At 65.6% G+C, this 57,671-nt stretch carries 51 protein-coding genes (1 of these 51 running past the window's edge); 19 read left to right on the forward strand and 32 right to left on the reverse strand.

Going from position 1 to position 57,671, the window contains the following annotated elements:
- Together WG208_RS00005 and WG208_RS00010 are read left to right on the forward strand one after the other, a co-directional pair.
- Window positions 1–613 (forward strand): UDP binding domain-containing protein (locus WG208_RS00005; protein ID WP_337169256.1); only part of this gene is annotated, 613 nt, incomplete at its 5' end.
- Between the two features lie 263 nt (window positions 614–876).
- On the forward strand, window positions 877–1,659 hold the full coding sequence (locus tag WG208_RS00010) for a sugar transferase (RefSeq protein WP_337169257.1): 783 nt from the start codon (window positions 877–879) through the stop codon (window positions 1,657–1,659).
- A gap of 49 nt (window positions 1,660–1,708) precedes the next feature.
- Here the strand turns inward: WG208_RS00010 and WG208_RS00015 are convergent, their stop codons facing one another.
- Complete coding sequence (locus WG208_RS00015) at window positions 1,709–2,983, reverse strand: VWA domain-containing protein (RefSeq protein WP_337169258.1); 1,275 nt, start codon at window positions 2,981–2,983, stop codon at window positions 1,709–1,711.
- Window positions 2,984–3,243: 260 nt separating this feature from the next.
- Between WG208_RS00015 and WG208_RS00020 the strand changes: the two genes are divergently transcribed.
- From WG208_RS00020 to WG208_RS00040, 5 genes are all read left to right on the forward strand, one after another.
- Entirely contained in the window at window positions 3,244–4,038 is a 795-nt protein-coding gene (locus WG208_RS00020; protein ID WP_337169259.1) for a PEP-CTERM sorting domain-containing protein, read from the forward strand.
- A gap of 111 nt (window positions 4,039–4,149) precedes the next feature.
- Window positions 4,150–5,436 carry an MFS transporter gene (locus WG208_RS00025; protein ID WP_337169260.1) on the forward strand — a complete coding sequence of 429 codons (1,287 nt, stop codon included), beginning with the start codon at window positions 4,150–4,152 and terminating at the stop codon, window positions 5,434–5,436.
- 87 nt (window positions 5,437–5,523) lie between these two features.
- Entirely contained in the window at window positions 5,524–6,567 is a 1,044-nt protein-coding gene (rfbB, locus tag WG208_RS00030; RefSeq protein WP_337169261.1) for a dTDP-glucose 4,6-dehydratase, read from the forward strand.
- A 204-nt stretch (window positions 6,568–6,771) separates the two neighbouring features.
- Window positions 6,772–7,491 (forward strand): PEP-CTERM sorting domain-containing protein, encoded by a 720-nt coding sequence (locus tag WG208_RS00035; RefSeq protein ID WP_337169262.1) that lies wholly within the window; start codon window positions 6,772–6,774, stop codon window positions 7,489–7,491.
- A 207-nt stretch (window positions 7,492–7,698) separates the two neighbouring features.
- Complete coding sequence (locus WG208_RS00040) at window positions 7,699–8,460, forward strand: PEP-CTERM sorting domain-containing protein (protein ID WP_337169263.1); 762 nt, start codon at window positions 7,699–7,701, stop codon at window positions 8,458–8,460.
- A gap of 156 nt (window positions 8,461–8,616) precedes the next feature.
- Here the strand turns inward: WG208_RS00040 and WG208_RS00045 are convergent, their stop codons facing one another.
- Together WG208_RS00045 and WG208_RS00050 are read right to left on the reverse strand one after the other, a co-directional pair.
- On the reverse strand, window positions 8,617–10,074 hold the full coding sequence (locus WG208_RS00045; protein WP_337169264.1) for a magnesium chelatase: 1,458 nt from the start codon (window positions 10,072–10,074) through the stop codon (window positions 8,617–8,619).
- A gap of 59 nt (window positions 10,075–10,133) precedes the next feature.
- The gene (locus WG208_RS00050) at window positions 10,134–11,273 is read right to left on the reverse strand and encodes a glycosyltransferase (protein WP_337169265.1); all 1,140 of its coding nucleotides are present in this window, start codon (window positions 11,271–11,273) and stop codon (window positions 10,134–10,136) included.
- A 628-nt stretch (window positions 11,274–11,901) separates the two neighbouring features.
- Here WG208_RS00050 and WG208_RS00055 point away from each other — a divergent pair.
- On the forward strand, window positions 11,902–12,093 hold the full coding sequence (locus WG208_RS00055) for a hypothetical protein (protein ID WP_337169266.1): 192 nt from the start codon (window positions 11,902–11,904) through the stop codon (window positions 12,091–12,093).
- An 83-nt stretch (window positions 12,094–12,176) separates the two neighbouring features.
- On the opposite strand, the gene WG208_RS00060 is transcribed toward WG208_RS00055, so the two are convergent.
- From WG208_RS00060 to WG208_RS00095, 8 genes are all read right to left on the reverse strand, one after another.
- Window positions 12,177–14,051 carry a glycine cleavage T C-terminal barrel domain-containing protein gene (locus WG208_RS00060; protein ID WP_337169267.1) on the reverse strand — a complete coding sequence of 625 codons (1,875 nt, stop codon included), beginning with the start codon at window positions 14,049–14,051 and terminating at the stop codon, window positions 12,177–12,179.
- Between the two features lie 7 nt (window positions 14,052–14,058).
- Window positions 14,059–15,444, reverse strand: a complete 1,386-nt coding sequence (locus WG208_RS00065; RefSeq protein ID WP_337169268.1) for a heterodisulfide reductase-related iron-sulfur binding cluster — start codon at window positions 15,442–15,444, stop codon at window positions 14,059–14,061.
- Window positions 15,445–15,473: 29 nt separating this feature from the next.
- Entirely contained in the window at window positions 15,474–16,673 is a 1,200-nt protein-coding gene (locus WG208_RS00070; protein ID WP_337169269.1) for an FAD-binding protein, read from the reverse strand.
- Window positions 16,670–18,151: an FAD-linked oxidase C-terminal domain-containing protein gene (locus tag WG208_RS00075; RefSeq protein ID WP_337169270.1), complete on the reverse strand. Its 1,482-nt coding sequence runs from the start codon at window positions 18,149–18,151 to the stop codon at window positions 16,670–16,672. The genes WG208_RS00070 and WG208_RS00075 overlap by 4 nt, the downstream gene beginning before the upstream one ends.
- A 112-nt stretch (window positions 18,152–18,263) precedes the next feature.
- Window positions 18,264–18,716: a response regulator gene (locus WG208_RS00080; RefSeq protein ID WP_337169271.1), complete on the reverse strand. Its 453-nt coding sequence runs from the start codon at window positions 18,714–18,716 to the stop codon at window positions 18,264–18,266.
- A 140-nt stretch (window positions 18,717–18,856) separates the two neighbouring features.
- Entirely contained in the window at window positions 18,857–19,765 is a 909-nt protein-coding gene (locus WG208_RS00085; RefSeq protein ID WP_337169272.1) for an RNA polymerase sigma factor RpoD/SigA, read from the reverse strand.
- A 224-nt stretch (window positions 19,766–19,989) separates the two neighbouring features.
- A complete protein-coding gene (gene aroB / locus WG208_RS00090) occupies window positions 19,990–21,156 on the reverse strand; it encodes a 3-dehydroquinate synthase (protein WP_337169273.1) in 1,167 nt (388 codons plus the stop codon).
- Between the two features lie 2 nt (window positions 21,157–21,158).
- Entirely contained in the window at window positions 21,159–21,704 is a 546-nt protein-coding gene (locus WG208_RS00095) for a cob(I)yrinic acid a,c-diamide adenosyltransferase (RefSeq protein ID WP_337169274.1), read from the reverse strand.
- Window positions 21,705–21,778: 74 nt separating this feature from the next.
- Between WG208_RS00095 and WG208_RS00100 the strand changes: the two genes are divergently transcribed.
- Window positions 21,779–22,813 carry an NAD(P)/FAD-dependent oxidoreductase gene (locus WG208_RS00100; protein ID WP_337169275.1) on the forward strand — a complete coding sequence of 345 codons (1,035 nt, stop codon included), beginning with the start codon at window positions 21,779–21,781 and terminating at the stop codon, window positions 22,811–22,813.
- Window positions 22,814–23,078: 265 nt separating this feature from the next.
- On the opposite strand, the gene WG208_RS00105 is transcribed toward WG208_RS00100, so the two are convergent.
- Window positions 23,079–23,999, reverse strand: coding sequence for an ABC transporter permease (locus tag WG208_RS00105; RefSeq protein WP_337169276.1), 921 nt, complete (start codon window positions 23,997–23,999; stop codon window positions 23,079–23,081).
- A 5-nt stretch (window positions 24,000–24,004) separates the two neighbouring features.
- Entirely contained in the window at window positions 24,005–25,603 is a 1,599-nt protein-coding gene (locus tag WG208_RS00110) for an ABC transporter substrate-binding protein (protein ID WP_337169277.1), read from the reverse strand.
- A 116-nt stretch (window positions 25,604–25,719) separates the two neighbouring features.
- Between WG208_RS00110 and WG208_RS00115 the strand changes: the two genes are divergently transcribed.
- The 4 genes from WG208_RS00115 (at window position 25,720) to WG208_RS00130 (ending at window position 37,572) form a co-directional block, all read left to right on the forward strand.
- On the forward strand, window positions 25,720–27,984 hold the full coding sequence (locus tag WG208_RS00115) for a BamA/TamA family outer membrane protein (RefSeq protein ID WP_337169278.1): 2,265 nt from the start codon (window positions 25,720–25,722) through the stop codon (window positions 27,982–27,984).
- Window positions 27,984–32,549, forward strand: coding sequence for a translocation/assembly module TamB domain-containing protein (locus WG208_RS00120; RefSeq protein WP_337169279.1), 4,566 nt, complete (start codon window positions 27,984–27,986; stop codon window positions 32,547–32,549). Before WG208_RS00115 ends, WG208_RS00120 begins: the two co-directional genes overlap by 1 nt.
- A gap of 333 nt (window positions 32,550–32,882) precedes the next feature.
- The gene (locus WG208_RS00125) at window positions 32,883–36,779 is read left to right on the forward strand and encodes a PAS domain S-box protein (protein ID WP_337169280.1); all 3,897 of its coding nucleotides are present in this window, start codon (window positions 32,883–32,885) and stop codon (window positions 36,777–36,779) included.
- 4 nt (window positions 36,780–36,783) lie between these two features.
- Window positions 36,784–37,572, forward strand: coding sequence for an SH3 domain-containing C40 family peptidase (locus tag WG208_RS00130; RefSeq protein ID WP_337169281.1), 789 nt, complete (start codon window positions 36,784–36,786; stop codon window positions 37,570–37,572).
- 68 nt (window positions 37,573–37,640) lie between these two features.
- Here the strand turns inward: WG208_RS00130 and WG208_RS00135 are convergent, their stop codons facing one another.
- On the reverse strand, window positions 37,641–38,069 hold the full coding sequence (locus WG208_RS00135) for a hypothetical protein (protein WP_337169282.1): 429 nt from the start codon (window positions 38,067–38,069) through the stop codon (window positions 37,641–37,643).
- A 53-nt stretch (window positions 38,070–38,122) separates the two neighbouring features.
- Here WG208_RS00135 and WG208_RS00140 point away from each other — a divergent pair, with 53 nt between their 5' ends.
- The 3 genes from WG208_RS00140 to WG208_RS00150 are packed head-to-tail and all read left to right on the forward strand — an operon-like array spanning window position 38,123 to window position 40,533.
- On the forward strand, window positions 38,123–39,088 hold the full coding sequence (locus WG208_RS00140; RefSeq protein ID WP_337169283.1) for a DMT family transporter: 966 nt from the start codon (window positions 38,123–38,125) through the stop codon (window positions 39,086–39,088).
- Window positions 39,089–39,094: 6 nt separating this feature from the next.
- Window positions 39,095–39,793, forward strand: a complete 699-nt coding sequence (locus tag WG208_RS00145; protein WP_337169284.1) for a haloacid dehalogenase-like hydrolase — start codon at window positions 39,095–39,097, stop codon at window positions 39,791–39,793.
- Window positions 39,790–40,533: a hypothetical protein gene (locus tag WG208_RS00150; protein ID WP_337169285.1), complete on the forward strand. Its 744-nt coding sequence runs from the start codon at window positions 39,790–39,792 to the stop codon at window positions 40,531–40,533. Before WG208_RS00145 ends, WG208_RS00150 begins: the two co-directional genes overlap by 4 nt.
- 16 nt (window positions 40,534–40,549) lie before the next feature.
- Here WG208_RS00150 and WG208_RS00155 read toward each other — a convergent pair whose 3' ends face one another.
- The 3 genes from WG208_RS00155 to WG208_RS00165 form a co-directional block, all read right to left on the reverse strand.
- Window positions 40,550–41,005 (reverse strand): cytochrome b562, encoded by a 456-nt coding sequence (locus WG208_RS00155; RefSeq protein WP_337169286.1) that lies wholly within the window; start codon window positions 41,003–41,005, stop codon window positions 40,550–40,552.
- A gap of 94 nt (window positions 41,006–41,099) precedes the next feature.
- Complete coding sequence (locus WG208_RS00160) at window positions 41,100–41,471, reverse strand: heavy metal-binding domain-containing protein (protein WP_337169287.1); 372 nt, start codon at window positions 41,469–41,471, stop codon at window positions 41,100–41,102.
- A gap of 137 nt (window positions 41,472–41,608) precedes the next feature.
- On the reverse strand, window positions 41,609–42,400 hold the full coding sequence (locus WG208_RS00165; protein ID WP_337169288.1) for a haloacid dehalogenase type II: 792 nt from the start codon (window positions 42,398–42,400) through the stop codon (window positions 41,609–41,611).
- A gap of 110 nt (window positions 42,401–42,510) precedes the next feature.
- Between WG208_RS00165 and WG208_RS00170 the strand changes: the two genes are divergently transcribed.
- Entirely contained in the window at window positions 42,511–43,032 is a 522-nt protein-coding gene (locus WG208_RS00170) for a hypothetical protein (RefSeq protein ID WP_337169289.1), read from the forward strand.
- Between the two features lie 57 nt (window positions 43,033–43,089).
- Here WG208_RS00170 and WG208_RS00175 read toward each other — a convergent pair whose 3' ends face one another.
- From WG208_RS00175 to ruvB, 15 genes are all read right to left on the reverse strand, one after another.
- Window positions 43,090–43,221, reverse strand: coding sequence for a FeoB-associated Cys-rich membrane protein (locus WG208_RS00175; RefSeq protein WP_337169290.1), 132 nt, complete (start codon window positions 43,219–43,221; stop codon window positions 43,090–43,092).
- A gap of 9 nt (window positions 43,222–43,230) precedes the next feature.
- Entirely contained in the window at window positions 43,231–45,345 is a 2,115-nt protein-coding gene (gene feoB / locus WG208_RS00180) for a ferrous iron transport protein B (protein ID WP_337169291.1), read from the reverse strand.
- Window positions 45,329–45,616, reverse strand: coding sequence for a FeoA family protein (locus tag WG208_RS00185; RefSeq protein WP_337169292.1), 288 nt, complete (start codon window positions 45,614–45,616; stop codon window positions 45,329–45,331). The genes feoB and WG208_RS00185 overlap by 17 nt, the downstream gene beginning before the upstream one ends.
- A 133-nt stretch (window positions 45,617–45,749) precedes the next feature.
- The gene (locus tag WG208_RS00190; RefSeq protein ID WP_337169293.1) at window positions 45,750–46,556 is read right to left on the reverse strand and encodes a prolipoprotein diacylglyceryl transferase family protein; all 807 of its coding nucleotides are present in this window, start codon (window positions 46,554–46,556) and stop codon (window positions 45,750–45,752) included.
- Window positions 46,557–46,634: 78 nt separating this feature from the next.
- Complete coding sequence (tsaD, locus tag WG208_RS00195; protein WP_337169294.1) at window positions 46,635–47,726, reverse strand: tRNA (adenosine(37)-N6)-threonylcarbamoyltransferase complex transferase subunit TsaD; 1,092 nt, start codon at window positions 47,724–47,726, stop codon at window positions 46,635–46,637.
- A 112-nt stretch (window positions 47,727–47,838) separates the two neighbouring features.
- The gene (locus WG208_RS00200) at window positions 47,839–48,390 is read right to left on the reverse strand and encodes a TlpA disulfide reductase family protein (protein ID WP_337169295.1); all 552 of its coding nucleotides are present in this window, start codon (window positions 48,388–48,390) and stop codon (window positions 47,839–47,841) included.
- Window positions 48,387–49,052 (reverse strand): ribulose-phosphate 3-epimerase, encoded by a 666-nt coding sequence (gene rpe / locus WG208_RS00205; RefSeq protein WP_337169296.1) that lies wholly within the window; start codon window positions 49,050–49,052, stop codon window positions 48,387–48,389. Before rpe ends, WG208_RS00200 begins: the two co-directional genes overlap by 4 nt.
- A 62-nt stretch (window positions 49,053–49,114) precedes the next feature.
- Complete coding sequence (locus WG208_RS00210; RefSeq protein WP_337169297.1) at window positions 49,115–49,636, reverse strand: PASTA domain-containing protein; 522 nt, start codon at window positions 49,634–49,636, stop codon at window positions 49,115–49,117.
- A gap of 1 nt (window position 49,637) precedes the next feature.
- Entirely contained in the window at window positions 49,638–51,005 is a 1,368-nt protein-coding gene (locus WG208_RS00215) for a transcription antitermination factor NusB (protein ID WP_337169298.1), read from the reverse strand.
- Window positions 51,002–52,018 (reverse strand): methionyl-tRNA formyltransferase, encoded by a 1,017-nt coding sequence (fmt, locus tag WG208_RS00220; RefSeq protein WP_337169299.1) that lies wholly within the window; start codon window positions 52,016–52,018, stop codon window positions 51,002–51,004. The genes WG208_RS00215 and fmt overlap by 4 nt, the downstream gene beginning before the upstream one ends.
- Window positions 52,019–52,032: 14 nt before the next feature.
- Window positions 52,033–52,572 carry a peptide deformylase gene (def, locus tag WG208_RS00225; protein ID WP_337169300.1) on the reverse strand — a complete coding sequence of 180 codons (540 nt, stop codon included), beginning with the start codon at window positions 52,570–52,572 and terminating at the stop codon, window positions 52,033–52,035.
- A 20-nt stretch (window positions 52,573–52,592) separates the two neighbouring features.
- A complete protein-coding gene (gene yajC / locus WG208_RS00230) occupies window positions 52,593–52,943 on the reverse strand; it encodes a preprotein translocase subunit YajC (protein ID WP_337169301.1) in 351 nt (116 codons plus the stop codon).
- Window positions 52,940–54,094, reverse strand: coding sequence for a tRNA guanosine(34) transglycosylase Tgt (gene tgt / locus WG208_RS00235; protein WP_337169302.1), 1,155 nt, complete (start codon window positions 54,092–54,094; stop codon window positions 52,940–52,942). Before tgt ends, yajC begins: the two co-directional genes overlap by 4 nt.
- A gap of 58 nt (window positions 54,095–54,152) precedes the next feature.
- Window positions 54,153–55,265 carry a tRNA preQ1(34) S-adenosylmethionine ribosyltransferase-isomerase QueA gene (gene queA / locus WG208_RS00240; protein WP_337169303.1) on the reverse strand — a complete coding sequence of 371 codons (1,113 nt, stop codon included), beginning with the start codon at window positions 55,263–55,265 and terminating at the stop codon, window positions 54,153–54,155.
- A gap of 126 nt (window positions 55,266–55,391) precedes the next feature.
- Window positions 55,392–56,426: a Holliday junction branch migration DNA helicase RuvB gene (gene ruvB / locus WG208_RS00245; RefSeq protein ID WP_345786949.1), complete on the reverse strand. Its 1,035-nt coding sequence runs from the start codon at window positions 56,424–56,426 to the stop codon at window positions 55,392–55,394.
- A gap of 78 nt (window positions 56,427–56,504) precedes the next feature.
- Here ruvB and WG208_RS00250 point away from each other — a divergent pair, with 78 nt between their 5' ends.
- On the forward strand, window positions 56,505–57,047 hold the full coding sequence (locus tag WG208_RS00250; protein ID WP_337169305.1) for a DUF3299 domain-containing protein: 543 nt from the start codon (window positions 56,505–56,507) through the stop codon (window positions 57,045–57,047).
- A protein-coding gene (locus tag WG208_RS00255) for an ABC transporter ATP-binding protein (RefSeq protein ID WP_337169306.1) crosses the window boundary here: on the forward strand, window positions 57,044–57,671 show its 5' portion. It continues 119 nt past the right edge of the window; only the first 628 of its 747 coding nucleotides appear in the window; its start codon is at window positions 57,044–57,046; its stop codon lies beyond the right edge, outside the window. The genes WG208_RS00250 and WG208_RS00255 overlap by 4 nt, the downstream gene beginning before the upstream one ends.

Here is a 57,671-nt window from a genome sequence, read left to right on the forward strand (position 1 = left end):
GATCGACGCGGCGGCGACGAAGCCGTTCGGGTTCATGAAGTTCACGCCGGGGCCGGGGATCGGGGGGCACTGCATCCCGCTGGACCCGCACTACCTGGCGTGGAAGATGCGGACGTTGAACTACAAGACGCGGTTCATCGATCTGGCGAGCGAGATCAACTCCCACATGCCCGAGTGGGTGGTGGCGCGTACGGCTTCTTCACTCAATGACATGAGCAAAGCCGTACGTGGCAGCCGGGTGCTGGTGCTGGGGGTGGCGTACAAGCGGGACATCGACGATGTGCGGGAGAGTCCGGCGCTCGACGTGATCCGTCTGCTGGAGGAGCGCGGCGCCGAAGTGATGTACCACGATCCCTTCGTGCAGCAGTTTCGTGAAGACGGCCATATCCGCGAGTCGGTGCCGCTCACATCGGATATGTTGAGTGCGACAGACGCGGTCGTGATCGTGACCGACCACCGGGCCGTCGACTATCAACTGGTCGTGGACCATGCCCATTTGGTGCTCGACACGCGCAATATCACGGCCGGACTGAAGCCGGCACGTGCGCGTATCCGTTCGTTGGCCGATATGCCGGATGGTCGGTACGAGCGCCGACGTAAACCGCGTGACTGAGCAGCAAAGGAGCATGTTTGTGACCGTCGCCACATAGTGATACCGCGTGTGGAACGACTCCTACAAGCATGTTGGACCAAAGCCGCATCCGGGGGTGCCTAAAAGGCCCGTTGGGACGAACACCAGGGACCATCCGTTGTGCCGTAGAGGGAAACTGATGCGTCCTGCTTTGTGGCCGGCTTCTTGCTAAACTCCATGTTGACTCGAACGGCCTCCGACTCCACTTGAGGCCCGCGACACTGCGATCGACCGGTTCCCCGTTCATGTCAACTTCCACTGTCTACAACGACATTGTCACCGATATTCGCTCCGTGAGGCGCGCCGTGGCGCCTCTCGGCCGGAGCGGTGAACAGGCGTCCGTAGCCGCCACCAGCGGTCCGGACGACGATTTTGAACCACGTTCGCGCAGCGAGCTGGCGTCCCGGGTGTTCAACGTGACGCTGGCTCTGCTGATGATCGTGATCGCCACGCCCATCATGCTCCTGGCGGCGCTGCTCGTGCGGCTGACGTCGCGTGGGCCGGTGTTCTACACGCAGGTGCGGGTGGGGATCGACCGCCGCTGGACGCGCAGCCGGGCGCTCAACGAACGCCGGCGCGAAGATCTGGGCGGGACTCCGTTCACCATCTACAAGTTCCGCTCCATGCGGGTGGACGCCGAGGTGAACGGGCAGGCCGTGTGGGCCCGCAAGGACGACGACCGGGTGACGCCCATCGGGAAGTTCATGCGCAAGACGCGCATCGATGAACTGCCGCAGCTGTTCAACGTGCTGCTGGGTGACATGAACATCGTGGGGCCGCGCCCGGAGCGCCCGAGCATCTTCGTGCGTCTGCGCGAGCAGATCGAGGAGTACCCGGTGCGTCAGCGCGTGAAGCCCGGCATCACCGGTCTCGCGCAGATCTCGAATCCCTACGATCAGTGTCTGGACGATGTGCGCCGCAAGGTGGCTTTCGACGTGGAGTACATGCGCCGGCAGTCGCTGAGCGAAGATCTGCGCATCATGCTCAAGACCTTCCCCGTCATGGTGATGCGCATCGGCGGGTGGTGAGCCGATCGGTGTGACGGTGCAAGGCAACCAGGGGTGAGCGACCGTCGGGTCAGCTCACCCTTCGTGTTTTTTTCCTGAGAAAGTCCATCAGCACGAACTGCCCCAGGCTCATGGTGTTCGTGAAGTACGCCTTGCCGCGGCTGATCTCGCTCACCCGTTTCACGAATTCCACGAGCGCGCGGTCGCGGGCCAGCATGAAGGTGTTGATCATGATGCCGCTCTTCCGGCAGGCCGCCACTTCGTGCAGCGTTTCGCCGATCACGTAGCCGTCGAGTCCCATCGAGTTCTTGTAGATCTGCCCGTCGGGCATGGTCAGCGCCGAGGGTTTGCCGTCGGTGATCATGATGATCTGCCGCATGTCCTTCTTCTGCGCCAACAGCAGTCGCCGCGCCAGCTTCAGTCCTTCGGCCGTGTTCGTGTGATACGGTCCCACCTGCGCCATGGCCAGCGTTTCGATGGGAATCTCCTCGGCGCTGTCGTGAAACAGCACCACGCGGATGGTGTCACCCGGGAACTGCGTGCGGATGAGATGCGTGAGCGCGAGCGCCACCTTCTTCGCGGGCGTGAAGCGATCCTCGCCGTAGAGGATCATCGAATGCGACGTGTCGAGCATGAGCACCGTGGCGCAGCTCGAACGGTACTCGCTCTGTCGCACCATCAGATCGCGATAGTCGAGATCGATGGGTACACCCAGCGACCCGGTGCGCCCGAGTGCGTTGGCGAGGGTGGCGGGGACATCGAGATTGAGCGTGTCGCCAAATTCGTACGGCTTGCTCCAGGCATCGCTTTCCACGCCGGTGGCCAGTTGCGGTGTGTCATGGCTGCCCACGCTGGACTTGCCGAGTGAACCGAGCAGATGCCGGAGCGTCTTGAAGCCAAGGAAGTCGATGCCTTTCCCCGTGAGATTGAACTGCACGTCCCGTGCGGCGGCCTGCGAGAGCGAGCCTTTGCCGGTGACGGGCTGATGGCCCGCGGGCACCTGACCGGCGCTGTCGAGTGAGAGGAATCCGTCCTGCATGAGCCGCTGGACCAGACCGTCCAGGAGCTGTGCCAGCTTCTCTTCCGACACCTCGTCGCCCTCACCGCGCAGCGCCTGCAGCATTTCCGGCGTGATCTGACCGCTTTCGATGAGGGCCCGCAGGATGGCCTCTTTCAGCGCGTCGACCGAACGATCGGGGTCTTCGCCGGGATCACCCCAGTAACCATCGCCTCCGCCGGCAAAGCCGGATTGCAGGAGAAAATCGGCGAGCTGGTCGAGCAGCGCCTGGAGATCCACCGCGTCGGCGAGCTGGGGATTGAACTTGGTGTAGGTGTGGAAGCGCATGGCGGCCGATCCGGGTGGTGGATCTTTGAAGAATGGGGGTGATGGTATCAGATCACAAATGAGCGGGTACTGTCGTGTCCTCTACGCTACGGGTCTGTGTGGCAGTCGTGCAACGGTTGGGCGAAGTGTCGGTCGATCCGTGGTAAGTGAAAATTTCTAACTCATTGTGGGGAAGCATTTTGTATCGTCGTGGCTGCCTGAAACTTCCGTGGTATGGCGTTTGCTGATAATAGGGGCCAGAAGATGTACACATACACGAAATGACCTTCCACCAGATACCCTCCATGCGGAACCTTCGTTCGAAAGCCCTGATCGCGCTGGGCATGCTGGCCATCGGAGCGACCCAGGCGCAGGCGCAGTTTCATCGGACCGGCGAGAGCGAGCTCTCTTGTGGTTTTGGCCCCTGTGATGCGAACTGGTCGGTGACTTGGTTCGGTCTTTCATCGGGCTATGGTAGTGGGTATCTGGCCAACGCGGCCATTATCACCAATCCGCCTTCCGCCCCTTGGGCGCCCAATATCACGGGTGTTCAGCAGTGGATCGGCGCGGCCAATTCCGCCACGCTGAGTCCGGCCACGAACGACAACGCGTCGAACTACATCTACTACTTCCAGACCGTCATCGGCGATGACACCTTCGCTGGCGACGTGAAATTTGGTGTGGGCTGGGACAACCGTCTGGTCGGCGCTTGGCTGGGTGGAAGCATCAATGGTGGTGATGGTTCGTTCGACGCCACTGGTGCCGAGGAACTCCTCGGCCCCATCAATCAGGCGAATCCGTATGCCGGTGGTAAGAGCGGATTCTGTCGCGATTCCGACGGCGTGTTCCCTGCATCGTATTTCCCTGATTGCGTGGTCAACATCTCGCTCGCTTTCGGAGCGGGTGACCAGAAGAGCCGGGTACTGACGTTTGCCGTTGTCGGCGATGGTACGACGGACGGTTTCCTCGCAGGCACAGTGAATCGTGTTGTTCCGGAGCCCAGCACCTACGCGCTGATGGCCGCTGGCCTCGCCGCGATGGGTATGGTGGCCCGCCGTCGTCGCCGCGCCGCCTGATCGCGACGCCGCATCACGATCCTGCAGTTCACGAAGGGCCCGCATCGCGCGGGCCCTTCGTCGTTGCAGCATGTGGTATCATGTGAATGACATGACTTTCGCGATTCCCGTGTGACATCCCCAGCTCGCGCGCTCGACCCCACCGCTGCGCCAGTCGCCGGCACCGGTTCGATCAATCCGTTCCGCGTGTTGCGGCGTCACCGGAACTTCCGGCTGTTCTGGACCGGTCAGACGCTTTCACTGATCGGCACGTGGATGCAGACGATGGCCACGGGATGGCTCGCGCTGCAGCTCTCCAACAGCGCCTTTGTCGTGGGACTCGTCGCTTCCGTGGCGGCGCTTCCGGTGGTCTTCCTGAGCATGCACGGCGGCGCGCTGGTGGATCATGGCAACCGGCTGCGTATCGTGCGGGTGGCCCAGGCCGTCTTTCTGGCGCAGGCCACCACACTCTGGCTCATCACCATCACCGGCCATGTCTCGGTGCCATGGCTGCTGGTGCTCTCGTTCGTGCAGGGATGCTGCAGCGCCATCGAGATCCCCGCGCGTCAGAGTCTTTTCATTCAACTCGTGGGCCGCGAGGACCTGCAGCCGGCCATTGCCCTCAATTCGAGCGGTTTCAATCTCGCCAAGATCATCGGACCGTCCATCGGTGGACTGGTCATCACGAAGCTCGGTATCGCATGGTGTTTCGGGCTCAACGCGATGAGTTACGGCGCGGTGTTGTGGGGACTGGCGCGCATCCGTCTCCCCGACGAAGACGCGCGCGTGACCATTCCGCTGCGACAGGCGCTCGCGCAGAGCACCGGCAGCGCGGTCGATGGCATTCGGTATCTGATGCAACCGGGAGCCGTACGGGAACTGCTCATCCTGGTCACGGCCAGCGCCATTCTCGGTGGACCGTTCCTCACGCTGGTGCCTGTCGTCGCACGTGATGGACTGCATCTGGGGCCCGGTGGTTACGGGTCGCTGCTCACGGCCGTGGGTGTGGGTGGATTGACCGGTGCACTGCTCATTGCCGGACCGTTCTCTCAATGGCGCCGCAAGAGTCGTGTCATGCGCGTGGCGGCGTTCACATTTCCCGGCGCACTGATCGGTTTTGCCTTTGCCGGTTCGCTCCATCTGGCGTGGTTCTGGTTGTTCATCACCGGGCTCTCGGCCATTCTCTTCGCCGCACTCTCCAACGGCGCGTTGCAACTGCTCGTGGACGAACAATATCGCGGTCGGGTCATGGCGTTTTATGGCCTGGTGTTCATCGGATTGTCGCAGGCCGTGGGTTCGTTCTCGCTGGGCGCGATGGCGCGCGTCATGACCGCCGCGCATGCCATCGGAATCGCGGCATTCGTGCTGCTTGGTGTGACGGTGGGAATGCGGCGCGCGGGGTTCTGGGAGCGGGTATGAACAGGGGGTCTGGGTGGTGGGTTCCGGGTTTGGGGGTGAACTGCCGGGTTGTGGGTCGTGGGTCGTGAGCTGCCCGATGGTGGTGACATGAGACGTCTGCTCGTGACGGGTGGAGCGGGGTTCCTGGGTGCGAATTTCGTGCGGTACTGGGGTGCGCGGTATCGCGACGATGTAGTGGTCGTGCTCGACGCGCTCACGTACGCGGGAGATCGTTCGCGACTGTCCGATCTCGAAGCCGAGGGACGTGTGGTGTTCGTAGTGGGCGACGTGTGCGATGGAGAGCTCGTGTCGTCATTGCTGACGCAGTACGACATCGACACCATCGTGCACTTTGCCGCCGAGAGTCATGTGGACCGCAGCATCGTGGATGGGGTGTCGTTCGTGCGCACCAATGTGCTGGGTACGCAGACGATGGTCGACGCGGCGCGTGCGGCGTGGTGCACGAACGGGGCATGGCGGCCCGGTGTGAGATTCCATCATGTGTCCACCGACGAGGTGTATGGGCCACTGGCGCACGATGCAGCGCCATTCACCGAGACATCGCCGTATCGTCCGAGTTCACCTTACTCGGCGAGCAAGGCGGCGTCGGACCATCTGGTGCGCGCCGGGGGCATCACGCACGGGTTGCCGTACACCATCTCGCATTGCGCGAACAACTTCGGACCGTTTCAGCATCCGGAGAAGCTCATCCCGTTGATGATCACACGGGCGCTGCGCGGAGAGCCGCTCACCATTTACGGGGATGGACAGCAGCGACGCGAATGGTTGTCGGTGCACGAGCACTGCGTGGCGCTGGATGCGATTCTGGGGACCGATGTGGCGGGTGAGACATTCTGCATCGGCAGTGGCGTGGAATTCGTCAATCTTGAGCTGGTGCAGCATCTGTGCGACATGCTGGATGCGCGATTCACCGCCGATGTCTCGCTCCGGGATCGGTTCCCCCGATGCCCGGCGGCGCTGGGAGCCTCCTGCCGCACACTGATCACGCATGTGGCTGATCGCCCGGGACACGATCGCCGGTATGCGCTGGATTCGACGAAGCTCGCGCGGATCACCGGCGTAACGTTACGACGGGATGTTTCCGCCGAACTGGAAGGACTGTTGGATTGGATGATGACCGGCGGTGCATGACACGCCGTGAATGGCTGAGCTTATTTCATCTCCCGAAATGAAGATGTGATTTTTATCACGATAATGCTGCGCTTCGAATGTGTAGCAAGGTGATCGTGCCCGCTGTGTAACATGGCGCACATCTTTTGTGATGCTTAGGTTGACACATCGCTCGCTGCTGCGCTCCGCGCGGCTTGCTGTGTCACTAGGAGTGGGGAAAGAATCATGATGCGCAAGATGTTCGCGGTGGCTCTCGCGTCGGCGGCGCTGGCAATGCCGGCGCTGGGACAGACTCAGACGTTGATCAACGAAGATTTCAGCGGCTGGCCCGTGGCACTCAATGTCACGTCCGCTCCGTCCGGATCGCCGTGGACCGTGTACGGCAATGTGGATGTCATAGCCAACGGGACCCACAGTATCACCTGTGCTTCGAACAACTGCCTCGACCTCGACGGCAGCGCCCAGACCGCCGGCAGTCTCGAGAGCCAGCTCTTCCAGTTCTACGCCGGTGATGTGCTGCGCTTCCAGTTCGACGTCAGCGGCAGCCAGCGCACAGCCAGTGGTCTGGATACGTTCTTCGCCTATCTGTACTCCACCGGATCGCTTTCCATTTCGTCGCTGGAGTCGCAGTCCGATGGGGCGGTGGACTACTCCCCCAGTGAGACCTTCGGCGGGGGATTTGCCCTGGCGCCCGAACTGAATGGTGGGCTCCTGGCGTCGACGTATCCGTGGACGACCTGGTATGTGCAGTTCACGCTCGAACACGACGCCGAGATCGGCGTGGGCTTCCTCACGACGAGTGCGGACAATGTCGGTCCGATGATCGACAACGTGCTGCTCACGCGCACGGCGGCGACGACAGTGCCCGAGCCGAGCACTTATATGCTCATGGCAGCCGGCCTCGCGGCGATGGCAGCGGTGGCACGGCGTCGTCGAAACGCCTGAGTTTACATTAGTCGACATTCCGGCATCCGCGCTCACGCGAATATCGAAGGGCCCGCCATTTTCTGGCGGGCCCTTTGCATTTTTGTGTCGAATATGTCTCGCTGTGACTGTGCGCACATTGTCGTGCGGTGACATGTGTTAGGGTGGGCAGACCTTTCTGCTCCCTCTCAGCGGGGCACGATGTCTCTTCAGCGCGGAGTTGGAACCATGAGTGGAACCATGGTGCGTCGCACGTGTGCAGCTCTACTGAGCTCGGTCCTGTTCGCCGTGCCCGCGGCAGCTCAGACCGTCCTGTTGCAGGACGATTTTGATGGTCTGGTGGAGGGCGTTCCCTACACGACGGAATTCGTCAACTGGAATGTGGTGGGCCGAGGCGTGGATGTCGTGGCGACGGGTTATGCCGGTCTGATCAGTTGCTACGGTGGCACGGGTCTCTGTGTCGATCTCGATGGCAATGCGGGAAGCGGTCCGGAGACCGGTCCCCGTGGTCTCGAGAGCAAGCTGATGTACTCGTTCGCCGCCGGCGATATCGCGCGCTTTGAATTCGCGGTCAGTGGCAATCAGCGTGGTACCGCATTTCCCAACTCCCTGCTCGACGATCTGATCGTGGGATTCCGGTTCTCCAATGCCGTGACGCTCGCCGATGTCGCGTTGGAGCTGGTCGATTTCGGCATTTCGGATCCACAGCCGGGCGGTAGTTACGACTCGTCCAATCCGTTCGCACTGACGCTGGAGGATATTCCGTATATCGCTCCCTGGAGCACTCTGGCGCTCCGTTTCCGGGTCCTCGGTGCGACCGATATCGGCGTGTTTCTCACGACGCCGAGTGCCGATGATATCGGACCGCTCATCGACAACGTGTCATTCACGCGTACGTCCACCACGGTGCCGGAGCCCGGAACCTATGTGCTGATGGCCGCGGGGCTGGTCGCGTTGGCCGTGGTGGGACGCAGGGGCAGGAAGGCCTGAGCAGCGGTTCCGGGGTTGTGGGTTCGGGTTTGGGGATGAACCGCCGGGTCGTGGGTACCGGGTTTCGTGAAACGAGTGGTCTCTCGACGCGTGACCCGCAACGCGTAACCCGGTTGTTCACCCCCCAACCGTAAATTCAGAACTCGAAACCGCCGGTCAGCCGAAATAATCCTGCTGCCCCGGCTTGCGCCGGCTCTCCCGTTCGGCGCGCTTGTAGGAGCCGGTGTCGGTGCGTGAGATCTTCCGCCGTGCGACCAGCGCCTCGAGCACCAACTCGCAGGCGACCACGATCAGCGCATCGTCGTGCCGGGGCGCCATGCCGAGCGCGGTGACCGTGTCGACCAGTCCCGGGACGAGCGCAAATCCCTGGCGCACGAGATCGAGCGCGATGTCGTCGGACACCTGCAGCGCGCTGCCCTGATCGAACCACATCACGATCTCGTCGGTATCGAGATCCCCCGCGCGTGCCTGCAGGGTGGCATCGCACGCGCGTCGGATGAGATCGCGGGCAATGGTGGCACCGCCCACGAGTTCGCCTTCGTATTCGAGCTCGATCTTGCCGGTGATGGCGGGAAGCGCGGCGTACACATCGGCAATGCGCGGCACGGCTTCGCCGTCGCCATTGCGTAACGCGCGCTGCTCGGCGTTCGACACCACGTTCTCCATGGTGGTGATTGGCATGCGCTGCGACACGCCCGAACGTTTGTCGATGCGCTTGTCGTCACGCGCCTCGAACGCCACGCGTTCCACCACTTCCTCGATGAGATCGGGGACGCGGATCGTCACGCCATGATCGCGCCGGGTCCAGGCTTCCTGCTTCGTGATGGCGATGCCGAGATCCACCGATTCGGGATAATGCGTGATGATCTCGCTGCCGATGCGGTCCTTGAGCGGCGTGATGATCTTGCCGCGGGCCGTGTAGTCTTCGGGATTGGCGGTGAAGCAGAGCAGCACATCGAGCGGCAGGCGTACCGGATACCCTTTGATCTGGACATCGCCTTCCTGCATGATGTTGAACAGTCCCACCTGTACCTTGCCGGCGAGATCGGGCAGTTCATTGAGCGCGAAGATGCCCCGGTTGGCGCGTGGCAGCATGCCGTAGTGAATGGTGAGCTCGTCGCTCAGCAGATGGCCACCGCGCGCGGCCTTGATGGGATCCACATCGCCGATGATGTCGGCCACCGTCACGTCGGGTGTGGCGAGTTTCTCCACGTACCGCTGATCGCGCGTCACCCAGGCGATCGGTGTATCGTCTCCCGCCGTATCGACGAGCTGACGCGCGTACTTGCTGATGGGATGGAACGGATCATCGTTGACCTCGCTGCCCGCCACCACCGGCATCGCTTCATCCAGCAGAGTCGTGAGCGCGCGCAGAATGCGTGACTTGGCCTGCCCGCGAAGTCCCAGCAGAATGAAGTTGTGACGTGCCAGCAGCGCATTGACGATCTGCGGCATGACGGTGTCTTCGTAGCCGAGCACTCCGCGAAAGAGCGGTCCGCCATCCTGGAGACGGGCCACGAGATTGCGGCGGATTTCGTCCTTGACGCTGACCGGTCGATTGGACGCGTAACTGGAGCGGCGGAGTGCGCCGAGTGTTTCAGGGAGTCGGGACACGGAACCTCGCATGAGCGACTTGGGAGTGACTCGAGAGTTACTCGCGACTTACTCGTAGCTTACTTGTGTGGGCGCCAGATATCCCAATCCGAGCGCATGGCCCGGCCGATGGCATCAAAAGGCATCAGCATGAGGCGTTCTGCGAAAAGAATGTTGGCGGCAGGACGTGCAATGGCAGGCGGTCCCATTTTCACGAGCAGCCATGGGAGCGCCAACGCCAGCGCACCCAGCACCAGGAGTACGAATGCCAGTGTGGGGCTCCACAGGAAAATCGCCGCCAGGGTGCAGACGGCCGCGATCGCCAGGAGTATCGGTGTGGCCGGGCGCACCAGTTTATGCAGAAGAAAATGCCGGAACATGGGATTCTTCGCCGGATGCAAGACGACAGGAAACCAGCGAACGAATTGCAGCATGCCAGTCATGGTGCGAAGACGTCGCGAAAACTCCTGCTCGCGACTGAAGCGCCGGGGATCGATCACCAGCGCGTCGCGCACCAGCGCCACGCGCGCGCCGTTCGTCACTACGGAGTAGGTGCTCCACAGATCGTCACAGATGAGCCCCGTCGGCATCGGTGACCAGTACACCCGACGCATGATATAGGCGCATCCGGTCACACAGATCACGCTGTGGTGCATCATCTGACCGACGCGAATGTCCAGTTCACGCTGCCAGTAGCGATCCATAAGGGCATCACCGCTGGTTGGTGCAAGCATGGCCGTCGCGGCTCCCCATTTCCGGTCTTGCAATTTCGACACCAGGCGATCGACAACATCTTCAGAGAAGGTCTGTGCCGTGTCGATGAACAGCAACAAGTCATGCTGCGCTGCGGCGACACCAGCACTCAACGCAGCGGCCTTCCCCGGTGTATCGGGCACAACCACTCGGGCCGACGTTCCGAGCGCGTTCTGCAATTCGTCGCGTCGATCGGCGTGAGCCCCATCAAGAGCCACCAGAATCTCGAGGAGTTCGGTGGGATACGATCCATTCCGAAGATCCGCGAGCCGGGCCACAATGGCCGCCGTGCTCTCGCGCGTGGCAAGGACCACGCTGATCGGGAGACGTGAGGTGCTGGAAGCCAGGCCCTTTTCCGATGAAAGGGAAAGCCTTCCCAGCGATGCCATACGCGCGGGATACCAGACCCATCCGGCCACAAGGATGCCAAGGGAGATCAGCGCGATCGAGAGCAGGATGAGACTCACGGCCGAAGGGTACCAACGCGCGTGAATTTCAGCCAGCAGGAAGGGGCAGAGGTCAGATTTTCAGACGGGGTCAGAGGTCCGAAATCAGTCGGTCAGAACTGAGACGGATATAGAGAAATGAGAAATCAGATGACCTGCGAAATGAGAGGTCAGAGCACTTCGTCCGCGGGTGGGGTACTGACGCGAGAGTTCGGCGTTCTGCGGGGCGCTCCGCGCCCCCCCCGCGGGCGCCCGGCCCGCAGCCGGTGGCGCGCACGAGCGGTCGTCGCCGCCAGCGTTCAGATCTCTGATCTCGTGGTTGTCTGATCTCTCAATTCGATCGCCGTCTCAGTTCTGACCGGCTGATCTCGGACCTCTGACCCCGTCTGAAGATCTGTGAAGTGGGAAACCATACCCAGAGATCAGAGTCCGCAAATCCCTCCACAACTCGTTGTCTCCCAATTGCTTCCCTATTCAGGAAGCGTGACAGTCACCAGTTGACGCTCTTGACAGTGCCGGCCGGAACCGTACATTCCCTTCGCTCGACAACCCGTCGTTGGTCATCGAGTCCCCGTCGGTAACCTACCGAGGGGGCCGTGCGCTTTTCTGGACGCACGGCGCACACACCGCACCGTCTGGAGTCCTCCACATGAAGCGCATCGCCCTCGTCGCCGCTGCAATCGTGCTCGCCGCCTGCTCCGCCAAGGAAGAGGTCCCCGCTGCTGACTCGGCCGCCGCTGCGCCGGCCGCTGCCGCTCCGGCCGCTGCTGCCACGGATTCGGTGACGCCGGATTCGGCTGCCGCCGCCGCTGCTCCGGCTGCCGACTCGGTCAAGCACTAAGCCGACCGGCCGCTCCGCGGCTCTGAACAGGGGCGCTCCTCACGGGGCGCCCCTGTTCTGTTTCATCGCCTTGCCGATCCGATCTACTTCGGCGCCGGAAGAGTGGGCAGCACGTTCACCTGGACCGGCGCGCCGACCTGGCCCATGCCGGCTTGCGACGCGTCACCAGCCGTTTCCGCGTTTTCTTCTCCAGCGACGCGGAGAAATACCGTGTCCCCCGACTGGATCTCCCGCCGCACCATGCCGATGGCGATGGGGCCGAGTCGCGGTGAGATCGCCGAGCTGCGCACGTCACCCACCACCTTGCCGGTGGTGTCCACCAACTGCGCGCCGGCGGGCATGACGTCGGTGCTGCGCAGTGCACGCAGATGCCGATTGACGTGTCCGCGGAAATGGATGCGGGCCACGGTCTCCTGCCCCGTGTAGCAGCCCTTGGTGAAGGAGATGGCATCGAGCGCGTCGAGATTCGCTTCCTGCGGAATCGTATTCCCGTCCATGTCGACGCCGATGAGTGGGCGACCGCCTTCGATGCGCAGCACCTCGGCTACCGCGGTACTCGCCGGTGCTCCCAGCACTGCTTCGAGACGGGCATATGCACCCGACGCGTGTTCGGCAGGTACGGACAGCAGGAGACCGGACAGTTCGCCCAATGCGGGGGCCCGCACGATACGGACAGGGGCTTCTCCGAGCCGGCCCGTGGCCAATGACCAGACATGCTGCAGCGAACCGTGACGTTCCGTCACGCCGAGCGCGTCGATGCTGTGGAGTACATGCCGTCCGTACAGGGCCCAGGTACACCACAGCGTACTCTCGTCGATCGTGCGCGCGAGACGCGGATTGATGTACTTGCGCATCATGCCAAGCAATTCGGAAAGCGCCCGTTCCTCCACGAACATGTGAAGGGTGCGATCGTCCTCGCGCAGAATGGCGAGGTCGCTCACCATCTTGCCCTTGGGGGTGAGGGCCGCCGCATAGAGACCGGCGCCAGGCGCGAGCAGGCTGACGTCGTTCGTGACGAGACCGTTCAGGGCGTCGGTGGCTTTCTCTCCCTGAATGCGACTCCAGCGTCCACCGGATGCAAACCAGATGACGCCACGCGAGGACGTATCATGCCCCGCCTTGGACGCGACATCGGAGATGACGTCGTGCGCGGTTTCGTAGGCGCGCAGGTCATCCGGAGAGAGCGGCTGCAGCATCGTGGTGGAATGTGCCGGGGGCGACGAGGCTGGTCCGGCGGCGGGTTCGTTGGATGTGGACATGTTCACGAATGCGGCGGCAATGACGGCGGTGGGTGTGCTGCTTTCGAGACTCGTGCGCTGTGCACGGGGAACGTGCATTGCCCGGAGTCGAAGATCGATGGCGCGCCAGCTCCGCACGAGAGTGGGGTACGCCGTGGTCGCGGGAATACCGTCGACGGAAACGTCGTCGAGGGAAGTGTCGTCGGAGCTGCCGCTGGAACTCCCGCTGGAGCTGCCATTGGAAATGCCGCCGGAGGCGCCGTTCACGTCGCGGTCATCGAGCGGCCATCGGGACGGCCGGTCGTCGGCGCAACGCAACAGTGTGATGTGGTGTTCGATACCGGCGAGCGTCAACTGGGGTTCCACTTCCCGGCGCGTGGAGTCGGCGCGCACGACGATACGATCGCCGGCACCGGCCCGTGTCATCAATGTTCGCAGGACAGTGGCATCGAACGGCACACCCTGGGCAAGACGCGTGGTGTAGTGGCGTTGCGCCCGCAATGACACCAGTTCGCTGCGTGTGGGATCGCCGTCGGCTTCGAGCAGCAATTCCACGGCTTCGGCAATCGTACGACCGGGTAGTGTCGCGCGCAGTCGCGAGCGCAGCCGTTCAGCGGAGAGTGACACACTCTCTTCGCTGCACACCGTGAGAATGGCTTCCGCACGTGCACCCAGCGTGTCGGCCAGTACGCCGTCGAACGCGACGATCAGTGCCGGCACGGCGCGACTACGAGGCTGCTGCCGCAGACGAATTCGTGTACGCCGCCGCGAGCAGTTCGACGGGATGCACGACGGTGGTTTCGCTGCCGCTCAGCAGCAGTCCGGCACCGATCTGCATCATGCAACCCGGATTGCCGGTGGCCAGCACGGAGGCATGTGTTTCGGCAATGCGCTGCAGCTTGGGGTGCAGCACGGCATCGGAGGTGCCGGGTTCGACGAGATTGTAGATGCCGGCCGATCCGCAGCACTGATCGGCATCCTCGAGCGGCACGAGATCCAGTCCTTCGATGGCGCCGAGGACCTGCAGCGGCTGCGCGACGATACGCTGCGCGTGCATCTGGTGGCAGGGGGGATCGTGCGTGACGCGGAGGGCGCCGGAACCCGTGCCGGAAAGTGTGCCGCGTACAGGTCCTGTGGCAGCCAGGGCTTCGCTCACGTCGCGGGTGCGCTCACTGATGCGGCGCGCGCGATCGGCCCATTCGGGGTCATCGTGCAGCAGATGCGCGTACTGCTTGAGCATCGCCCCGCAGCCGGCGGCGTTCACCACGATGGTGTCGACATTCGCGTGTTCGAATGCGGCGATGTTCTCCTTGGCGAGTGCCCGTGCGGCGCCCATGTCACCGGCGTGCGCGTGCAGTGCGCCGCAGCATCGCTGGCCGGGTGCCTCACAGAGTGCATGTCCGTTGTGTGTCAGGGCTTCCGCGGTGGCCGCGTTCACATGCGTGAACAACCCCGACATCACACAACCTTCCAGCATCGCGGTGCGGCCCGTGGCGGCGTCATGTTCCGTGCGACTGCGCGTAGCGGTCGGGCGAGGATCGGCATCCACTCGATTGCCCCGTGCGTTCCGTATAACCCGCGACGGCGCCGTGGATGCGAGCATGGCCATCGGAAATGCCAGGCGCGATGGCAACAGGCGGGCGAGCAGCCGCGGCAGTCCCGTACTGCGAAACACCTTCGCGCCGAACAGGGCCGTGCGCAGCAACAGGTGATGACGGAAGACAAAAAGAATGGGCCGCGCGATGAACGGGATGCCGCGCCGCGGCACCATGGTGGCCCGCGTGGCTTCGAGCAGTTCTCCGTACGGGACGCCCGACGGACAGGCGGTCTCGCAGGCGCGGCAGCCGAGGCACCGATCGATGTGGAGGGCGGCCGGATCGTCGAGCGCGATATCGCCTTCGAGCATGCGTCGCATCAGCACGATGCGTCCACGAGGCGAATCGTTCTCGTCCTCGAGGTTCACATAGGTCGGACACGCCTGGAGACAGAAGCCGCAGTGCACACAGGCATCGAGACCCGCGGACGCGTGCGCGAGCGGCGTTCCGGGCAATGCGCAGGACGCTCCCGCGGCATGTGCGAGATCACGGGAGCTGGTGGCGGTGGGAGCACTCATCGACGAATCGGGCAGGCCTCGGGGGTATCTCAGACGGGCAGTGGCGCCGGCGCGGGCGCCATGGTCGCCACACGATTGCAGAGATCGTCGGGATCGAGCGCGGCTTTGATGCCCGCTTCGAGCGGGGTGCGCGCCGGATACTGCATCCGCCCCTGATCGATGGCGATGGCAATGCGATGTGATGCGCCGAACGATGTGGCCAGGCGCGAAAGGGCGCTCAACGCATCTGATAGCGCATCGGATGGAGCATCGGCGGAGGCCTCGCCGGGCATCACGACCCGCAGTGTTCCGCGCTGCGGGGCATACGACAACGTGGCTTCGGGAAATGCCTGACGCGCGGCGCGCACGAACGGCACCGCGTCGGACAGTGCGGTGCGAAGGCGCAGCACCACGGCATCGACCGGTGTTTCGCGCAGCGTCGACAGGGTGTCGTGCGGTGCGTCGGTGATATCGCGCATGCCGAGTTGCCCGAGTTGCGCGCGCAGTCCCTGCACCCGGGCGGCATTGCCCGTCACGCGGGCGACGAGTCGTGGTGCCGCGCCGGGCGTGAGCAGAACCTGCATGGGAACGGGCGCACGGTTGGCGACCAGCGGCGGCAGTGCATCGCCGAGTTCCGGTGTCACCGAGCCTTCCAGCAGAATGTCGTGCGCCGGAATCGCATGCAGTCGCAGACTCACTTCGGCGATGGCGCCGAGTGTGCCCCAGGCGCCGGTGTGCAACCGCACGAGATCGAAACCGGCGACGTTCTTCACCACACGGCCGCCAGCGTGTGTGATTGCTCCCGTGCCCGTCACCACGGTCAGACCGAGCACGAGATCGCGTACGGCAAGATCGTCGAGCGGGAGCGGCGCGGAAGCCGATGTGGCGATGATCGCCCCGATGGTGGAGTCGGGCGAACCCTGCGGGCCCCCATATGGCGCGGTCGCGAACATCTGTCCGTGTTCCGCCGTGATGGCCGACAGTTCGCGCAGCGTCATGCCGGCGCGCACGGTGATGACGAGATCGCCGGGGGTGTAGTCCACCACACCGGCCAGCGCACGCAGTGATATCGGTGCGGCATCGACAAACGGACCACCGCCCTGCAACCACGCCCCGCTGCCCACGAACCGCATGGGCTGTACGGCGTCGCGCAGTTCACGCACCGTGGCTGCCAGGGCATCGACGGTGGACGGCGCACGGGTTGGCACGTCAGGAGGCATATCGCGGAACGCCGACGGCATGGATGTCATGCGCGTTGTGAGTCACGATCGGAGTCACGATGGGAGTCACGAGCCGTATCACGAGCCGTATCACGCTGTGTGGTGCGATGCGCTGCCGGCGTGGCGTGCCACTCGCGGCAACTGTGCACCGGGACGACTTTGCCGGGATTGGCGCGTCGATCGGGATCGAACACCGAACGGACCCGACACATCGCATCGAGCGACGCCGCGTCGAACAGCGTCTCCATGTACGGCAGCTTGTCGAGGCCCACGCCGTGCTCGCCGGTGATGGTGCCGCCGGCGTCGATGCAGGTCTGCATGATGGCCGACATGGCCGCGTGCACACGCGCACTCTCGTCGGCATCGCCGGCGTTGTATGGAATGTTCGGATGCAGATTGCCGTCGCCGGCGTGGAACACATTGCACACCCGCACGCGGTGCGTGGCGCCGATCTCGTCGATGCGGGCCAGTACGTCCGGCAATCGGGTGCGCGGTACGACGGCGTCCTGCACCACGAGCGCCGGTGCGATGCGGCCCATGGCGCCGAAGGCTTTTTTGCGGCCCTGCCAGAGACGCATGCGATCGGTGGCTTCGGTGGCCACGAGCACGCCGCGTGCGCCGCATTCGTTGCAGGCATCGCGGATGATGGCCACGTCGGCGTCGAGTCCATCGGCGATGCCGTCCACTTCACAGAGCAGGATGGCCGCGGCATCGGTGGGATAGCCGGCGGCGTAGATGCTGGCCTCCACGGCGCGGATGGTGGCATTGTCCATCATCTCGAGCGCGGCGGGCACGATGCCCGTGGCGATGATCTTCGAGACGGCGCGCGCGGCGGCGTCCACCGAGGAAAAATCGGCGAGCAGCGTATGCACCGCGTCGGGCAGCGGCACCAGGCGTACCGTGATTTCCGTGGCCACACCAAAACAGCCTTCACTGCCGATGAACGTGCCGAGCAGGTCGTAGCCGTCGGGTTCTCCGAACGCATCGCCAAGTCGCGTGACGGAGCCGTCGGGGAGCACGACTTCACACTCGACGATGTGATTGAGGGTCACCCCGTACTTGAGACAATGCGGACCACCCGCATTCTCGGCCACGTTGCCGCCGATCGTGCACACCGTCTGACTGGACGGATCGGGGGCGTAATGCAGACCGTAGCGGGCCGTTGCGCGCGACAGCTTGGCGTTGACCACACCGGGTTCGACACGTGCGATCCGGTTGATGGGATCGATCTCGATGATGCGGGTGAGTCGGTTGAGCCCCACGAGCACGACGTCATCGGCGAGGGCGCCGCCCGACAGACCGGTGCCGGCTCCACGCGGCACGAAGGGCACACCGAGACGGGCGAGCGTCCCGATGACGGCAATGAGTTCGTCCCGCGTTCCCGGCAGCACGGCCAGCGAAGGCGTCGCCCGGTAGCCGGGCAGACCGTCGGCATCGAAGACCGCCAGCTCCTGGCGGCGTTCCTTCACCCACTGCGGGCCGACGATGGCGGCGAGTGCATCGCGCATATCCTGCAATCTATCCAGCGCGCGGGGGGAGGCGGATACCTCCGCCCACACCTACGTGGGGGGCTGCCGCGGAGAACCGCCCGGCGATGGAACGCGGGTGATGACGTGCGGCCTAGTTGGCGCGGTGAATGGTGGCGACCGCCGCGCGCAGCGTGCCCAGATCGAAGGGCTTCTGCAGGACATGGGCATGCTCGGCCAACACACTGCCCGGCGCGGCATCGTGCACGGCATCACCGGTGGTGAGGATGATGCGGGAGGCCAGGGCCGGACGTTCGGCGTGGATCTGGCGGACGATCTCCTCGCCGGTGACCAGCGGGAGATGCAGATCGCAGACGATCACATCGAAACGGGAGTCGTCATCGTCGATGCTTGCACGCAGCAGTTCGAGCGCCTGTGCCCCATCGGCGGCTTCCTCGACGGACCACTGTTGACGTTCGAACCATCGCTTCAAGGCGAACCGGATTCCCGGTTCGTCATCAACGATCAACACACGCGGCAATGTGGCCTCCACCAGAAGAGCGAGAAACGGCGGCTGCCCGTCAACGGGTGCCGCCGTTTCCAACATAACCTTCCTCTGTGAATTGCGACAACGTCGATGTATCGCTGATGAGCTCGCTTATCGGGTCGGTGTGCAACCGCGAGGGACTGATCGTGTGTTGTGCGTGTTCAGTCGAAATTGCTTTCGAAACTGTTGGTACGACAACCTCAGGCGGCGCCCCAGAATCCGGCGAGCGCACGTCCGTCGGGCGATTCGCGCAGCTTCTCGAAGGCCCGTTCGCGGATCTGCCGGATGCGTTCACGCGTGACACCCATCAGCGCACCGATGCGTTCGAGCGTCATGGCTTCCGCGCCTTCGTCGAGTCCGTAGTAGAGATAGAGGATCTTGCGTTCGCGCGGCGTGAGGTATTTGCGGAACACCCGGTCGATGAACTCGCGCATGAGCCGGAAGTCGGTACCGTCTTCGATGTCAGCGTGTGTCTCGCCGGCAAACCGTTCGCCGAGTGTGGAGGCTTCACGATCCTGTCGATCGATGGGCGCGTCGAGCGAGACTTCGGTGCTCGTGATCTGCCGGGCATTGCGGACCTGCTCGACGGGCTCTTCGAGCAGCTTGGACAGTTCTTCGTCGGTGGGTTCGCGATTGAGCACTTGCGAGAGGATCATCTCGCCACGCGCCATCCGGATGAGTTGCGAATTCTGATTGAGCGGGATGCGAACGGAGCGGGTCTGTTCGGCGAGGGCTTTGAGGACGGCCTGGCGAACCCACCAGACGGCGTACGAAATGAATTTGACGCCCTGATCGGGATCGAATTTCCGTACGGCCTTGAGGAGTCCTTCATTGCCGATGGCGACGAGCTCGGAGAGATCGAGGCCGTGCCCCTGATACTTCTTCACGTACGAGATGACGAATCGGAGATTGGCCGTCACCAGCCGCTCGGCGGCGGCTTCGTCGCCCTTCTGGGCCAGACGCGCCAGGCGCCGTTCTTCCGCGGCGTCGGTGATGAGGGGCAGCTTCTGGATGTCGTGAAGATATTGGTCGAAGGCTGTGGAAGGAGCGGAACGGAAGAAGCCTTTGGAACGAGCTTCGGAAGTCCTGGTCGCGGCAGCTGCCTGCATACGCCCTCGCCGTACGTGAGCTCGAGATCGGGAGGACAGTGGCCTCCCCCGATCGGGTGGGAGCGCCACGATAATGTTCGGGGATGAGCCGGTCAATGAAAATTTTCAAGCGATGACATTTCTACGCACTTTGGAGACACTTCGCTGACAGTAACGGAGCATTTCCCGTGAAAATATCCGAGTGATGAAGTTTACATTACTGAGGGATCAGTGGAGGAGCGCGGTTACAGCAGCCCGGCCAGCACTTCCATGACGATGGGATCGGCCACGGGGACGGACCAACGGCCGTCGGCGGGGTCCATTTCACCCAGGGCGCGGGGGAGTGCGTAGCGGGCCGCTCCGGCCCGGGCCTTCTTGTCGCCCAGGGTTTCAGCCACCACTGACGCGGCGCTGACGCCGACGGGGAGGCGGGTGGGGAGTCCGGCACGCCGGACGGCGTCCTCGACCGCGGCGGCGAGGCCCGGGCCGGCCATGCCAAGTCTTTCGGCGAGCCGGGCTTCGGCCACCATGCCCATGGCCACGGCGTCCCCGTGCAGCATGTCGTAGTGCAGGAGCTTTTCCACCGCATGGGCGATGGTGTGCCCGAAATTGAGGATCTGGCGCAGTCCTCCTTCCCGGCTGTCTTCGGCCACGACGGCGGCTTTGATGCGCACGGAGCCGGCGATCAGGGCGCCGAACTCCGGCGCCTGGGCGCCCCTGGCAAGCAGCGAGGGGAGCGCCTGCAGAAGACGGTCGAAGTAGGCGACATCGGCGATCACGCCGTGTTTGATCATCTCGGCCAACCCCGACCGCAGGATGGCCGGCGGCAGGGAGGTCAGCACCTCGGGGTCGATCACCACGGCCGCCGGGTTGTGGAACGCACCCACGAGATTCTTGCCGGCCGGTGTGTCCACCGCGGTCTTGCCACCGACCGAGGCATCCACCATGGCGAGCAGCGTGGTGGGCACCTGCACCACCGGAAGGCCACGCATGTACGTGGCGGCCACGAAGCCCGAGAGATCGCAGATCACACCGCCGCCCAGCGCCACGATGGTCGTATCGCGGCCGGCGCCCCAGGCCATCAGGGCATCGGTGAGCGAAGCCCAACGCTCGCGGGTCTTCTCCTGCTCGCCGGGCGGAATCGTGAAGAGCGAAGCGGTCGAGCCCTCGAACTGCGCCATGACTTGCGGGGCGTGGACCGCGGCCACGGTGTCGTCGGAGATGACGGCGATGCGATGTGCCGGTGCCACCTGCTGTACGATGGCGGCGAGATGCTGCCGTGTGCCGACGGCGCAGAAGACCGGATAGTCGAGCGTCAGCGGCAGCGCGTCGGGCACGGCGCTGGTGTGTGCTGCGGTGTGTGCTGCCGCGTGCACTGCGGTGTGTGCCTCCGCCGTCTCCATGGTCCCCATGACTACCAGGTGACCTCGCCGGCGCCCGCCCGCTTGTTGGCCAGGCGGGCGAGGGTGAAGAGCAGATCGGAGAGACGATTGAGATAGGTGATCACCAGCGCCGGCAGTTCGATGTCCTGCGCGAGGTGCACCACCCGGCGTTCGGCCCGGCGGCAGACGGTGCGCGCCACATGCAGCGCGGCGGCCTTGGGAGTGCCGCCGGGAATGATGAAGCTGCGCAGCGGCTCGAGTTCCGCGTCGGCCTGGTCGATGGCCCGTTCGAGTTCGGCGATGCGCTCTTCGTCGATGCGGGCCTTGGTCAGATGATCGCGCATCTTCTCGTGATCAGGCGTGGCCAGCAGCGCGCCAATCGCGAACAGGTCGCGCTGGATCGGGACCAGCACCTCGTCGATGCGGGGCATGATCTCGATGGACCGGGCCAGCCCCAGTGCGGCATTGAGTTCGTCCACATCGCCGTAGGCTTCCACCCGGGGGTGGTCCTTGCCCACGCGGCCGCCGCCGAAGAGCGCGGTGCCGCCCGTATCGCCCGTACGCGTATAGATCTTCATGCCGAATACTAACGCAATATGGAGCAATACCTGAGCGATACTCATGCGTCCCGATGGCGACTACCTTTCCCCGCATGCCAACCCATCCCCTCCGCGACATCACCATCATCGGCGGCGGCCCCACGGGGCTATTCGCACTCTTTTATGCCGGTATGCGCGGCGCCTCCGCGCAGATCGTCGATGCCCTTCCGGAACTCGGTGGACAGCTCACGGCGCTGTATCCCGAGAAATACATCTTCGACGTGGCGGGCTATCCGAAGGTGTTGGCCAAGGATCTCGTCAAAGCGCTCACGGAGCAGGCATCGCAGTTTCATCAGGAAGCGGGACTGCCGGTGCATCTCACGCAGCGTGTGGTGGGGTTGGAGGAAGAGGACGGCCACTACGTACTCGTCACCGAGACCGATCGGTTCCCCACCAAGTCGGTGGTGATCGCGGCCGGCATCGGCGCGTTCAGTCCGCGCAAACTGCCGCAGGCTTTTGCCGCCGAATGGTATGGCCGCGGTGTGCATGCGCTGGTCTCGAATCCGGAAGGGTTCCGCGACCGCGATGTGCTCATCATCGGCGGCGGCGATTCGGCATTCGACTGGTGCGCCCAGCTGCGTGACCGTGCGAAGTCGGTGACGCTCATTCATCGCAGCGACCGTTTCCGCGCGCACGCGGCCACGGTGAACGAAGTGCAGGCCGCCGCCGCGCTCGGCGACGGACGCGTGAACATCTTCACGTTCCACGAGCTCGATGCCATTCACGGAGACACCACGATCGCCGGTGTGTCCATCAAGGACGTGAAGGCCAAGACGTCACGCGAGATCGCCTGCGACGTCATCCTGCCGATGCTGGGTTACGTCTCCGACCTCGGCACCCTGCTCGACTGGGGACTCAACATCGAGAAGGACGAGATCCTCGTCACGACGCAGATGGAAACGGGACGTCCGGGCATCTATGCGGCCGGCGACATCACCACGTATTCGGGCAAGCTCAAGCTCATCGCCACGGGTTTCGGCGAAGCCGCGATCGCGGTGAACCAGGCGGTGCACCATGTGTACCCGGAAAAGAAGGTGAATCCGGGACATTCGTCGAATCTGGCCATATTCGGGCAGAAGGACGATTGAAATCCCGGTTCAGATTTTCAGACGGGGTCAGAGGTCAGAGATCAGCCGGTCAGAACTGAGACGGATATAGGGAGCAGGAGGGAGTAGCCAGAGGTCAGAGATCTGAGCACTGACGGTCGAGGGTGTCGTGCGCGCCAAGGACTCCCTTCGTGTCAGTATGCAGCCTGCAAGCGAAGTGCTCGGACCTCTGACCTCTGGCCACTCCCTCCTGCTTCCTATATCCGTCTCAGTTCTGACCCTCTGACCTCTGAAAGCAGGCCTCTGATCATTTGGCCCTGACCCGCGGATCCACCTGCCCATATGCCACATCCGTGAGCAGGTTCACCACCACGAACACCACCGAGAGAAAGAGCACCGAGCCTTGCACGGCCGGCAGATCGCGGCGTGAGATGGCCATGACGACGTAGCGCCCGATGCCGGGCCAGGAGAAGATCGTCTCGGTGAGAATGCTGCCCGTGAGATAGGCGCCGAAGTCGAGTCCGATCACCGTCACCACGGGAATGAGTGCGTTGCGCAGGGCGTGGCGTATCACCACGGCACGTTCGCTGAGACCCTTGGCGCGGGCGGTGCGCACGAAGTCGGCGCCGAGTACCTCGAGCATGGCCGAGCGGGTGATGCGCGCGAGATAGGCGATGGAGCGTGAACCGAGTGCCAGAGCGGGGAGAACGAGAAATTCGGGGCGTCCGTATCCCGAGGCCGGAAACCATCGCAGTGAGACCGCGAAGAACAGGATCAGCAACAATCCGATCCAGTACACGGGGAACGAGATACCGAGATAGGTCGTGGCCAGCGCGACGCGGTCGAACCAGCCGTGTGGACGGATGGCGGCGAGGGTGCCGATACTGATGCCCAGTATCGTGGCGAGCAGCATGGCCGCGCCGGCGAGTTGCAGCGTCCGCGGGAAACGCTCCGCGATATCGGCGACGATGGGGCGATTGGTGATGTACGACCGACCGAGATCGCCGGAGAGAATGCCGGCCGCGTAGTGCGCGAACTGCGTGGGCAACGGATCGTCGAGCCGGAGTTCGGCGCGCAGCCGTTCGATCGTGGCCGCATCGGCGCGCTCGCCCACCATGGCCTGCACCGGATCGCCGGGGGCGACGTAGAGCAGCAGAAACACCACCACGAGCACCCCGAAGAGTGTCGGGATGGAGAGCAGCGCGCGACGCAGCAACAGGAGAGGCATGGGGCCTATTGACCGAGCGAGACCTTCGTCCAGCGCTGGCCATTGAAGATCACCGGCACTTCGAACCCCTTCACCCACGGCTGCACGGCGTACATCTCGTTGTAGAAGAAGAGCGGCACGAGCCCCATCTCGTTGTAGGCCAGCGAGTCGGCGCTGCGATAGAGCGCGGTGCGGCGCTGCCCGTCGGCCTCACGCCGGGCCTCGTCCACGAGACGGTCGAACGTGGGATTGCTGAAGAACGAGACGTTGCCGCCCGCGCCCTTGTTGGCCGTATGCAGCAACGGATAGAGGAAGTTCTCCGCGTCGGGGTAGTCGGCGTACCAGTCCTTGACGACGAGATCCGTCTGTCCGGCGCGCGCGGCGGCGCGCATGGCACTGGCATCGCGCTGCACGAGCTTGAGGCGGATGTTGGCGCCGCCGAGGTAGGCCTGCAGCGTCTGTGCGAGCCGCGGCCAGGGCGAGGTCTGCGAACTCCAGAGTTCGAGATCGATACCGTTGGGGTATCCCGCTTCCGCGAGCAGTCGCCGCGCCGCGAGCGTGTCGTAAGCGAGCGGTTTGCGCGCGCTGTCGAATCCGTCGAGCGACGGTGGGATGACGCCGGCCGCGACACTGCCACGTCCGGCGAGCAACTGTGCGAGCAGGGTTGGGGCGTCGATGGCATGCGCGAGTGCCTGCCGCACACGCACGTCCTTGAGCGGACCCCGCGTGGTGTTCACCCCGATGTACCAGAGACGCAGTGCCGGCGCGCTCACGAGATTGGCCCGACGCTCGTCGGTGTTCTCCCACGACTTCGTCTGTTCTTCCGGGATGTACAGAATGTCCACCGTGCCCGCTTCGAATTCGGCGACCGCCGTGGAGGGTTCGGGGATGATGCGGGCGAGCAGCGTGTCGAAGGCCGGTGCGCCGCTGTAGTACGCGGTGTTGCGCGCGAATTTGAGATAGTCGTCGTGCTTCCACTGCACGAGCTTCCACGGACCGGTGCCGATGGGCTTCTCGCTGAAATCGACGCCCACGTGATCGGGCAGGATGGCGGCCGCGGGCATCGCGAGCAGCTTGGGGAAGATCGCGAGCGGCTGTTCGAGCGTGATGACCACGGTGGTGTCGTCGGGTGTGTCGACACCGAGTTCGACATTCCTGCCCGCGGCCATCGCGCGGGCGCCGGCGATGGGGAAGAGCGGCCAGGTGGTGCCGGCCTGCGTGGCCGGACGCAGGAGACGCTGGAACGACTGGCTCACATGACGCGCGCGCAGCAGCGTACCGTCGTGGAACTGGACGCTGTCGCGCAGATGGAAGGTGTAGCGCAGGCCGTCGGGAGACACATCCCAGCTTCTGGCCAGCGCGGGCTCCACTTCACCGGCCGGCGTGAAGCGTGTCAGGCCGTCGAACAGATAGGCCACGGCACGCCCACTGGGCACATCGGTGGCCTTCGCCGGATCGAGCGACCGGGGGTCGTACCAGTCCCGCGAGTCCACCAGCGTATGACGTGTCGTGTTCCGGTCGTCGGCGCGCCGGCATCCCTGGACAACGAGCGCGAGCGCGGCCATCAGCGTGACAGTCGTCGTGATCGTCCGTAGGCGGGTGGTGGAGAGCGAAGCCGGTGTCATACCTGGTTGACTGGGTGTGTGTGCTGGTTGAGCTTTGTAGGCTATAGAACGTGCGTCTATCCGTCCATAACCTGACCTCCGCCGTCCGCGCGATCGGTGCTCCATTGTTAGCCCGTGTGGCTGCCCGCCGCGCGGTCGTATTTCCGGCTGTCTTCGCGCTGGTTTCCGCACTGGCCTGGCCGGCCGGTCCGCTCGCCGCGCAGGATCTGTCCTGCGAGCGTGGGGACCGGGAAGTTCGCACCCTGCGATTCTCCGGCAACCGGGAGTTTCCGGCTTCGGTACTGGCCGCCACGGTGGCCACGATGCCCTCGTCGTTCGCCGGCTTGCCGCTGGTGGGGGAACGGCGCTGTCTCGATCCGGTGGAATTCACCCGCGACGTGCAGCGGCTGGAGACGCTCTACCGCCGCCGCGGTTTCCCCGACGTGGCGGTGGATACCGTCGTGCGGACGGTGCGCGATGGCGTGATCGACATCACCTTCGCGGTGCGGGAAGGTGAGCCTATGCGCGTGGCCGCGTTTGCGCTGCGGGGCGTGGACAGTGATCCCGAATTGACCGCGGCGGCACGCGATTTCCCGATGAAAGTGGGTGGGCTGTTCGATCGCAGTGCGCTCGAAGCGGGACGGGACACGCTGGTGCGGCGCCTGCGCAATCATGGATGGCCACAGGCGGAGGCCCTGCTCGCCTACACGACACACACGGCCGAACGCACGGCCGATGTCGAGGTGACGCTGGTGCCGGGGGCGCGAGCCCGTATCGGTCACATCACACTGGACGTGGACACCAGCACGGGTCCGCGACGGGTGTCCGACGCCACCGTGCAGCGTGCGCTCGCCCTGCACAGCGGCGACTGGTACTCGGCCCGCGCGATCATCGATGCGCAGCGCAATCTCTATCAGACCGACGTGTTTCAGCGCGTGGATCTGCAGCCCGACAGCCTTCAGCCGCCGGGCGATACGATCGTCAATCTCACCGTGCGGCTGGTGGAAGGTGACCGCTGGGCCGCGCGGGGGGGATTGGGGTGGGCGACGCTCGATTGTTTCCGCGCCCAGGGGACGCTCACCGACCGGGATTTTCTCCCGATGGCGCAGCGTCTCGAACTGTCGGCGCGACTCAGCAAGATCGGGATCGGCGCCCCGCTGGACCAATTCCCCAATTTCTGCCAGGGGCAGGCACAATCCGATCCATACAGCCGCACGCTCAACTACAACACGTCGATGACGCTGCGGCAGCCGGTCCGCGCCAATCAGGCGCGCGTGCCGTCGCTGACCGTGTTCAGCTCCACGTTGTCGGAGTACAAGGCCTATCTGCGGCGCACGCCCATCGGCGGTGTGCTGTCGATCAGCGATCCCTTTGCCAGACGATCGTCCCCACGGTCTCCCAGCTCGCTGTCGTATCAACTGGAGCTCGGACGCACCGAGGCCGAACCGGCGTTCTTCTGCGCGGTGTTCAATGCCTGCGACGCCGAACTGCGCAGCTTCCTGCAGCGCAACAACCGACTGGCGGCGCTCGAGTATGCGATCACCCGCGAGCGGGTGAACGATCCGCTGCGTCCCACGCAGGGCACGCTGGTGCGGGCGACGCTGCGGCATGCGAGCACCTTCATCGGTTCCGATCGCACGCAGCAGTTCAACCGCGCGATTGGTGATGCCTCCTGGTATCGCATGCTCGGCAGCGCGACCATCACCGCGCATCTCAAGGCAGGCGTGGTGCAGGGCAGTGGACAGGGGGGCGGCGTGGGTCGATTCATTCCGCCGCAGGAGCGTCTCTATGCCGGCGGGCCCACGACGGTGCGTGGCTTCCGGCAGAATGAGCTCGGCCCCGCCGTATACATCGTGAGTGCGTTCGAGGAGGCCACCGAGAACGGGCAGACGTACTACCGCGTGAGCGACAAGACGCAGACCGAACGGGTGGTGCCCACCGGTGGCAACACGCTCGTGGTGGGCAATCTCGAAGCGCAGTGGCCCAGCCCCATCGCGCCGCGGTTGCTGCAACTCGCCGCCTTCGCCGATGGTGGCCGGTTGTGGAACCGGGGCAGTACGGTGCAGGGCGTGCAGCTCACCTCGAACGGCCCGATCGTGAAGATCACGCCGGGTGCCGGTGTGCGCGTGGCCTCACCCTTCGGCGCCATCCGCATCGACTTCGGATACAACCCGTACGATCTGCCGGCGGGCGCCGCGTACTACAACGCCCCACTGCAGGCCGGCGTGGCGCCGCTCTACTGCGTGAGCCCCGGCAACCGGCTGGCGGTGCGTGCATCGGATGTCGCGGGTGCACCGGCCGTGCAGGATGCCGGTGTCTGTCCGTCGTCGTTCAGACCGGCGCGCCGGTCGGGCATTCTCGGACGGCTGAATCCGAGCATCTGGATCGGACAGGCGTTCTGATGGCACCGCGCCGTCGAACAATCGTGCTGGCCACCGCGGCCGTGCTGATGACGGTGCTGGTGGCGATCGTCGGCGGAATCGTGGTACTCACACAAACCGATCGTGGACGGGCGGCCATTCTGCGCGCGGTGCTGCCCGCGGTGCGCGCGACGATGCCCGGCAAACTGTATGTGGGGAAGATCGGCGGGACACTCTTCACCGACATCACGATCGATTCACTCGATATCCGCGCGCCCGACGGCACCCCGTTCCTGAGCACGGGGCCGGTGCGGGCGACATACGATCCCCGCGACTTGCTCGACTTCCGCGTGATCGTGAAATCGCTGGAGGTCGATCGGCCGCAGCTCACGCTGGTCGACTACGGCGACGACGACTGGAACTGGAAACGGGCGCTGCGCAAACGGGCCCCGCGTCCGTCGATGAATCCGGGCCGCCTCGGCCGCTACATCGTGATCGATACGGCGACGCTCAACGAGCTGACGTTCGTAGCCAAGTTGCCATGGACGCTCTCCGACACACTGCACGGCGCAAAACGCGACAGCGCCCTCACGTACAATCTCACGCGTCCCGACACCGACATCCTGCCGGAAGACGGGCGCTTCGTGCGTGTGTATCGGTTCCTGCGCGGCAATGTGGCGCTGGGGCCCTCGCGCATCGCCGATCCGGACAGTGCGGGCCAACGATTCGCCGTGCGGCGTCTCGATGTGGTGTGGGACTATCCTCCCTTCTGGTTCAAGGATCTGACGGGCGATGTCCTCAAAGTGTCGGACACGCTGTGGGTGGACAGCGCGCGATTCGCCCTGCCGGGTTCACGTGCCCACGGCGGCGCGAAGGTGGTGTGGGGTGGCAGCCTGCCGGTGCGTTACGATGTGTCGTTGCAGCTCGACACGGTGTCGATGACCGATCTGGCGTGGCTCGACGAGACCATTCCGCACAGCGGCGGCGGTCGGGCGCATCTGACCATCCGCAACGACCCGCGCAATCTCGATATCATCGAGTACGGCATCCGCGACATGGACGCGACGGCGTTGCGTTCCCGCATCCGCGGCGACATGACCTGGGGCGTGGGTGGCCCGGTGGTGCGCCTCACCGGCCTGAATCTCGATCTCGAGCCCGCACACACCGACCTGCTGCGCTGGATGAACGGCGAGCCGTTTCCCTACGACTGGCGGGGGGCCCTGACGGGCAAGGTCGTGGCCAGCGGGGGGTATGTCACCGACTGGAAGCTCGACGACGCGCGACTCACGTTCGCCGATGAACACGTGCCCGGCGCGATCTCGAAAGTCCGTGCGCAGGGCATGCTGAACATCTTCACGCCCGCGGAAGCGATTCTGCGCGGTGTCGATCTGACGATCGATTCGCTGGACTTCCGCACGCCGCGTTTCGTGAATCCGCTGTTCGCCGAGCTGAACGGATTTGCCCGTGGACGCGTGCGTCTCGATTCGTTGTGGTACGACGCCTCGTTCGCCGATGCCGACATCGAACTGGTGGATGGGCCGGGACAGCCGTCGCGCTTCACCGGACGGGGACATTTCACGCTGGTGCCGGAAGGCACGTGGTTCGACGTGGACATGCAGGCGGTGCCCTTGTCGTACACGACGCTGTCCCGTTCGTATCCCACGCTGCCGCTGCGCGGATCGGCGGTGGGGCGCATCGTGGCGCGCGGCATGGCCGACAAGTTCGAGGTGCAGAGCACACTGGCCGGTGAAGGTGGGGAACTCGCCTTCACCGGGTTGGCGGATGCGCTGGAACCCACGATGGGCGCGTTCGGTGCGTGGCGGGTTCGCGGGGCGAATCTGCAGTCGCTGTTCGGCGACAGTCGACTGCCCGTGACGGCGTTGTCGATGGCGGGGCAGGTGCACATGGAGGGCGAATTCCTCTCCACGCTGCGCGGTCCGCTCACGGCCACGGTGGATCAGTTCTCGCGCGTGTCGGATGCGCGGGTGTTCGGCGGCACGGCGGCATTCCGTTTCGATTCCGGTCATGTGTTCATCGACACGCTGGCCGTCGAGAGTTCGGCACTGCGTCTGACGGCCCGTGGTGGACTGGGGCTCGAACAGTCGCGGCGTGACACGGTGCACTTCGTGGTGCATGTGGATTCGCTGGGAGGACTGCGCCCCTGGGTTTCGCCCACGGGCCCCGACAGCGCACGAGCGCTGCTGCTGCCCACCGACACACTGCGCGGCACGATGGAGATGCTGGGGACGGTGTCGGGATCCATCGACACGCTCGATGCGCGCGGACTCGACGTGGATCTGCGGGCCGATCTGCGCGGGTTGGTGGTGGCCACGTCACGCGCTCTGCGCGCCGATTTCGATGCGCATGTGGAGGACGTGTTGCGCGCCGCCAACGGCACGGTGTCGATCACGGCGGATTCGGCGTACGTGGCCGGCATCGATATCGCGGCGGCGACCGGGCGATCCACGCTGCGTGGCGGTCTCGCCGACCGGTTTGCACTGGCGATGCGTACGCCGTCGGAATCGCGGCTGACGCTCGGTGGGGGGGTGGCCCGCCACGGGGATTCCACCGAGGTGCGCCTCGATACGCTCACCATCCGCGTGGACAGCGGGTTCGTACGTCCGCGTGGCTTCGCGCTCGCCACACCCGCCACGTTGCGACTGGCCCCGGGTGGACTGGGCATGCTCGATTCCCTGGTGCTGCAGCACACCGACACCGGTCGCATTGCGTTGCGCGGGGCCGTGGCCGCCGATGGTGTGGTGGAAGGGGCTGTCGATGCCGACCGGGTTCCGCTGGGGGATTTTGGCCGGCTGCTGCGCGCCAATGCCATCACCCGCGGCACGGCGAATCTGCAACTGACGGTGAGCGGGACCAGGGAACGGCCGCGTCTCGATGGCACGGTGAGTCTGCACGATGCGGTGGCCGGTCGCGTGCGCTTCGGTGATCTGAATGCGCGGGCGCACTACGACTCCCTGCGACTGATGCTGGCGGGTTCATTGCGCGTCGACGGTGCGCCGGCGCTGCTGGCGGACGCGTCGCTGCCGCTCGATCTCGCGCTCGTGAGCAATCGCCAGCGCCGCCTGGACCAGCCGCTCACGGGCCGCATCGTGAGTGAACGCACCAATCTGGCGTTGCTCGAATCGCTCTTCCCCGACGTGACTCATGCCGCGGGCACGCTCATGGCCGATGTGCAACTCACCGGCACCTGGGACCGTCCGCGGCTGCGGGGGCAACTGCGTGTGGACAGCGCCGCGCTCACGCTCGCCAATCTCGGCATCCGGCTCGAGCGGGCCAATGCCGACATCGCGCTGGCCGGTGACAGTGTGCTCATCCATCGTTTTGGTGCGCGCAGCGGAGCGGCCGCCGACTCGCTGGGAGTCTCGGGACTGATCGGCATCACCGAGATCGCGAAGCCCTCGTTCGATCTCCGTCTGGCGGCCAACAACTTCCTCGCCATCGACAAGGCCCGCACGGCGTCGCTGACGATCTCCACGCCCACTCCCATCACGCTCACCGGCAACCGTGAGGCGCCCGTGGTGCGCGGCGCCGTGCGCATCGATCGGGGGCGGATCTACATCAACCAGCTCGCCCAACGTCGGGCGCTGGACCTCAACGAGAACTTCGACCTGATCGACACCACGCGTTTCGGGGTGAATGGCCTGTTGCCGTCGGCGCCGAATGCGCTGATGCAGAATCTGCAGCTCGAGGATGTGCGCATCGGCGTCGGGGACGATGTCTGGCTGCGTTCCCCCGAAGCCAATCTCAAGCTGGGTGGTCAGTTGCGGGTGACACGTTCCGCGTCACGCGACGGGCGCGGCGCGCGTCTCGCGCTGGCCGATTCGCTCACCGTCGATCGTGGCACCTATCAGCTCAACCTCGGCATCGCCCGCCCCGGATTCGAGGTGGAGCGCGGCCTGGTGCGTTTCTTCGGCGATCCCGACCTCGAACCGTCGCTCGACATCACCGCGCTGCACACGGTGCGCGAGACCCGCGCCAATTCCAATCGCCAGGATGTGCGCATCCGCGTGAATATCGGTGGCACGATCAACCGGCCCACACTGGCGCTGACGAGCGCGGACAATCCGCCGCTGCCAGAGAGCGACATGCTGAGTTATCTGGTGACGGGTGAGCCGGCGTACGCGCTGCTTGGCACGCCCTACGCCGAGCAGGGCGCCACGCTCGCGCTGCGCCTGGCAGGATCGTATCTGTCCAGTCGACTGGCGGGCGGCCGCTTCGACGTGGTGCAGGTGGAACCCACCGCGCTCAACCCCGGTGACGCGGCGAATCTGCGCGAGAACGGTCTTGGCATTCTGGCGTCGACCCGCGTGGGGGTAGGCGGACAGGTGGCGCGCAACACGTATCTCACGTTCAGCACGGGATTGTGTGGCCTGGCCCCTCAGAACGGCAGCGGCGATGCGCTCTCGCTGTTCGCGCAGGGACTGGGGGTCAAGGTCGAACGCCGGTTCGATCAGGGGCTCAGCGTGGCGCTTGGTCTCGAGCCGGGGTCGAGCGCGCAGGCCTGCGGACGACTGGGGATCAGCCGCACGTTCCAGCAGACGCCGCCGCAGATCGGTATCGATTTCTTCCGGTATTGGACGTTCAACTGACGTCGGGGATCGGTGGGGGGTGAAGTCCGTAGGACTGCGGTTGCTGGAGGGACGGGGGCTGGGGGACGGGAGCTGGAACCACGGAGGCTGGGGAAACGGGAGCTGGACCGACGGAGACCCGCGGCACCACGGGAGCTGGAACCACGGGAAGACCGCGGTTGTGGTTTCGTAGGTCCAGCTTCCGCTGTGCCGTGGTCCCCCGTCGGTCCAGCTCCCGTAGTCCCAGCTCCCGTGGTTCCAGCTCCCGTTTCCCCAGCCCCCGTCGTTCCAGCAACCGTAGTCCGTTGTTGTTAGGTTGTTTCTCCGCCTTCTTTCTGCTCGTCCTGTATGAACATGCCCAGTATTTCGACGCCTACCGATTCGACGACGTGGTCGCTGCAGGAGGTGCTCGACGCGATCGATCGCGCCGAGGGCAGCGAGGAACGGGTGCAGGTGGCGGCCGATCACTTCCAGCGTCTGGGATTCGATCGGGTCGTGGTGTCGTTGCGCGACGCGTCGCTCAATCCCACGGTGCTCGGCGTGGCGGGAGCGCCGGACGCGCCCTCCGGCGCATCCGCGCCGTCGGAACTGGCACTCAAGCCGCTGCCGGGCGCCGTGTGGCGCCGGCGGTTGCCGCATCTCGAACGTTTCCGCGTGGGCGGGCTGTTTTTCCTCGATGGCACCGACGACTGGGTGGCGCGCGAGTTCTTCGGCGCCGACCCGTCCCCAGATGCGCCGGATCGGCAGTGGCTGCCCACCGATCTCATCGTGGGTGTGTTGCGGGGGCCGCAGCAGGATGTGCTGGGCTTCGTGAAACTCGCCGGCGTGCGGGACGGGCGCCGTCCGGACGCCGATCGGCTGCGGGATATCGAGACCATCGTCCGTCATCTCGCGGCGCGCGTGGCGTACGACGCGCTGGGGGTGCTGGCGCAGCAGCGTCATGAGCGGCTGCAACTGCTGCAGGAAGCGGGGACATCGCTGACCCGCTCACTCGACGAACAGGAGATCGTCCGCGAACTCGTGCGTCAGGTGCAGCGGGCCGTGCGATGTGATGGCGTGGTGGTGCTGGTTCCGGATCTCGACAACGACATCCTCAGCACGACGCTGCGCATGGTGCGCAATGTGGAGCGTCCGCGCGGTCCGGTGCGGCTGGGGGAAGGCCTCGTCGCCGAAGTGGCCCGCACCGGACGACCGGTGCGTGTGGGCGATCGTGACGCCGATCGGGCGCGGGAGCGGGCCGGTCTCGCGCCGCCGCTCACGATGTACGACATCGTCGGTGAATCGGGCACGGCCACCTCGGTGGTGGCGGTGCCCATGCGCGTGGGTATCCGGCTCATGGCCGTCCTGGCCGTGCATTCGACCAACGCCGACATGTACTCGGCCGAGGACGAGGAAGTCCTGGCCACGATGGCCGCGCAGGCCGCTACGGCGCTGGCCAATGCGCGGCGGTATGCCGAGAGTGAACGCGAGCGACGCACCACCGAAGCGCTGGCCGACGTGGCGCGCGCGGTGGGCGAGTCGCTGCGCCTGGGTGAGGTGCTGCGACTCATTCTCCGGCACACGGTGTCGTTGCTCGGCGTGGAGGGCGCGTGCGTCGCCCTGCGCACGGGCGACTACCTGCATATCGTGGCCGCCGCGGGAACGGCCGATGTGCTGAGCGGCGTGCATCTGCCCCTCAACACCAGTCTGCTCGGACGGTGCGTGCAGGGCAACGAGCTGGTGGTGCTCAACGAGTTGAGCCACGAGGCACCGATCGCGCGTACCGTGCAGCAACTCGCGCGGATCCAGCGCATCGTGATGGCGCCGCTGGGCACGGGACGTGGCACGATCGGCGCGATCGCGGTCATGAATCGCGAACGTCCGTTCGATCAGGACGATGCCAAAGTGCTGCAGCGTCTCGCCGATCAGGTGGCCGTGGCCATCGACAATGCGCGGTTGTTCGAGGAAGTGGAGAAAGCGACGCGGGAATGGAAAGTCGCGTTCGACACCACCGCCAGCGGCATCGTGGTGCTCGAGGAATCGCTCACCGTGAGCCGCTGCAACGCCCGCGCGGCGGAATTGTGCGGCATGAGCATCCCGGGGCTGCTGGGACAGCGCTTCCGCGATGTGCTGCTGGGCGCTGCCGACAGCCCCGATGCCTCGATGATCGACGCGTGCATCGCCCGGGCGCTGCGTGACGGAGTCCCGGTGCGGGAAACCGTGAAGGATCTCGTGCACAGTCGGCTGCTCAGCCTGCTGGTGAGCGCCCATCCCGATGGCGGCTGTGTCATCACGTTCGACGACGTGACCGAGGCGACCCGTCTGGCGGAGCTGCACCGCAACGTGCTGGAGACCGTTTCCGACGCGATCATCATCACAGGACTCAACGGTCGCATCACGTTCGCGAATCCGGCGGCCAAGGCGCTGTTCCAGCGTGAACACATCACCGATGCGCGGACCAACGAGCTCATCCCGCAGGACTGGCTGGCGGCCGTGCTGGCGAGTGAAGCATCGGTGCGGCGTGGCGCGCGCGTGCGCTACGAATGTGAGGTGCTGCGCGCCGACGGCACACGACGCAACGTGCAGGTCAGCTCCACGCCCCTGGTGGAACTCGGCGTCATTCGCGGCACCGTGGCCTGTCTGCGCGACATCACGGAACAGCGCGCCGATGCCTTGGCCCGTGAACGGTCGGAGGTGTTGTACTCGCGGCTGGTCGAGAGTGCGAGCGATGCGATCTTCACCGTCGATCTCCAGGGACATTTCATCTCGGTCAACCAGGGGTTCCTGAACGAATCCGGGCTGCGCCGTGAACAGGTGCTGGGGCTGCATTTCGGCGTGCTCGTCGACCAGGTGGACCGGGCGCAGGCGATGGACGCGATGCGCGCGACACTGGCCGGCGAACGATTGCGGTTGCACATCCGCTGCATCGGGTACAACGGCCCGCGCATGGCCATGGTCACCACGGCGCCCATTCACGCGTCGGGGCAGGTGGTCGGAGCGCTGGGCATCGTGCGTGACGTGACCAACGACGAGATCCAGCGGGAAGCCCAGCTGCAGCAGGCGCGTCTGGCCGCCGTGGGACAATCGCTGGGGCGTGTGGCGAATGAGCTGAACAATCCACTCGCCAGTCTGCTGGCCGTGGCCGAATTGCACGTGGCGTCCCCGACACTGGTGGAGGACGATCGCCGGGCGATGGAGCAGATGGTGGAGGAGGCGCGACGCGCCTCGCGTATCGTGAATCAGTTGCTCGACACCACCGGCGAGGCACCGCAGGTGGGGGGCATACGGTCGGCCGTGGATCTCAACACGGTGTTGCGACGGGCGCTCGATCTCTTCCGGCACAGCCTCAAGGCACAGGCGGTGCGGGTGAGCACCACGTTCCAGCGCGAACTGCCCGATGTGCATGGCGACCCACTGCAACTGCAGCAGGTGATCTCCAATCTGCTCACGAACGCGGAGCAGGCCCTCTCGGAATTCAGCGGGGACCGTGAACTCCTGCTGGAAACGCGTACCGAGGGAGACGCCGTGGTGCTGCGTCTTCGCGACAACGGACCGGGGATCCTGCCGCAGCATCTGCCGCGGGTGATCGAACCGATGTTCACCACACGCTCGGCGCGCGGACAGCGGGGACTCGGCCTGACCATCGCTCACGCCATCGTGCGCGATCACGGCGGGCAGCTCGACATCCAGTCACGGCACGGCGAAGGCGCGACGGCGACCGTGCGATTGCCCGTGGCCGGCGCACCCGCGCTGGCCGATCGCCGGCTCACACCGCGCAGCAATGCCGCGGTGCACGCCATCATGAATACGCGGCTGTCCTCGGAGTCCGTTGCATCGGAGACGCCCCCCGCGCCCATGTCTGCACCCGCGCCTTCGACGCCACGCACGGAGTTGCGCGCCGTGTCCCGTGTCCTGTTGCTGGAAGACGAAGCGACGCTCCGGTCGGCGATCGGCCGTTTCCTTCGCACGCGCGGCTATCAGGTGGACATGACGGAGAACGGCCAGATGGCCCTGGACGCGCTCAGTGAGAACACCTACGATCTCATCCTGCTCGACCTGCGCATGAAGGGCATCACGGGCGAGGATGTGTACGAAACCATGATCGATGCCTATCCCGAGCAGGCGGCGCGTGTGGTGTTCATGACCGGTGACATGCACAGCGATCACGCGGCGCGGTTCATCCGCCAGACCGGTCGCCCCGTGCTGGCCAAGCCGTTCACACTCGTCGAGCTCGAGAAACGCATCAAACAGATCCTCGGTGAGCCGGAGTGAGATCGTGAACGCACCGGATATCCGCCCATCGCGTACGGTGCGCGCGGCCGTGGCTCCGCTGCTTGGTGAACCGCGCATCGCTCACGCACTCACCTCGCAACTGCTGGCCGGCGAGATCGTGACGATTCTCGACGAGCGCGGCGACTGGGTGCAGGTGCGCGGCCCGGATGACTATGCGGGGTGGACACACGCCGGTTATCTGTCGGCCGTTCGAGGTGATGAGGCGTCATGGCCCTGGTCGCTCGGCTGCGAAACTGGCGAGAGGCACAATACCCGCGATGAGGCAGGGCGCATGCGGGCATTGCCGCTGGGGGCGCGGTTCGCGCCGGAGCAGGACGTGATCGCCGGCGCGTGGGTGCGGGCGGCCGATCTGCCATCCATGTTTCCGCCGGACCGGAGCATGATTGCCGCCACCGCCGCGTCGTTCTTCCGTGGTGCCAGCTACCTCTGGGGCGGAGTGACCCCGTGGGGCGTGGATTGCTCGGGGCTCGTGCAGCGCGCCGCACGGCTGCATGGCGTGCGGCTGCCCCGCGATGCCTGGCAGCAGGCCGATGCCACCGATCCCGTCTCGATGGATGCGCTGGCAAATCATGAACCCTCCGATCTGCTGTTCTTCTCCGATCGCGACGACCGGCGTATCACGCATGTCGGGCTGGCACTCGGCGATGGTCGCATGGTACACAGCGCACTGACGCGGGGAGGCGTGGCCGTCGAGCATCTCGATGCCGACGATCCGTACGTCGTCCGGCTTCGCGCGCAGTGCGTCGGTGTGCACCGTCTGCGTACGCCCTGAAAACGTCCGCAATGCAAGAGCGCCCCGACCGGGGCGCTCCGTTGGATCAGCCCACCCTCAGGCCATACTCAGCTCATCATCTGACCTGACGCGGGCGGCACCACGGGGGCTCCGCCGCGTACATGCAGAATGGCGATGGTCTGCGGACGTTCGTCGATGGTGACCGTCATCCGATAGTCTCCCAGGACATCGAGCGGCAGATCGAGCTGCAGGATGACCGGCATGTCGAGATCGGTGGCATTGGGCGGAGCCGCGCCGATCTCCAGCTCCGCTTCGGACGTCCACAGTTCCGCGCCGCGTGGATTGATCCAGCGCAGCACCATGGGATGCACACCCCGGTCGCTGGCGGCGGCCTTGATGCGCAACACGAACGTGGCCCGCGGGTGCAGACTGGGAAGCTGCGCGACGTGAACCGCATCGAAGATGCCCAGGATATTGAGCTTCCCTTCCTGGGAGATGTTCGCGGCGTCGGCGAAGAGCGCAAAGATGACGTTCATGCCCCAAGCTAACCACGCTACCAGCCGTCGGCACGGGCCTTCTAGATTTGATCATGTCCTCCGCACCCCCTTCCGGTTCGCCGGCCGTCGCGCGCCATGGATTCGGCGCCACCGATGCATGGCTGGTCTTCATGGCGGCCATCTGGGGGGTGAACTACAGTGTCGTGAAAGTCGGCCTCCAGTACCTCTCGCCGCTGGCCTTCAATGGCGCACGCATGGTGCTGGCCGCGTTCGTGCTGTTTGCCGTGGCGTTGTTCGTGCGGGACGTGCCGTGGCCATCGCCGCGTCAGCGCTGGCAGCTGCTGCTGATCGGATTGTTGGGGAACGGGCTGTATCAACTGTTCTTCATCTTCGGACTGTCGCGTACGCGAGCCGGTGTCGCGGCACTGATCGTGGCGGCCACGCCGGCGTGGGTGGCCATCATCTCGCGCCTGATGGGACGGGAGCACGTGACCCGCGTGGCCTGGATGGGCATCGGCCTGCAGTTGCTGGGTGTGGTCTGCGTGGTGGGCAGTGCGCGCGGTTTCGAAGGGGGCGGACAGGTGATGCTGGGGGCGGCTCTCATGGCCGCGGGGAGTGTCTGCTGGGCCCTCTTCACCGTGCTGCTGCAGCCGCATACCCGTGATGCGCATCCGCTGCATCTGTCGGCGGTGACGATGGCCAGCGGCGCGCTGATGATCGTGGCCGTGGCATTCCCCGATCTGCTGCGCCTCGATTGGCGCGCCGTACCGCCGACGGGCTGGGCATCGGTGGCGTATGCGGGACTGGGTGCGCTCGTGATCGCCTATCTTCTCTACTACCATGGCGTGCGGGTGCTGGGCCCGACCCGCACGTCGATGTACAGCAATCTGCAACCGGTGATCGCACTGGCCGTGGCCTGGATCATTCTGCACGAACGACCCACTGGCTGGCAGTTGACGGGAGCCGCGTTCATTCTGGGCGGTTTGCTGCTCACGCGGGTATCACGCCGGGCAGTGGGCACACTCACGGACACACCGATGGCGACGAGGCGCGCATAGATGGGTATGGCGGATATGAAGGTCGTGTTGTTCGATATCGATGGGACGTTGCTGCGCACCGACGGTGCGGGACGCCGTGCGCTGGAACGCGCTCTGCAGGAGACGTTCGGCGCCACCGGCAGTCCGGACTATCGGTACGACGGCAAGACGGATCGGCAGATCGTGCGCGAGCAGATGCAGGCCATGGGCGTGGAAAGCGCGCGCATCGCGCACCACATGGATCGCCTGCTGGAAGACTATCTGCAGTATCTGGAAGCCGAGCTGCGTGATCGTCCCGATCAGGCCGTGTTGTGTGCCGGCGTGATGCCGCTGCTCGAACGTCTGCGCTCCCGCGAGGATGTCACGCTGGGGCTGCTCACGGGCAATGTGCGCGCCGGTGCCCAGCAGAAGCTGCGTGCGGTGGGCGTGGACTTCGATCAGTTCATCGTGAATGCTTTCGGCTGCGATCACGAACATCGTCCGGAGCTTCCCGGCATTGCGCGGAAACGCGCCGAGGACATGCTCGGCCGGCCGGTGCAGGGAGAACAGCTCGTCATCATCGGCGACACCCCGGCGGATATTCACTGCGGCCGTTCGATCGGTGTACGGGCCATCGGAGTGGCGACGGGGCACTACTCGGTGGAAGCCCTCGCCGAACATGTACCGGCCGCCGTGTTTGCCACGCTCGAAGACACCGACGCGGTGATCCAGGCGATGCTCGCGTGAGTATTGCCGGTCCGTTTCCCGTGCGGGTGGTCGGGATCGTACGCGGTCGTGAGGTCGACGCGCTCGGCGCCGCATCGCTGGAACCCGATGGGCTGGTGGTCACCTGGCCACCGGCGGCCGCGTGGAAACTCGCTCTCGAGGGCATCGATGGGGTCGCGATCGCTCAGACCACGCTCACCGTGTATCTGCGGGAGCACGATGTGCTCGAACTTTCCGGTGACGGCTCGTTGCGCGCCCTGGGGCACGCGCTCCTGGATCAGGCCTGTCGCGTACCGGAACTGATGCGTGGAGGTCGCACCAGCGGCTGGTCGCTGCCGCTGGGCGGCAATGTCGCATTGCAGAACGCACAGGATCGCTGGTTCGCCCCCCTGCTCGCGGCACGGCGGGCCATGCAGGGCGTGAGTGACCCGGAACGGCAGGTCGCGCTGTTCGATGGCGCGCGGCTGGCCGACGAGATGCTGCGCGGAATCGCCGAGATCGCGGTGATCACGGTACCGGGAGACGGCGCCCAGCAACGGGCGCAGCAGCGCGCACTCGAAGCGGCCATGGAGGAGGAAGCGGAGCCGTTGTTCGAGGCGCTCGAACGTGTGGCACTGGCCGGCGATGCACTCCGTGGGGGGGCCATGGATACGCGCATCGCCGACTGGCGGCGGTGGATCGGCGTGGTACAGGAAACCTTCGGCGCCGCGGATGAAGCCTGGAACGGAACGCGCGAACTGCTGACGGGAGAAGGGGAGTAGACCCCTTCACGATGGTTCACGCACCCGGCGGGGGACGCCGGATGCGGAACTCTCCGTGCGAGCTGCGCTGCAGACCGCGCATCTCTTCCACGATGGCCGCCGCCTCGGTGTTGTTTCCGCTGTGGAGCGCCGCATGCAGCCTGCCCGCCGTGTCGAGGAGCTTCTGGATACCGGCCTTGTAGTCCGCCACGAACTTCGCCTGATCGGCCTCCGGGATCTGCGCCTTCTTTTCCGGCTCGAACCCCAGTGCTTCCTTGGCGTTGGTTTCGAAGATGGCGAGTTGTTCCATCGTGCTGGCGTTCTTGCTCGAATCCGCGATCTGCTGTCCGATGGTCCGGAATGCCGCGTTCATCGCCGTCATCCTCTGGCCGAGCGGCGTCTTCTCTTCGGTTTGCTGAGCGCCGAGCGCACTGGTGGTCAGCGCGAGCGCGAGAATGGAAAGAGTGCCGATGTGTCGGAAACGCTGGAGCATGAAAGAGGGGGTGGGGAGTGTGGATCGGGTTCGCATCGGCAGCCTCATACCGCCGTGTGAAGGTCCGCTGGTGAGGTCACATCGTACAAAAACGTCACGTCTCGGGAAGCGGCACGACACGCACGGCCGTTCCGTAACAGAGCACCTCGGTCACGCCGCTCATGATCTCGGTCGCATCGTAGCGTATACCGATCACGGCGTCGGCGTCGGCCATCTCCGCCTGCAGCAGCATGGTGTCGAACGCCTGCTGGCGCGTGCGCTCCGCCAGTGATGTGAACAACGAGATGTTGCCACCGAAGATCGTTTGCAGACCCGCGCCAAAGGTGCCGACCAGCGACCGTGAACGCACCACGACGCCACGCACCACACCGAGCGACGCCGTGATCCGGTAGCCCGGGAGATCGAACGCCGTGGTGGTCATGTGGTACGGAAAGTCGGCAACCTGCGAATGGACGATGTCCGCCATGTCTCTATTCTACCGCGCATCTGGAAGTTTGCGATTCGCCAAGCACACGTGGCATGCGCCCGTCTGGACGGGCCGCCGGGATGACCTCCCACCGATACGACCCGGCGAGCGGGCGCGGCGGCGAATCGGGGGGCGTGTCATCGCCGGGGCAGGGCGAAGTTGACGAGGGCCGTCAGGTCGGCGCCCGTTCCATCGGCGTCGACCCCCAGTTCCTCTCGGGGCGCACCGGCCCGATTGGCCCAGAACGTCGGATAGCCAAACCACTTCGCACCGGCCGCATCCCAACCCGCAAAGGCCACGAAGAGGATCTCCTCCTTTGGCAGGTGGAGAGTGTCCACGCCCAGCTGGTAGGCACGGGCATCCGGTTTGTACGAACGGATCCGGTCGGTGCTGATGACCGCCTCGAACAGACCGTCGAGTCGGGCGTTCCTGAGACCGTCCGTGAGCATGCCCGTGGTCATGTTCGACAGCAGCGCCAGTCGCAGGCCGGCATCGTGCAAGGTCCGGAGAGCGTTGGCGGCATCCGGCCAGACCTGCAGATTCGACCACGCCGCCATCAACTGCGCCTGCTGGGCCGGAGACATCTTCAACCGCAGCTGGTCCGTGGCGAACACGAGACTGTCATGTGTCGCCTCCAGAAAGTCGACATACCGACCGGCCAGTGCGCGCAACCACTGATATTCGAACTGCCGGACCCGCCAGGCATTCATGAGTGCCTGGCCTTCACCGGGGAACAGCCTCTCGGTCAGCGCGGCGATGGGACGGGGATCGAAGATCGGAAATGCGTCGAAGGCAATGGCCTTGAAGCCGGCCTGCTTGCCTTGCCCGGCCAGGGAGACCGCCGGCAATGCCGTGGCCAGCACGCCGCCTGCCGTCAGTGTCAGAAAATTCCGGCGATCGAGTGTCATGGTCGTCACTCCATGGGTCATCGTGAGGACGGGTTGGACGGTGGGAACACAGAGGAATGCAGTCGGACCCGGCGTTGACACAGTGGGCACGGGCCCCGTAGGATAGCCCCTCCTTCCACGGCGGAGTTCCCATGCTGTTCACCACGGCGCGCGCCCTCGCGACCCCACTCGCTCTGTCGTCGCTGCTGTTCTTCGCGCCGGCCTCTCACGCACAGAGCACCGAACAACGTCCCGACGCGAATACCCGGGCCGTCATCGCCGTCGCGGACTCGGTGCTCGTGGCGCTGTCGAGCGGTGACCGTGCGACCCTCAAGCGGTTGATCCTGGACTCGTCGATCGTGGGCGGCATTGGTGTACGGAACGGCGTCGAACGACACTCGCTGGGGTCCTGGGCACGCTACACGTCACCGGGCCCGGCCGATTTCACGGAGCGGGGATTCGAAGCCACGGCACGCGTGCAGGATCGTGTCGCGCAGGTGTGGATGCCGTATGATCTCTACATCGGCAAGACCTGGTCGCATTGCGGCGTGGACGTGTTCACGTTGATCAGGAGCGAGGGCCGGTGGCGGGTGGCGTCACTCATCTACACGATCGAACAGCCGCCAGCATGTCGGAAACATCCGGCGGGGCCTCCTGATCAGCCGCGCTGGTAGCCGCAATGCATACGCTCGGTCGATCGGTGCGTTCCGAGCGGGATTCTTCGATAGCCGTCAGTGCCCGCAGCCGCAGTCACTGCCACATCCATCCTTCGGCTTGCGGGACGCCACGACGGCCTTCCACACCCGTGAGGCCGAGTAGAACACCGCGCCCGACACGATCAGTACCACGATGATGGTCGACATCCGCGCCTCCTAACCACCGAAGCCGAGTGCCCGGCCGCCGGCGTACACCAGCCATGCTGCGCTGTACGCCAGGGCCAGCATGTAGGCGAACTGAATGCCCGCCCATTTCCAGCCGATCGCTCCACCACCCGCCTCACGCACCGTGATGGCCGTGGTGCTGATGCACATCAACGCGAACACGTAGAACACCATGAGACCCACGGCCACGAGCGACGAATAAACCGGGCGCCCCGTGGCGTCCTTCTCCTGCTGCAGTCGTTCGCTCAGTGCCGCTTCGTCCTCGCTGCCCACGCCGTAGATCGTGCCCATGGTGGACACGAACACCTCACGGGCCGCGAAGCTGGCCGCGATCGACACGCCGATCTTCCAGTCATACCCCAGAGGGCGCACGACGGGTTCGATGCCATGGCCGATGCGTCCCAGAATGGAGTGCTCGAGTTGCTGCTCCTGCTGTATTTCGGGCGCTGCCGTGGGATCGGGTTCGATGCGCGGATACGTGGCCAGCGCCCACAGGACGATGGACAGCGACAGGATGACTGTGCCGGCGCGCTTCACGAACAACGCGCAGCGCTGGTACACCGACACCCCCAGCGACTTGAGGCTGGGCCAGCGATAGGGCGGCAGCTCAAGGATCATCGGTCGCACCGGACCCTTGAGGAGGGTCCGTTTGAACACCGCCGCCATGAGCAGCGCCACCACCGTGCCCAGGAGATACATGCCCAGCATCGTCGCGCCCTGGAGCGTGAGGCCCGGCAGCAGCGCCGTGGCCGGCACGAACGCGCCGATGAGCAACGTGTACACCGGCAGACGCGCCGAACAGCTCATGAGCGGCACCACCATGATCGTGGCCAGCCGGTCCTTGGGATCCTCGATGGTGCGTGTGGCCATGATGCCCGGCACCGCGCACGCATATCCCGACAGCATCGGGATGAAGCTCTTGCCGTGCAGTCCCACCGATCGCATGACCCGATCCATCAGGAACGCGGCGCGGGCCATGTAACCCGAGTGTTCGAGCAGACCGATGAACGTGAAGAGAATCGCGATCTGCGGCAGGAACACCAGCACCGAACCCACACCGGCAAACACCCCGTCCACGACGAGCGACCGCAGGTCGCCTTCGGGCAGCACCGAGCCCACCGCGCTGCCCGCACTCGCGATGAGCGCCTCGATGCCGTCCATGAGCGGGGTCGCCCACGTGAACACCGACTGGAACACCACGGCCATCAGCAGCAGGAACAGGACCGGCCCCCACACCCGGTGCAGCGCGATCCGGTCGATGCGATCGGAGAGGCTGTTCGTGCCCGCATGCGCACGGGTGACGGTGCGATCCACCACCTGTGCGATCCAGGCGTAACGCACCTCCGATTCGAGGCGCGACGGACGGAAACCGGCCTGTTGCACCGCCGCCGTGGCTTCCTTCACCGCACCGGCCAGACCCGGAACTTCCGCGAGATGCGCGTCGGTGCGTTCGACGCCCAGCACCCGCAAGGCTTCCATGGCGGCCGTGCTCCCGGCAAATCCGTTGGCCGTGAGACAGGCTTCCACCGGAGCCAGCGCGGTCTGCACCGGCTCGGGCAGCGTGAAGCGACGCATGGGCGCGGGCAGGGTTGCCGCCGTCAGCAGTGCCTGCTTGAGCGGCTCGATGCCTTCCCCGCGTTTGGCCACCGTGGGCACGATCGGCACCCCCAGCTCATGAATGAGCTCGGGCACGTCGATTTGAATGCCTTCCGTCTGCGCGACATCGAACTGATTGAGGGCGATGACCACCGGCACGCCCAGTTCGAGCACCTGTCCCGTCAGGAACAGATTGCGTTCGAGGTGCACTGCGTCGACGACCACGAGCACGACCTGCGGGGTCCAACGGTCCGCATCGCGACGCTGGAGCACGTCGAGCGCGATCTGCTCATCGGGTGAACCGGCCGACAGCGAGTAGCTGCCCGGCAGATCGAGGACGACGATACGACGTCCGTCGGGGCCTTTGAAGGCGCCTTCGACCCGATCGACCGTGACGCCGGCGAAATTGCCAACGCGCTGCCGGAGTCCGGTCAGCGCATTGAAAAGGGTCGTCTTGCCGGTGTTCGGGTTGCCGATGATGGCAACCCGCAGCTCAGACGCGGGCGGCAAGCTGAACGGTGATGCCGGCTGTCAGAGCCGCGCCGAGCGCCAGACGGGTGCCTCGCACATCGAGCAGCATCGCATCACGTGAGTCGATCACGTTCACGGCCGTTCCCTCGCACAGGCCCAGCGCGCGCAGGCGACAGGCTTCATCGCCACTGCAATCGATATCGACCACCGTCGCGCGGGTGCCGGCACGGCAGGTGTTCAGCGTGCACGTGCCCTGCGCGGGCGCATCGGCGGACTGCAGAGTGGGGAGGGGGAGGGAAAAAGCGGCCACGGTCTTTGTTGAGAATTGTTCTCAAAGGTCTGATTCGCAAGTTATCCGAACTGATCCGGTCTGTGCAATGGGGACACCGGAAATCGCCTATGAAATCAGTCCGGAATCCCGCTGGATCAGAGCGGCTGGCGAATCAGGCCGGCTTCCGGCGCGAGACCATGAGAGTCACGCCGATCAGGGCGATGCCCATGGCGATGACCTGGGCCATGGTCAGTCCGGCGAAGAACCGGTCGTCCTTGGCGCGGAAGAATTCCACGATGAAGCGCTCCACGCCCGCCACCACGCAGTACAGGCCGAACAGCCAGCCTTCCCGGTGCTGGTGTTTCCGGAAGGCCCAGAGGATGGCGAACATGCCGAATCCCATGGCGGTCTCGTACAGCTGCGTGGGGTGCACCGCCACCACTTCGCTGGGGCTCGTACCGGCCGGAAAAGTGATACCGAACTGGTCCGACATCACCGCCACCGTGCTCGGCGGCGCGCCTTCGGGAAACTGCGTGGCCAGGAAACCGTTCCAGGGACGACCGTAATCGTCGCCCACCGCCCAGCAGCCCGTCCGACCCACCGCGTACCCCGCGGCGATCGCGATGCCTGCCACATCGGCGATGCGTAGGAAATCGAGCTTCTTGAAACGGATGACGGCAAAACACAGCGCCACCGCACCCATGAAGCCGCCCCAGAACACGAAGCCGCCCCGGCTCAGAAACGCCCCCGGGTCGCCGGTCAGGATGACGTAGTAGGTCTTGGCCCCGATCAGCGTCCCGAGGAGCGCGGCCATGACCAGATCGGGGATGGCCGCGGCTTCTTTGTCCTGTCCCCGCCGCCACAGCTCGCGCTGGCAAATGATCTGCGAGATGGCAAAAGCCGCCAGCACCGCCAGACCAAAACCGGTGATCTCGAGCGGGCCAAGCTTGAGGGCCGTCGGATGATGAACGATGGGCACGCGTGAGGGTGTGGGACGTGAAGAGAAGCGTGAAGAAAGCGCGAATACAGCTGAATACAGCGTGAATGACGTCTGATGTTATCCCGCGCGGCGAAGCCCGGGGAGCGGCAGCGATGCGGTGGCGGTCAGGTCCGGTGCGCCGAACTCCCCGCGCGCCAACCGAAATATGCCCGCCGCCGCAATCATGGCGGCGTTGTCGGTCGCCAATCGTGGCGTGGGAGCGTGAACCGTACCCTGCCGGCGCTCCATGGCTGCCCGCATCGCGTCCTGTAACGCGCGGTTGCAGGCCACCCCCCCGCCCAGCACCACCCGGGTCCGCCGGAACTGCCGCGCCGCACGAACGGTCTTCTCCACGAGTGTCTCGATCACGGCATCCTGGAAGCCGCGGGCGATACTGGCCCGCTCCGCGTCCAGTGTGCCCGATCGTTCGGCGTTCCGCACGGCGTGCAGCACCGCTGTCTTGAGGCCGCTGAACGAACAGTCGTAGTAGTCGTCGTCGCCCGGTTGGGCCGACTTGCGCAGCATCGGACGGGCAAACCGATGCGGATGTCCGTGCGCGGGCGATGCGGCCGTGGCCGCGAGCTCCTCGATGGGGCGTCCGCCGGGATAGGGCAGACCCAGCAGCTTGGCCACCTTGTCGAACGCTTCGCCCACGGCATCGTCACGCGTCTGTCCGAGCAACGCGTAGTGACCCCATTCGGGCACGTCGAGCAGCAAGGTGTGTCCCCCGCTCACGAGCAGTGCCGTGAATGGCGGCGCCGCATCGGTCTGTTCGAGCATCGTGGCGAAGAGATGGCCTTCGAGATGATGCACCGGCACCAGCGGCTTGCCGTGCGCGAAGGCGAAACTCTTGGCGAAACTCGTGCCCACCAGCAGCGCGCCCACCAGCCCCGGTGCATGCGTCACGGCCACCGCGTCACAGTCGTCCATCGTGACGCCCGCTTCGCGCAGCGCCGCCTCCACGGCCGGCACGATGCCGACGAGATGCTGCCGGCTCGCGATCTCGGGCACCACACCACCGAACAACCGATGCACGTCCTGCGAGAGAATGACACAGGATTCCAGCGTCATCTCCTCCGGCGAACCGGACACCACTGCGGCCGATGTCTCGTCACACGAGGTCTCGATGCCCAGCACGCGACGTGTCGCGCCCTGCGTCATTCGATGCATCCCGCGATGCATCACGCGCTCGCGCGGATGAACACCCAGAGCGCGATGGAGAGCACGAGCGCCACCACCGCGCGCACCACGACCATGGAGGAGATCCGCATCGGAGCGTGGCTCAGGATTTCGGTTGGGCGAGCAGTTGTTCGAGCAGCCGGCGATTGCCCTCGGAGGCCCAGTCGTCGGCCCCGATCCACTTCTTGCGGATCATGCCCTCGCGGTCGAGCACGAACGTCTCGGGCACGCCGGTCGTGCGATAGATCCCCTGAATGGATCCGGTTCCGTCGTGCAGGACGTCGAATGTGATGCCGTACTCCTTCACGAAATCGCGGATCTTCTGACCGGCGTCGGCGTCGTCCACGCTGATGGCGACGATCTTGAGGCCCTTGGGCCCCAGATCCTTGTACAACGCTTCCATGCTCGGCATTTCCGCGCGGCAGGGAATGCACCAGGTGGCCCAGATGTTCAGCACCACCACGTCGCCCCGATAGTCGGTGAGCGATTTGGGGCGGCCGGGTTCCTCGAGGGTCTGCGCGATGAAACCCGGCGCGTTGGAGCCCACCGTGACACTGGTGAGTTCGTCCTTCAGGAAATGCGATGCCGCGAACGCGCCGCCGCCGAGCAGGGCGACGATGGCGAGCACGACGAGCCACTGTTGTTTGACGGTCATACCGACTCCGTGCACAGATTGCGCAGCACCGCGATCTCGGCCTGCGGATTGGCGGCACCGAAGATGGCGTTGCCGGCCACGAACGTGTCGGCGCCGGCGCGCCAGCAGCGCTGAATGGTGTCGCGCGAAATGCCGCCGTCCACTTCCAACACGGCCGCGCTGTCGGCCTGATCGAGCAGGAACCGCATGCGCTCGATCTTGTCGACGGAATATTCGATGAACTTCTGACCGCCGTAGCCGGGATTCACGCTCATGATGAGCACCAGATCGAGCAGGTGCACCACCTCCTCGATGGCCGCGAGCGGAGTGCCGGGATTGAGCGCCACGCCCGCCTTCACGCCGAGTTCCTTGATGCGCATGAGCTGGCGGTCGAGATGCGGTGCGGCCTCCACATGAATGGTGAGCACATCGGCGCCCGCCTTCACGTAGTCGTCGAAATACTTCTCGGGCTCCTGCACCATCAGATGCACGTCGACGACGCGGGTGGTGGACCTGCGCACCGCCTCGATCACTTTCACGCCGAACGAGAGATTGGGCACGAAGCGGCCGTCCATGACGTCGACATGGATCCAGTCGGCGCCACCGGCTTCACACATCGCGATCTCGTCGCCGAGGATGCGGAAATCGGCACTGAGCACGGAGGGAGCGATACGAACGGTCATCGGAAGGGTGCGGGAGTCTGCGAAGAATCGGGAAACGAACGGTGTTGGTTCGGCAACGTGGCTCAGTGCCACGACGTGTGCAGCGTGTCCGCGGGATCACGGCCATCACTGAGCACGAGCGTCACGGCGCTGCGGGTCATGACACGCGCGCCGGACATGGGGAAGGTGGCCAGCACGATGCCCGCCGGTTTGGCGGACGGCCGGAACTGCACTTCACCCACCTGCAGACCGATGTCCAGAATCGCGTTGCGTGCCGCGCCTTCCTCGAGGTCGATCACCGACGGCACCACCACCAGCGTTTCACTCGTGGGTTGTGTATCCGGAGCCGGCGCGGCGGCGGGCGCCGTGCCCGGGGACGCGGTGGGCTTCGGAATGTTGCCCTGCGAGATGGAGTCGAGCATCACGGCGAGTGAATCGACGCTGTCGGCCCGTCCCGGTTCGAGCTTGTTCACGGTCATCACGCCGCCGGCGGCTCCCAGTGCGGCACCCACCACGATGGCGACGAGCGCGCGCAGCCCCCAGAGGCGGTAGACGGCGCCGCCGGTGGACGCACGCTGGCGGGAGGAAGTCCTGGTCTTGGCCATGTCAGGCTGCCCTTCTCATGCGGACGGCAAACGCGCCATCCGTGCCGTGGCGATGTGGCAGGACGCGGAGTCGTCCCTGGTCGATGACGCTGTCCGATACCACGCCGATGGGTGGTGGTTCCACGGTGAACTCCGGGTGCGCAGCGAGAAAGGCGTCCACCGGTTCGTCGTTCTCCTCGGGTTCGAGCGAGCAGGTGCTGTAGATGAGCAACCCGCCCGGCCGCACGACGGTCGCGGCCGCGGCCAGAATACGGCGTTGCAGCGCCCCCAGCACGGCAAAATCGGAGACTTGGAGACGCCAGCGGGCATCGGGATGACGCCGGAAGGTGCCGGTGCCGGTGCAGGGCACGTCCACCAGCACGGCGTCCACCGCGGTGATGGCCGGACACGTGGCATCGGCAATCAGCGGAACCAGGCGGGAGACGGGCGTGGTGTCCGTCGCTGTAGGCGGCGCCACTGGGGCAGCTGGTGCGGCCAGGTCGGCGGTCAGTCGTGCGAACCCCGCGCGCATGCGTGTCACGCGCGCGGGGTTGCGGTCGGCCGCCACCACGAGTCGCGCCCGACGTGCGAGTTCGAGGGCCTTGCTGCCCGGCGCCGCACAGAGGTCCGCCACCACGCTGTGTTCAGGCACATGGGCGTATCGGGCCACGAGGGTCGCGGCCGGATCCTGCACGTAGAACTGTCCGCGCCGGAAGGTCTCGAGTTCGGTGAGGGCCACCGGGCCGGTGATCTCGAGCGAGTCGGGCACCAGCGCCACGGCGCGGGTGGTCACGTCCGATTGGGCGAGCCGATGCGCGAGTGCATCGGCGTCGATGCCATGCGGACGCACGACGACCGGTGCAGGCGCATTGTCGAGCGCGAGCAGTGCACCCGTTTCTTCGAGCCCCCACCGTTCCACCCAGCGCGCCACCACCCACGCGGGGTGTGAATACCGCAGGGCGAGTGCTTCGACGGGATCGGCGGGTGGTGTGGGGTCGATGTGCGCGCGTTCACGATCGACACGGCGGAGCACCGCATTCACCAGCTTGCCCGCCCCCTGACCGTGACGGCGCTTCACCGCCTCCACCGACTGTCCGATGGCGGCGTAGGGCGGCACACTGTCCATCGACAGCAACTGATGGGTGCCCAGGCGCAGTACATCGAGCACTCCGTCATCGAGCACACCGAGCCCGCCGCGGATGCGTGATGCGAGCATGGCATCGAGACGATCGCGATGACGCAGCACGCCCCAGACCAGCTCCTGCACCCATCGCCGGTCGCGGGCGTCGAGCGAAGCGGTGCGCCGCTCGAAGCTGGCGTCGAGCAACTGTCCGGCGCGCAGGTCGGCGAGCACGCCGGCGGCGGCAATGCGCGACGGGGTGACGATCACGCGGGATCCGCGGTCGCGGATGCCGACGCAGCGACGACAGGCAGCGCGAACTGATCGCCGATGCTCACGCCACGGCCACGCGCCCAGGCCAACGCGGTCATGCGCGGCTTGCCGCTGGGCTGCACATCGAGCACACGCACGGCGCCCACGCCGCACCGCACGATCATGCCACCGGCGACGCCGTCGGCTTCCACGCTGCGCACGGTGCCCGGCGGACTCTCGCGGGTGGGATCGTCGAGCGCTGCATCACTGCCATCGCCCACGACACGGGCGCTGAAGCACTTGACCGACGTGTCCCGCAACATGGCCCAGGCGCCGGGACGCGGATCGAACGCCCGCACCACCCGTTGCACCTGCCGGGCCGGTGCACGGAAATCGATCTGCGCGGTGGCCCGATCGATCTTGGCGGCATAGGTGGCGAGGGATTCTTCCTGCGGTAGCGCGTGCGAAACGCCGGCATCGATCATGGCCAGCGCCTGCACGATGGCCAGCGCGCCATGTTCGGCGAGCGCATCGTGCAATTCGCCGTAGGTCATGTCGTCGTCGATGGGCATGCGCAGCACATGCAGCATGTCTCCCGCGTCGAGCGCGGGCACCATCTGCATGATGGTCACGCCGGTCTCCGGCATCCCTTCCAGAATGGCGGCCTGGATGGGCGCCGCACCGCGCAGCGCCGGCAGCAGCGACGCGTGAATGTTCAGCGTGCCGTGTGGCGGCAGATTGATGACGTTTTTGGGCAGAATGTGACCATAAGCCACCACCACCGAGATGTCGGGTGCGAGGGCGCGCATCTCGGCCAGGAACGCCTCACCGCGTGGCCTGTCGGGTTGCAGCACCGGCAACCCTTCCTCGAGCGCCACCTGTTTGACCGGCGACGGATCGAGTTGCGATCGCGACCGCCCGCGCGGGCGATCGGGTTGCGTGACCACGCCCACGACATCGTGGCCCTCGCCCAGCAGGGCACGCAGGGGTGGCACGGCGAAGTCGGGCGTGCCCCAGAAGAGAATGCGCATGGGGCGTCGCCCGCTCAGCGTTCCGGCGGGAGATCACCCACCGGCAGCACACGCAGCAGCTTGGGATACTTGGTCTTTTCCTGTTCCCAGTCGCGCATGGCGGCGCGCTTCTTGAGCAGACTCAGTCGATCGGTGAACAGCTTGCCGTGCAGGTGATCGATTTCATGCTGCAGGCATCGACCCAGCAGATTGGCCGCGTCGACTTCGAACCAGTTCAGATCGATGTCCTGCGCGCGCACGATCACCCGGGCCGGCCGGTCCACGTCGGCGTACACCTCGGGGATGGAGAGGCAACCTTCCTCTCCACGCTCGAGTCCTTCACGGAGCACGATCTCCGGATTGATGATCACGAGGCGCACGTCGTCGGCATCGACCACGGCCAAGCGCTCCGTGCGGCCCACCTGAGGCGCGGCCAGTCCGACGCCCTTGGCGGCTTCCATCGTGTCGAACATGTTGTCGACGAGACGGCGCAGTTCGGGCGTGACCTGTTCCACCCGCTCCGTCTCCTGTCGGAGAATGGGCGAGCCGAGGACGTGAATATCGAGCAGCGACACGGTGTCTCCGGGCGTGGACCTTACGCGGCCGACGTGGGGCTGCCCACGCGCGCGATGCGGCCACGTTCGATGATCAGGCGCGACTCACCCGACTTGATGGTGATGCGGTCTTCCATGGTGGCCGCGCCATCCTTGCCCTGCGACGCAATGTGCACGACTTCACCGACGATACCGCCGGCGGTCACGATCTCGTCGCCCTTCTTGAGCGTGCGCACGACTTCGTCGTGTTTCTTGCGCTGCCGCTGCTGCGGGCGGATGAGCACAAAATAGAAGATCGCGAAAATCGCGCCGTACATGAAAATCATCTGCGGGATCGCCGTGGTGGGCGAGGCCTGCAGCAGAGCGAAGCTGGCGATGACGGGTGCGGTCATGAGACGGAGGAGCGGGAGTGATAACGGGCGAGCCAGTCACGGCTCCAGCCCGCGAAGGTGCCGGCCAGGACGGCGTCCCGGGCCTCGCGCATCAGCGCAACGAGGAAATGTACATTGTGGAGGCTCAGGAGGCGGAGTCCAAGGATCTCCTCGGCCACGAACAGATGGCGAATGTAGCCTTTGGAAAACCGGGTGCACGCCACGCAGCCGCAGTCGGAGTCCAGCGGGGTGGTGTCCAGACGCCAGGCGGCGTTCTTGATGCTGCGCCGGCCGGTGGTGGTGAAAAACGCGCCGGTGCGACCCATGCGGGTGGGCGCCACGCAGTCGAACAGGTCGACCCCACGTGCCACCCCCTCCACCAGGTCCTCCGGAAAACCCACGCCCATGAGATACCGGGGACGGTCGCGGGGCAGCACCCCGTTGACCACGTCCAGCATGGCATACATGTCCGGCTTGGTTTCCCCCACCGACAGCCCGCCGATGCCGTAACCCACCCAGTCGCCCACGTCCTGAATGGCCCGGGCGGACGCCTGCCGCAGATCGGCATGAATGCCGCCCTGCACGATGGGGAACAGCGCCTGCACCGGTGTGGGGGCCAGCGTGTCCTCGGCCTGCAATTGCCCGAACGCGGTGCGGCAGCGCACCAGCCAGCGCACGCTGCGTTCCATGGCTTCCCGCGCCAGCTCGTGCGGTGACTGTCCGGGCACCACGTGGTCGAACTGCATGATCACGTCGGCGCCGAGATTGCGCTCGATGCGCATCACCGACTCCGGCGTGAACTGCTGCAGGGAGCCATCGAGATGACTGCGGAATTCCACGCCCTCCTCGGCGATGGTGCGCAATCCCTCGAGGGAAAACACCTGGAATCCCCCCGAATCCGTGAGCATCGGACCATCCCACTGCATGAACCGATGCAACCCGCCGAACGTGCGCACGGTTTCGTCGCCCGGCCGCAGGCGCAGGTGATAGGCATTCGCCAGCACCATGGTTGCTCCGAGCCGGTGCAGATCATCGGGGTCGAGCGCCTTCACGGACGCCAGCGTGCCCACCGGCATGAATTGTGGTGTCTGCACGGGTCCATGCGGTGTCGAGAACACACCCGCCCGCGCCTCCCCATCTGTGCCGTGTACGGCAAACCCGAACCCACTCACGACCCACCACCCGCCACCCGGCCGTTCACCCCCGAACCCGAAACGCCCAACCCGTCACTCACAGCACCACCATCGCATCCCCGTAACTGTAGAACCGGTACTCGCTCGCCACGGCCTCGCGGTAGGCCTGCATCGTCAGGTCGTACCCCGCGAACGCGGCCACGAGCATGATCAGCGTGGAGCGGGGCAGATGGAAGTTGGTGAGCAGATGATCGACCCCACGAAAGCGATAGGGCGGCCGCAGGAAGATGTTGGTTTCGCCGAGGTAGGGATGCACGACGCCGTGCACATCGGAGGCGGTCTCGATGGTGCGCACGCAGGTGGTGCCCACGGCCCAGATGCGTCCGCCGCGGGCGCGGGTGTCGTTGAGACGCTGGGCGGCGTCGGCGGTGACTTCGCACCACTCCTCGTGCATGACGTGCTTGGATGGATCGTCGTCGCTGACCGGTCGGAACGTTCCCGCGCCGACGTGCAGCAGCACGTTCACGCGCCCGACCCCCCGCGCGTCCAGCGCGGCCAGCAGTTCGTCGGTGAAGTGCAGTCCCGCCGTGGGGGCGGCCACCGATCCGGCCTGCCGCGCGTAGATCGTCTGGTAGCGCTGCACGTCGGTTTCCGTGTCGGCGCGTTCGATGTACGGTGGCAGCGGAATGTGCCCGTGCTGTTCGATCGCGTCGGTGACCGACGCAAAATCGGGCGCGTGCAGCTGCACGATGCGTGTGCGGCGCGGCGTGGTGTCGACGATCTCCACCGTGAAGCCGGGCGCGATGGTGACGATACGACCGGGGCGCAGTTTGCCGCCGGGGTGGATCATGGCTTCGTAGTGCGCATCGCGCACATGACGCAGCAGCAGGATCTCCGCCGGTCCCCCACTCTCCCGATGTCCGAGCAGGCGCGCCCGGAACACCTTGGTGGTGTTGAGCACGATGGTGTCGCCGGGAGGGATCAACGCGAGGATGTCGCGGAAATGCCGGTGCGTACGCGTTCCCGTGGCGCGATCGACCACGAGCAGACGACTCGCATCACGCGGCTCGACGGGCTGCTGCGCGATGCGCTCCTCGGGGAGGTCGTAGTCGTAGTCGGCGGTGCGATCCCCGACGGGACGACCGGGTTCCGCGGGCGGAAGGTCGATGTCGGACTCGGGCACGCCGCGCAGATCGGGCGGAACGGTCATGGGAGCCCTGAAAGACAACAGATCCACGCTCCGCGCGCAACGGCGGCGGGCTCGGAGCATATCATCATACTCATATCGATGGTCCGATTCCGGGCCGCGGGTGGAAGCCGCGTGGGTTCGGCGGTTTCAGCCGGGGAACAATCCCGGCTGCTCGGGACTGCCCACGGGGGGCACGAAGCCCAGATGCCGATAGGCGTGCGCGGTGGCCACGCGTCCGCGCGGCGTGCGTTGCAGGAAGCCGTGCTGCACGAGGAACGGTTCGTACACCTCCTCGATGGTGCCCGGATCCTCGCCGATGGCCGCGCCGATGGTGGCGAGACCCACCGGACCGCCATCGAATTTTTCGATGATGGTGCGCAGCAGACGGGTATCCATGTCGTCGAGACCAAAATGGTCCACGTCGAGCAGCGCGAGCGCCGCTTCGGCCACGGCCCGCGTGATGCGGCCGTCGGCGCGCACTTCGGCGTAGTCGCGCACACGACGCAGCAGCCGATTGGCCACACGCGGTGTGCCACGCGACCGGCGTGCGATCTCCCCGGCACCTTCCGCGTCCATCTCCACCCGCAGCACCTCGCCAGTGCGCCGGACGATCACTTCGAGCTCCTCCACGGGATAGAACCCGAGCTGGTGCACGATGCCGAACCGGGCGCGCAACGGCGCCGTGAGCATGCCCAGACGGGTCGTGGCGCCCACGAGCGTGAAGCGCTCGAGTCCCACCTGCACGGTCTGGGCGTTGGGGCCTTCGGAGAGACGGATGTCGATGTGGAAGTCCTCCATGGCCGGATAGAGGAACTCCTCGATGACCGGCCGGAGGCGATGGATCTCGTCGATGAAGAGAATGTCGCCTTCCCGGAGATTCGTGAGCGGCGTGACGAGGTCCTTGGGCTTTTCCAGGGCCGGCCCGGAGGTCACCGTGAGGTTCACGCCCAGCTCCCGGGCGATCAGATCGGCCAGGGTGGTTTTCCCCAGCCCCGGCGGCCCGAAGAAAAGCAGATGGTCGAGCGGCTCCCGGCGGGCCCGGGCCGCGTCGAGGGCGATCCCGAGGCTCTCCTTCACCCTGGCCTGACCGATGAACTCGGCCAGACGCTGGGGGCGCAGCGACAATTCGACGACGCTTTCCTCGGAAAGCACTTCCGGTGTAGTAATCTCCGCGCGACTCATGGCCGGAAGATACCGCAGCGCGGCCGGCCGCGACTGCGTATTTTGAGACATTCCCGTCCTGCCAGCGAGCCAGCCCCTATGCATCGTCGTCCCAGCGCCCTGCTTTCCCTGACCGGCATTGCCGCCCTCGTGGTGGCGTCGTCGGCATTCACGACCCCGCCCGGTCCGGACCGGCCGACGCCGGCCAAGGCGGCCACCGCGGTCACGCCGGCGAAGGCCACCCCGGTCCCCGCCTCCGAGGCCGCAGACGAGACGGTCAACATCGACTGGCGCGTGCTGGCCGGTCTCGACTACTCCAACGGCAAGGCTTCCGACACCCTGAAGAAGCTCGACGGCAAGCTCGTGCGTCTGCCGGGCTTCGTGGTGCCGCTCGACGACTTCCAGGAGGAAGGCGCCGAGTTCCTGCTGGTGCCGTACTACGGAGCCTGCGTGCACACCCCGCCGCCGCCGCCCAACCAGATCGTCATGGTCGAGATGTCGGGCCGGAAGTCGGTCAAGCTGAACCTGTTCGACGCGGTGTGGATGTCCGGACGCCTCAAGATCTCTTCGATCGAAAGCCCCTATGGGACGGTGGGCTATCAACTCGAAGGGATGAAGGTCGAGCCCTACTCGTCGAAATGACGGGCGCGGCGGCCACTCCGGCCGTCGAGCTCTCGAAGCTGCGCTTTGCCTATCGCACCGGGGCCGATGTGTTGGCGATCGATTCGCTGACCATCGCCCGTGGCGAGACGGTCTTCCTGCACGGGCCGAGCGGGAGTGGCAAGACCACGCTGCTCGGCCTTCTCGCGGGGGTCCTGCAGGCCACCAGCGGCGAGGTGCGAGTGCTCGGCGAGAATTTCTCCACGATGTCGAGTGGTGCGCGGGACGCGTTTCGCGCGCGGCATCTGGGGTATGTGTTCCAGATGTTCAACCTCATTCCGTACCTCCCGGTGCGGGAGAACATCCTGTTGCCCATCCGGCTCGAACCGGTGCGTCGTCAGCGACTGGGGTCGCAGTCGTACGACGCGGCGGTGCAGGATGTGGCGGAGCAGCTCGACATCGCGCGGTATCTCGACTCGCCCATCACCGAACTGAGCGTCGGACAGCAGCAACGGGTGGCGGCGGCGCGCGCGCTCATCGGGCACCCCGAGGTGGTCATCGCCGATGAACCCACCAGCGCGCTCGACACGGATCGCCGGGAACAGTTCCTCGAACTGCTGTTCCGGTCCTGTGAGAAGGCCGGCGCCACGCTGGTGTTCGTCAGTC

Origin of the sequence: Gemmatimonas aurantiaca, assembly GCF_037190085.1 — a bacterium.
Classification (GTDB): domain Bacteria; phylum Gemmatimonadota; class Gemmatimonadetes; order Gemmatimonadales; family Gemmatimonadaceae; genus Gemmatimonas; species Gemmatimonas aurantiaca_A.

Excerpts from the sequence above, each read along its gene's own strand:
- aroB (WP_337169273.1), bottom strand. The coding sequence starts at position 21,156 with ATGGGGACCATGGAGACGGCGGAGGCACACACCGCAGTGCACGCGGCA.
- WG208_RS00200 (WP_337169295.1), bottom strand. The coding sequence starts at position 48,390 with ATGACCGTCAAACAACAGTGGCTCGTCGTGCTCGCCATCGTCGCCCTG.
- WG208_RS00135 (WP_337169282.1), bottom strand. The coding sequence starts at position 38,069 with ATGAACGTCATCTTTGCGCTCTTCGCCGACGCCGCGAACATCTCCCAG.
- fmt (WP_337169299.1), bottom strand. The coding sequence starts at position 52,018 with ATGCGCATTCTCTTCTGGGGCACGCCCGACTTCGCCGTGCCACCCCTG.
- WG208_RS00040 (WP_337169263.1), top strand. The coding sequence starts at position 7,699 with ATGAGTGGAACCATGGTGCGTCGCACGTGTGCAGCTCTACTGAGCTCG.
- WG208_RS00080 (WP_337169271.1), bottom strand. The coding sequence starts at position 18,716 with ATGTTGGAAACGGCGGCACCCGTTGACGGGCAGCCGCCGTTTCTCGCT.
- rpe (WP_337169296.1), bottom strand. The coding sequence starts at position 49,052 with ATGACCGTTCGTATCGCTCCCTCCGTGCTCAGTGCCGATTTCCGCATC.
- WG208_RS00100 (WP_337169275.1), top strand. The coding sequence starts at position 21,779 with ATGCCAACCCATCCCCTCCGCGACATCACCATCATCGGCGGCGGCCCC.
- WG208_RS00085 (WP_337169272.1), bottom strand. The coding sequence starts at position 19,765 with ATGCAGGCAGCTGCCGCGACCAGGACTTCCGAAGCTCGTTCCAAAGGC.
- WG208_RS00160 (WP_337169287.1), bottom strand. The coding sequence starts at position 41,471 with ATGGCGGACATCGTCCATTCGCAGGTTGCCGACTTTCCGTACCACATG.
- WG208_RS00070 (WP_337169269.1), bottom strand. The coding sequence starts at position 16,673 with ATGACATCCATGCCGTCGGCGTTCCGCGATATGCCTCCTGACGTGCCA.
- WG208_RS00165 (WP_337169288.1), bottom strand. The coding sequence starts at position 42,400 with ATGACCCATGGAGTGACGACCATGACACTCGATCGCCGGAATTTTCTG.
- queA (WP_337169303.1), bottom strand. The coding sequence starts at position 55,265 with ATGACCGTTCCGCCCGATCTGCGCGGCGTGCCCGAGTCCGACATCGAC.
- WG208_RS00155 (WP_337169286.1), bottom strand. The coding sequence starts at position 41,005 with ATGCTCCAGCGTTTCCGACACATCGGCACTCTTTCCATTCTCGCGCTC.
- WG208_RS00035 (WP_337169262.1), top strand. The coding sequence starts at position 6,772 with ATGATGCGCAAGATGTTCGCGGTGGCTCTCGCGTCGGCGGCGCTGGCA.
- WG208_RS00095 (WP_337169274.1), bottom strand. The coding sequence starts at position 21,704 with ATGAAGATCTATACGCGTACGGGCGATACGGGCGGCACCGCGCTCTTC.
- WG208_RS00140 (WP_337169283.1), top strand. The coding sequence starts at position 38,123 with ATGTCCTCCGCACCCCCTTCCGGTTCGCCGGCCGTCGCGCGCCATGGA.
- WG208_RS00120 (WP_337169279.1), top strand. The coding sequence starts at position 27,984 with ATGGCACCGCGCCGTCGAACAATCGTGCTGGCCACCGCGGCCGTGCTG.
- yajC (WP_337169301.1), bottom strand. The coding sequence starts at position 52,943 with ATGACCGCACCCGTCATCGCCAGCTTCGCTCTGCTGCAGGCCTCGCCC.
- WG208_RS00075 (WP_337169270.1), bottom strand. The coding sequence starts at position 18,151 with ATGCGCGATGCACTCGCCGCCATCGTCGGCCCGCAGTGGGTGAAGGAA.
- tsaD (WP_337169294.1), bottom strand. The coding sequence starts at position 47,726 with ATGCATCGAATGACGCAGGGCGCGACACGTCGCGTGCTGGGCATCGAG.
- WG208_RS00170 (WP_337169289.1), top strand. The coding sequence starts at position 42,511 with ATGCTGTTCACCACGGCGCGCGCCCTCGCGACCCCACTCGCTCTGTCG.
- WG208_RS00145 (WP_337169284.1), top strand. The coding sequence starts at position 39,095 with ATGGCGGATATGAAGGTCGTGTTGTTCGATATCGATGGGACGTTGCTG.
- WG208_RS00010 (WP_337169257.1), top strand. The coding sequence starts at position 877 with ATGTCAACTTCCACTGTCTACAACGACATTGTCACCGATATTCGCTCC.
- WG208_RS00055 (WP_337169266.1), top strand. The coding sequence starts at position 11,902 with ATGAAGCGCATCGCCCTCGTCGCCGCTGCAATCGTGCTCGCCGCCTGC.
- ruvB (WP_345786949.1), bottom strand. The coding sequence starts at position 56,426 with ATGAGTCGCGCGGAGATTACTACACCGGAAGTGCTTTCCGAGGAAAGC.
- WG208_RS00065 (WP_337169268.1), bottom strand. The coding sequence starts at position 15,444 with ATGAGTGCTCCCACCGCCACCAGCTCCCGTGATCTCGCACATGCCGCG.
- WG208_RS00015 (WP_337169258.1), bottom strand. The coding sequence starts at position 2,983 with ATGCGCTTCCACACCTACACCAAGTTCAATCCCCAGCTCGCCGACGCG.
- WG208_RS00110 (WP_337169277.1), bottom strand. The coding sequence starts at position 25,603 with ATGACACCGGCTTCGCTCTCCACCACCCGCCTACGGACGATCACGACG.
- rfbB (WP_337169261.1), top strand. The coding sequence starts at position 5,524 with ATGAGACGTCTGCTCGTGACGGGTGGAGCGGGGTTCCTGGGTGCGAAT.
- WG208_RS00250 (WP_337169305.1), top strand. The coding sequence starts at position 56,505 with ATGCATCGTCGTCCCAGCGCCCTGCTTTCCCTGACCGGCATTGCCGCC.
- WG208_RS00105 (WP_337169276.1), bottom strand. The coding sequence starts at position 23,999 with ATGCCTCTCCTGTTGCTGCGTCGCGCGCTGCTCTCCATCCCGACACTC.
- WG208_RS00020 (WP_337169259.1), top strand. The coding sequence starts at position 3,244 with ATGACCTTCCACCAGATACCCTCCATGCGGAACCTTCGTTCGAAAGCC.
- WG208_RS00125 (WP_337169280.1), top strand. The coding sequence starts at position 32,883 with ATGCCCAGTATTTCGACGCCTACCGATTCGACGACGTGGTCGCTGCAG.
- WG208_RS00210 (WP_337169297.1), bottom strand. The coding sequence starts at position 49,636 with ATGGCCAAGACCAGGACTTCCTCCCGCCAGCGTGCGTCCACCGGCGGC.
- WG208_RS00175 (WP_337169290.1), bottom strand. The coding sequence starts at position 43,221 with ATGTCGACCATCATCGTGGTACTGATCGTGTCGGGCGCGGTGTTCTAC.